Raw genomic sequence first — 57,671 nt, forward strand, 5'->3', positions numbered from 1 at the left:
GAGTCCTTTAATCTGATTGATTTGACTTTGCCCATAGAGGTAGCTTTGAGGATTATGAGGCAAAGGTAGCAAATCTATATGATATAAACTAATTATGAACATCTACTTATTAATTCTAATGCTGAACCTTTGTATGTAATTGATGGTGTTATTATACAGGGTGGTGGATCTTCAGGTGCTGATTTCGGACTTGGAGATGCATTAGGAAACGGTTCTGTTTCTACAATATCTCCTCTTTCAACCATAAATCCAGCTGATATTGTTTCAATGGAAATATTAAAGGATGCATCAGCTACGGCCATATATGGAGCACAAGGCGCGAATGGTGTAGTATTAATAACTACGAAACGAGGAAAGGCAGGTGAGGCTAAATTTACATATGATGGAATGCTTGCCGTGCAAAGGCAGACTAAGCGTTTGGATATGATGAATTTGCGTGAGTTTGCTAGTTTCTATAATGATTTTGTTGAGGTAGGAGAATTTGAAGAAAATGCTATTTATGCAGATCCTTCATTGTTGGGAGTAGGTACTAACTGGCAGGATGCCGTATTCCGTACAGCATTACAGCATCAGCATCAGATATCTGCACAGGGAGGTACTGACAAAGTGAAGTATTATGTTTCTGGTTCTTTTATGGATCAGGATGGTACATTGATAGGGTCAAGTTTTAACAGATATTCTTTCCGTACAAATCTTGATGCTCAATTGAAACCTTGGTTGAAAATTGGTTTGAATGCTACTTATTCATCTACCAGAGATGATTTAAAATTGGCTGATAGTGATCAGGGTATTATCAGTTATTCATTGCAGACTGTGCCTGATATTCCTATTTACGATATAGATGGTAACTATTCTTCTATTGTTCGTGAGGGATATACAAGTCCTAATCCAATTGCAATGGCTATGATGGATCAGATTCTTTTGGATCGTCAGAAACTTACAGGTAGTATATTTGGTGATGTTACTTTGGTTAAAAACCTTACATGGCATACTGAACTTGGATATGATATCAGTTATAATAAAGGTGAGCGTTATCAGCCTAAAGTAGATTTGGGAAACTGGAAACGTGATAGTAATTTAAGCTCTATCCAAAAGAATAATAGTACTTACTGGCAGTTGAAAAACTATGTTACTTATAATGGGTACATAGACAAACATAGTTTTACTGTAATGTTAGGTCAGGAGTGTTGGGCTTCAAATTATGACTATACTTCTGTATCTAATACAAACTTGCCATCTGATGTTGTGCATAATCCTGCCTTAGGAACAGGTACACCTTCTATAAATTCAGGTTTTGGAAGTTCTTCTATGGCATCATTCTTTACGCGTCTGAACTATAACTATGCAGACCGTTATCTGGCTACTTATACTTACCGATATGATGGTTCTTCAAATTTTGGTCCAGAAAACCGTTGGGCAGGATTCCATGCTATTGCTGGTTCGTGGAGATTTTCAAATGAGAAGTTCTTTGAGCCATTGAATAATGTAATAAGTAACGGTAAGTTGCGTTTGGGCTGGGGACAAACTGGTAATTCAAATATAGGTGGTTATAGATGGGGAGCAAGTATGTCCAGAATGCCTACAGGATTAGGATTAGGATACCGTCAGTCTAATATAGCTAATTTAGGTATTAGATGGGAAACTCAGGAACAGGTAAATGTTGGTATTGATTTGGGCTTTTTTAATGATAGATTGAACGTTGTTGTCGATTGGTATAAGAAAGTATCTAAGGATATGTTGATGTCTTTGCAGTTGCCTTCTTATATGGGAACTTCTGGAAATGCTGCATCAGCTTTGGCCGCTCCGATGGGTAACTATGGTGATATTGAAAATAAAGGTTGGGAGATTTCCTTGAATACTCATCCTATTGTTGGCACTTTTGAGTGGGATTCTGATTTTCAAATTTCATTTAACAAGAATAAGTTGAGAGCTCTTGATGGAACCGCAAATGCTCAGATTGTTGGATACGGTCAATGGAGTGATGTGGTCAGTGTGACAAATGTCGGTGAATCTCTGTATAATTTCTATGGCTATGTTTGTGACGGAGTGTATAAAGATCTAGAGGATTTGAAGACATCTGCCAAACCAACTAAATATCCGACTGATGGTGTATTTAACCGTACAAACACAGTGTGGGTAGGTGATATTAAATATAAAGATCTTAATAATGATGGAGTGATTGACGAGAATGATAGAACTAATATTGGTTCACCTCTTCCTAAATTCACATTTGGATGGACTAATACATTCAGATATAAAAATTTTGATTTGTCATTATTTATAAACGGTTCGTATGGAAATAAGGTATTTAATTATCTTGGAATGAAACTTACACATATGAATTCTGTATGGACTAATCAGCTCACTACAGTTTTGGATCGTGCACAGCTAGTTCCTATAGACCCTAATAAAGATTACACTGGAGGAGTAGTGGTAAATGGTGTTACCGTTTATAACTGGTATGATGATATCACAAATGTTAAAGTAGCTAATAGTGATGCAACTATTCCTCGTGCTTCAGTACAAGATCCTAATGATAACGACCGTATTAGTGATAGATATATCGAAGATGGTTCATACATTCGTTTGAAAAATATAACTTTGGGTTATACATTCCCTGGAAAGATTATTAAGAAATGGGGACTTGACAACCTTCGTGTGTATGCAAATATCCAGAATCTGTTGACTATTACAGGGTATGATGGTTATGATCCTGAAATTGGCGCCAGCACATCAAGTGCAAATGTCTATGGTCTTGACAATGGACGTTACCCTTCTCCTACAGTTTATTCTTTTGGATTGAATGTTTCCTTCTAAAAAAAATGGTTATGAAATTCAATAATATAAAATATTTGGCTTTATCAGCTGTATTGGGATTTAATATGTCTTCATGTGATGATTTTTTGAATCGTCCCGCAGAAGATTCGTACAATGTTGATAACTTTTATCAGAATGAAGATCAGTGCTTTCAAGGTGTAAATCCTCTTTATAATTCTCCTTGGTTTGATTTTCAGCGTGGCTTTTTTAGAGTCGGTGAGGTATTGTCTGGTAATTATTACATGGGATCATCCCCTTATTTGACTTTTACAGTAAATGGAACTGATGAGGATTTGATAAATATGTCATATTCACTTTGGTCAGTCAATGCTTATGCCAATACAATAAGAGAGAGATTATTGTCTACTACTGTTTCAGATGAGGTGAAGAATACTTGTATTGGTGAGTGCTTAGTATGGAAAGCTATGGCATATTTTTATCTGGTACGTACGTTTGGGGCAGTTCCTATTGTTCATAGTAACTCTGACGATATAGCTGCAGGTAACTATAATGAGAAATATAAAGTTCAGATACCTGATGTTTATGAATATATTGTGATGACATTGGAAAAGGCTATTCAGCTTCTTCCAAAATCAAATGCCGAAGGTCGTATTGACCAATATACAGCTAAGGGGCTTCTTGCTAAAGTTTATCTCACTAAGTCTGGATATGGAATGAGTGGAACAAGAAATGAGGATGATTTGAGTAAAGCTGCAGCCTATGCTAAAGATGTAATAGATAATTCAGGTAGGAACTTATTGGAAAACTATTCTGATATATTTCGTTTGGCTAATAACTTTAATGAAGAAAGCTTGTTGTCATGGCATTGGTCTTCATCAGCTGATATGTGGACATGTCAAAATGCTATGCAATCAGAATTGGCAATAGTTGGATTTGATGAGTTTGGTGATTGTTGGGGGGGATATAACGGTCCTTCTGTTGATTTGCAAGATGCTTTCGGAGAGAATGCTTTAAGTCCTACACGTTATTATGGTGATGCACGCCGTAAAGCTACTATGATGATGTGTGGAGATGTTTATGAGTACTTTTGGCAGGATAAAGGTGGTTTCAATTATATTAATTTTATTTATGACACTAAGAATCTTGGCGGACCGGGTTCTTATCAAAGTGGAACAGGGGCCAATGCGGTGAAACATCTATATGGAAATGCTAATGACCATATGGTAGGAACAGGAGTTTCAGCTTCGGTACAACGTAGTCAGTTAAGTACTCATTTGTTGCGATTAGCTGATGTATATTTGATATATGCTGAAGCAATGATTGGAAATAACGGATCTACTACCGATGCTTCTGCTATAGATGCATTTTATAAAGTGAGACACAGGTCTGTAAGCTCATATGAACGCCCTTCATCTATAACATGGGAGGACGTATGGAAAGAGCGTCGCCTTGAATTGGCGTGTGAAGGTGACCGTTGGTATGATTTTGTTCGTTTGGCATATTATGATCCACAAAGAGCTATTAACGAATTGACAAACCAGCGTCGTGATATATATTATGGCTTGGATGCTTTGTATAAATCATATTATCAGACAGGAACGTTTACAGTAAATCCTGATGAACAGCGATATAATCCAAATGCTGTTAAACCGAATGTTACACTTTCAAGCTTTACATTGCCGTTTCCTACAGAAGATGTAGTTTTCAACCCGCATTTGATGGAAGATCCAATTCATGTAGATGTTAGAAATGAGTTTAGTTATTAAAAATATGCAGAAAATGAAAACAATAAGATATATTAAAGGTTTAGTTTTATTTGCATCTGTTTGTCTTGGTATCGCTGTAACATCATGTGAAGACGAACCTGACAGATATGTAATAACAGATGGTATTCCAACTGTGTATTATGTACGTATGACAGACCCTGAAGTTGCCGATTCTTTAATCACCGAGGCTTATATGGCTAATACGGTATGTTTAGTTGGAGAAAATTTGAGAAGTGTTTACGAATTGTTCTTTAACGATCAGAAAGCAGTTCTAAATACAAGTCTGATTACAGACAATACGTTGATAGTTGATATACCTTCTGTAATTCCAGGTGTAGTAACTAATAAGATTGCACTTATCAATAGGGATAGAGACACTGTCTTTTATGATTTTAATGTCATAGTTCCTGCACCTGAAGTAAAATCAATGTCAAATGAATATGCAGAGCCAGGTACTGTAGCTACAATATATGGTGATTATTTAATTGATGATCCTAATGTTCCTTTGAAGATAACGATTGGGGAAGTTCCGGTCACAGAGATTACTAGCCAGACCAGATATGCTGTTAGTTTTATGATTCCAGAAAATGCGACTACTGGATATATAAATGTTGAGTCTATTTATGGTACTGGAAAATCAAATTTCCGTTATATGGAAAATGATGGTTTGATATTTGATTTTGATGATGATGGAGATAATGCGCTAGCAATAGGTAGTGGATGGCGCACTGGTAATATTGGAGTTTTGAACAATGTATCTGCATTGGATAATAACTATTTGTATTTCCAGGGTGATTTGGATAATAATTCTTGGGACGAAGATAACTTCTCTTTTAATTACTGGCCAAAAGGTGATGCAAGTGCTCCAAATTTGAATACGTTAGTTGACTTTAGTGACTTGAGTAATCTTCAGTTGAAGTTTGAAGTAAATGTTCCTAATGTATGGAGTGCATGTGCTTTGCAGATTATGCTCACAACGGATAATGAGGTAACTTATGGCACAGCTAATAATGCATTCTTCTCTAATAATGAATTCCCTCGAGCTCTGTGGATACCTTGGCAGACAAGTGGTAGTTATACTACTGAAGGCTGGACCACAGTAACAATACCGTTGTCTGATTTCCATTATACATCTTCTGGTATGTCTATCTCCACATTGTCGGCTACAGATATTACAGGATTGACTTTGTTCGTTTGGAGTGGAGGAGTTACTGGTACGGCTTGCTCACCGACTATTTGTATTGATAATATCAGAATAGTACCAATTAATTAATTTGATATATTATGAAAACAAATATAATGACAGTGCTTTGTTTGTCAGGAGCACTTTTATTCTCAGGCTTTTCCTTTACCTCTTGTTTAAAGGGGGATGATATTAGTACTAATCAGTTCTCGGAAGGAATACGATTGAATGTATTTGGTCCTTCACCTGTAGCTCGTGGTGGCGAATTGAGATTTTTGGGAAGTGGAATGGATCAGGTTACTGCTGTTTCTATTCCGGGTTGTGAGGATATTACAGATATAAATATAATTAGCCCTACAGAAATTCGTGTAACAGTTCCTCAAGAAGCTTTGCCTGGTCAAGTGTTATTAAAAACCCCTAAAGGAGATATTGTGACAAAAACAGAGCTAACTTTTACTGAACCTATCGCTATTGAAAGTATTTCTCCTTTAAACATAGTACCAGGTAATGAACTGACAATTTCTGGTGAATATCTTAATTTGATTAATCAGGTTATTTTTACAGAGGATGTGGTTGTTTCTGCTGAGGACTTTATAACTCATGACCGTAAAACAATAAAGATTATTGTGCCTGAAGAAGCACAGACTGGACAAGTCGCTTTGTCTGATGGTGCAGAGTTGCCTAATCTTATATATTCAGAAGAGGATTTAGCTGTTGCATTACCTTCTGTTGATCAGATTTTTAATTTAACAGAAAAACTTCCGGGTGATGAAATTATAATAGCAGGTAATAATCTTCAATTGGTAAAGAGTGTTATAGTTCCATGCTATCCTGATAATAGTGAGGTTGAGTTTACAGTTGAATCTGGACAATTGAAATTTTCATTGCCAGAGAATGCCGCAGACGGAGAAATTGAGGTAGTCCCGGCATCTGGAATTCATGTATCTGTTGCGGTCTTAAATATGGCAACTCCTGAAGTTACAGCAATAACTCCATCTACAGAAATCAAGGCAGGAGATGAAATTGTAATATCAGGTAAAAAACTTAATGTTATTTCTACTTTGTCTTTCCCAGGCATTGAGGAGCCTGTTCAACCGACGGAGCAATCTGCAACACAGTTGAAGGTCGTTATGCCAGCCAATGGACAGAGTGGTAATTTGATTTTTAACGTTAAAAGCGGCAAGTCCGTAGATGCAGGAATTATTGAAACTCTCAAGCCAATTAATTTGTCATTCAGTGGAGATGTGAAAGCATGTGAAGATGCTACTATAGTAGGTAGTAATCTCGGTTTGGTGTCAGACGTCGTATTTGCAGGCGATTTAAAAGGTGAGATAGTTTCACAGTCCAATGATCAATTGGTTGTAGTGGTTCCAGCATTGGCCCAAAGTGGAGACATTGTGTTGAATATGGCCAATGGAGAACAAGTTTCTATCCCTAATGTGACGGTAATTTCACCTGATGCTTGTTATATTATAAGTAGTTTGGAAGAAAAATATACAGCAGGTGAAATAATGACTGTAGAAATAGCTAAATCAGAATTGTTGACTGCTGTTAATATTAATGATAATCCTGTTCAATATATTCTGAAGGGTAATGAGTTGATGATAATGGTGCCTGAAAATTCTGGTTCAAATTCTACTTTAAAATTGATTTCAGGTAGTAACTCAGTAGAATATACAGTAACATTTGTACCAGCTGAAAAACCTGAAACAGTTATATGGGAAGGATCATTCTCTCCTGGTAGTTGGAGTGCTGCTAATCAAGATTTAGCTTATGGAAATTTTGACTGGAGTACTGTTCAGGCAGGTACAGAGATAACAATTTATTATACATTAGATTCTTCTTCGGCTTATTGGCAACTTCGTTTAGGTGATGGAAGTTGGAGCCCGTTACCTACAATACCAGATGTGAATTTATCTGCTGGATCTACAAGTTATACTGCGACATTATCTCAAGAAGTTTTGGATGTCTTGTTAAGTAATAATGGTATGATAGTGACTGGATGTTACTTTACAATGACTAAGATAACTCTAAAATAAAGAAAACTTAGTAGTTTGTAGTAATAGAGCTTCATTATAAAATAGCCCAGGGAGAAATTCCTGGGCTGATTTTCAAATATATAGTTAGTTGTGTTTTATTGTCGATTTTTCGATATATGAAAATATAGCCTTGCTGCAATGTAATGAAATTACTCAACAGCATAATCCTAAACTTTTATAATCTTGAAATTAAATTCTTATGAGAAATATATTATACTTTTTAATAGTATTGTTTTATTCTATTCCATGTTTTTCCCAAATTAGGGGGGAGGAAATAAAAGTGGTGGTTTCACCGGATCATACAGATTGGAATTATAAGCTTGGAGAGAAGTGTATCTTCACAGTTAGGGTGCTTAAAGCCAACAATCTGTTGCCGGATGTAGTAATAGATTATGAATTGGGACCTGAAATGTATCCGGTAGAGAAAAAATCCGGTGTAAAACTCAAAGATGGAAAAATAACTCTTACCGGCAAAATGAATACTCCAGGCTTCTTTATGTGTAAGGTTAATGCAACGGTAAACGGACGTAAATATGAAGGCTTGGCAAATGCTGCATACGAGCCTTTGAAATTAAAGCCTGTCACTGAAAAACCAAAGGATTTCATTTCATTTTGGACAGAATGTATAAGCAAGGCTAGAGAAGTTCCATTGGATTATAAAATGAAACTTTTACCCGACAGATGTACGGAAACGGTAAACGCATATGAGGTAAGTTTTCAAAATAATCGTTATGGCTCACGTATTTATGGTATTCTTACTATACCTGTAAAGGAAGGCAAATATCCGGCTTTGCTTAGAGTTCCTGGAGCTGGTGTACGTCCATATCAGGGAGATACGTATATAGCTTCAAAGGGAGCGATAGTTCTTGAGATAGGAATACATGGCGTGTCTGTTACCCAAGAACAGAAAATTTATGATGATTTACAAAATGGCCCATTGAATGGTTATTGGACTTTCAATGCTCATGACAGATTTGATTGCTATTATAACCGTGTTATAACAGGGGTAATACGTTCTATTGACTTTATTGAATCTTTGCCACAGTTTAATCATGAACAATTAGGTATAACAGGTGCCAGTCAGGGAGGTGCATTGTCAATAATTGGAGCTGCATTGGATTCAAGAATAACGTTTTATGCGGCAATTCATCCGGCGCTTTGTGATCATTCGGCATTTTTGCAGAAACGTGCGGGAGGCTGGCCTCATTATTTGTATTATGAGAATAATCCAAGTGATGAACTGATTAAAAATATTCAATATTATGATACTGCGAATTTTGCGTCTCTGCTTAAAGTTCCAGGTTGGTTTAGTTTTGGTTATAATGATGTGGTATGTCCTCCTACATCAGTATATTCTGCGTATAACGTAATAACTGCTCCAAAAGAAGTCCATACTTATCTTCAGACAGGTCATTACTGGTATCAGGAACAGTATGATGAATGGAATAACTGGCTTTTAAAGATGCTGGAGATACAATAATTCAAGAAACTATATAATATGGTTAAAATAGTATCATATAACGTGTAGTTGTTTTTTTATTTTTGCAATGAAAGAGTAATAAAAAGAAGTTTATGATTAAATCTAAATTTTTTTCGGTTATACTTATGGCGTTGTCTGTAATGTCATGTTCTGATATAGAAAAAGAAACAGTAAATAAAACACCTGAAGCAGAGGAAATGCTTGACAAGTTAAGAGATATTTCTGCAGAGAAGAAATTTATGTTCGGTCATCATGATGATCCGGTATATGGAATTGGATGGGATGGTGATGAAAACAGAAGTGATGTTAAAAGTGTGTGTGGTGATTATCCTGCTATAATGTCTTTTGATTTGGGACGTATGGAGATTTTTGGTGACAAGACTTTGGATAATGTCCCTTTGGATAGAATAAGAAAAGAGGTCATTGCACAATATGAAAGAGGAGGTATGTCATCTTTCAGTTGGCATGTAGATAATCCGCTTACAGGAAAAGACTCTTGGGATGTAAGTGATTCAACTGTTGTAAAATCTGTATTGCCAGGCGGTGTTAATCATGAAAAATTTATGGGATGGTTGGACAAGATTGCCGATTATATGAATTCTATAAAAACATCTGATGGTGTCAAGGTTCCTATCTTGTTCCGCCCATGGCATGAACATACCGGCAGCTGGTTCTGGTGGGGACAAAATTTGTGCTCTACAGAAGATTATAAAGCGCTTTGGCGTATGACTTACGACAGAATGCAGGAAAAAGGTGTGACACAACTCCTTTATGCTTATTCTCCTGGTACAGAACCTAAAGATTCAACCGAGTATCTTGAACGTTATCCGGGTGATGATATCATTGACTTGATTGGAGTTGATGCCTACCAGTTTGACCGTGATGCTTATTTGAAGAGTCTGGATAATTCACTGACTATAATGTCGCAGGTAAGCAAGGCGCATAATAAGCTGATGGCTGTAACTGAAACTGGATACGAGACTATTCCTGATTCGTTGTGGTGGACTCAAACTTTGATGCCGGCAATAGAGAAATATCCTATTAGCTATGTTCTGGTATGGCGAAATGCCAGAGAAAGGGAAAATCATTATTATGCTCCTTATCCTGGACATAAATCCGCAGCGGATTTTGTGAATTTCTATAATGATCCTCGTACATTGTTTGCAAGTGATATGAAAACAATAAAGTAAATTAAATCAATATATAAATGAATCAATTTGACGAAAAAGTAAGAAAACTGTTTGAACAGCATGAAGAGTTGATTACTCGTAAGAATGAACCTGTTGAAACATCAAACGGAGTTTATACCCGTTATAAATATCCTGTAGTTACCGCAGCTCATACTCCTGTGTTCTGGCGTTATGATTTGGACGAAAAGACAAATCCGTATCTGATGGAACGCATTGGAATGAATGCTACAATGAATTCTGGCGCGATAAAATGGAATGGAAAGTATCTTCTGGTTGTACGCGTTGAAGGAGCTGACCGTAAATCTTTCTTTGCGGTTGCCGAAAGTCCTAACGGAGTTGATAATTTCCGTTTTTGGGATTATCCTATTACTATGCCTGATGATGTAATTCCGGCTACTAATATATATGATATGCGTCTGACGGCACATGAAGACGGATGGATTTATGGTATATTCTGTGCAGAACGTCACGATGACAATGCTCCTGCTGGAGATCTTTCGTCTGCTACAGCTACAGCGGCTATTGCACGTACAAAGGACCTGAAAAATTGGGAACGTCTGCCTGATTTGAAATCAAAGAGCCAGCAGAGAAATGTTGTCCTTCATCCTGAGTTTGTGGATGGTAAATATGCATTCTATACTCGTCCTCAAGACGGATTTATTGATGCCGGAAGTGGTGGTGGAATAGGTTGGGCTTTGGTTGATGATATTACTAATGCTGAAATTAAGGAGGAGAAAATTATCGACCAGCGCTATTATCATACTATTAAGGAAGTTAAGAACGGTGAGGGACCTCATCCTATCAAGACTCCTAAAGGATGGTTGCATTTGGCTCATGGCGTTCGTGGTTGTGCTGCGGGATTGCGTTATGTACTTTATATGTATATGACTTCATTGGAAGATCCTAGTAAACTGATCGCATCTCCTGGAGGTTATTTTATGGCACCGGAAGGAGAGGAAAGAATCGGTGATGTATCAAATGTGCTTTTCACTAATGGATGGATAGCTGATGAGGATGGCAAGGTATTTATTTATTATGCATCTTCGGATACACGTATGCATGTGGCCGTTTCTACTATTGACAAACTTGTGGATTACTGTATGAATACTCCACAGGATGGTCTGACTACTACAGCTTCTGTAGAAACATTGAAAAAACTTATAGATAAAAATTTGAAATTAATAAAATAAAAAGAAGGAGTAAGTACTGCTATGATAAAACTCACGGAAAAGATTGGCTATGGTTTTGGCGATATGGCATCGTCCATGTTCTGGAAACTGTTTGGAGCTTATTTGATGATATTCTACACTGATATATTCGGATTGCCGGCTGCAATGGTCGGTACTATGTTTTTGGTAACGCGTATATGGGACTCGGTTTTTGATCCTATAGTAGGTGTAGTAGCTGATCGTACTTCAAGCAAGTGGGGAAAATTCAGACCATATCTGCTATATCTTGCTGTTCCGTTTGGGTTGATAGGAGTACTTACTTTTTATACACCTCCGTTTGGTAACGCAGGTAAGTTGGTATATGCATATATCACATACTCGCTGATGATGATGGTTTATTCGGGTATTAATGTCCCTTATGCATCATTGTTGGGAGTAATGAGTCCTGATCCTAAAGAGCGAAATACTCTTTCCACCTATAGAATGATGTTTGCCTATATAGGTAGTTTTATAGCATTATTACTGTTTATGCCAATGGTTAATGTCTTTAGCGGTAATAGTAAGGAAGCTGCCGATCAGCAGTTTGGATGGTTTATGGCTGTCGTAGTTATTGCTGTGATGTGCATACTTTTGTTCTTGGGATGTTTTGCATGGACTAAAGAACGGGTAAAGCCTATTAATGAAAATAAAACTTCGCTTAAGGATGATATCAGGGATTTGTTTCATAACAAACCATGGTGGATTTTATTCGGAGCAGGTGTGGCGACACTTGTATTTAATTCTATACGTGACGGAGCGGCAGTTTACTATTTTAAATATTTCGTACTGGAAGAAGAACACAATACGATTTCTTTAATGGGTGTTTCGTTTGTATTGAGCGGACTTTATCTTTCTGTTGGGCAGATAGCGAATATTATAGGTGTTGTTTTAGCCGCTCCTTTAAGTAATAAAATAGGTAAAAAGAATACATTTGCATTGTCAATGCTTGTGGCATCTGTACTTAGTGTTATTTTCTTTTGGTTCGATAAGGATGATTTGTCGTTGATATTCATATTCCAATGCCTTATTAGTATTTGTGCAGGAAGTATATTCCCTTTATTGTGGTCAATGTATGCAGATTGTGCAGATTTCTCGGAGTTGAAGACTGGAAATCGTGCTACAGGATTGATTTTTAGTGCTTCGTCTATGAGCCAGAAATTCGGATGGGCTATAGGTACCGCAGTAACAGGCTGGTTGTTGTCTTTCTTCGGCTTTCAGGCTAATGCTGAGCAAAGTGCTGAGACAATTAACGGTATAAAAATGTTTTTAAGTCTGCTTCCTGCGGCAGCGGCATTCATCTCAGTTATATTTGTTTGTTTTTATCCTTTGGGCGAACAGAAGATGAAAAATGTAATGGAACAATTGAATTTAAAACGTAAATAAATTATGTCTAACGAAATGGTGAAACAACTAAGTTCTGAGGTAAAAGCTGAACTTGAAAATAATATACTTCCATTCTGGATGACAAGAATGGAAGACTGTGAGAATGGCGGATTTTACGGACGTATTTCAGGTGAAAACGAGTTGTATAAGTCTGCCTCTAAAGGAGCAATCTTGAATGCGCGTATCTTGTGGACTTTTTCTGCTGCTTATCGCTTGTTGGCTAAAAAAGAATATCTTGATACAGCGACCCGTGCGAAGGATTACATCATAAATCATTTTTATGACAAGGAATTTGGAGGTATTTATTGGGAACTTGATTATCTTGGAAATCCTGTAGATACTAAAAAACAGATTTATGCAATAGGTTTTGCTATATATGGTCTTAGCGAGTATTCTCGTGCAACAGGAGATGCAGAAGCTTTAGATTATGCAAAGCGTTTGTTTGATGTGATTGAGAAATATAGTTTCGACTCTGAAAGAAATGGCTATGTTGAGGCTTTGACTCGTGAATGGCAACCTATAGAGGATATGCGCCTAAGTGATAAGGATGAGAATGAAAGAAAAACAATGAACACTCATTTGCATATTCTTGAACCATACACAAATCTGTATCGCGTATGGAAGGATGAAAGATTGAAGAAGCAGATAAGTAATCTTATTGATATATTCTTGGAGAAGATTCTTGATAAAGAAACTTATCACTTGAACCTTTTCTTTGAAGATGACTGGACAAATAAATATCATATTGTTTCTTATGGACATGATATTGAGGCTTCATGGCTTATTCATGAGGCTGCACTTGTGTTAGGTGATGAGGATATATTGAAAAAGGTGGAACCTGCTATTATTAAGATAGCTGAGGCTGCTGACGAAGGATTGAATCCTGACGGAAGTATGATTTATGAAAACTTTATAGATAAAGGAAAAGTTGATAGAGAACTGCATTGGTGGGTGCAGGCTGAGAATGTAGTGGGACATATGAATCTGTACCAGTATTTTGGAGACAGACAGGCGCTTGAAAAGGCTGTTAAATGCTGGAATTTTATAAAGACATTCATTATTGACGGACATAATGGTGAATGGCACTGGAGTGTATATGCTAACCACGAAGTGAATATTAAGGATGACAAGGCTGGTTTCTGGAAATGTCCATATCACAACGGGCGTATGTGTATGGAGATATTGGAACGTTTCAACTGATTTTATTATATTGTTGTATAATGTCTTATTCAAATATAAATTAAATTATGAATAATATTAAGAATATAGCTATGGCTTCATTGGTATGTTTAGGTAGTTTGGCGGTAGATGCGCAGGTTGCTCCTGCAATACCTTCTGATCCTGAGATTGAAGCAAATATCCAAAGATGGTTGAAGAAAATGACTTTGGAGGAGAAAATCGGTCAGATGTGTGAAATTACAGTGGATGTAGTTACTGATTTCCCCGGTAGCAAGAACGGATTCAAACTTAGTGAAGCTATGTTGGATACCGTGATAGGCAAATATAAGGTGGGCTCTATATTGAATGTCCCTCTCAGTGTAGCTCAAAAGAAAGAAGTATGGGCGTCTACCATAAGACAGATTCAGGAAAAATCCATGAAAGAAATAGGAATACCATGTATTTATGGTGTCGATCAGATTCATGGGACAACATATACTTTGGATGGAACATTGTTTCCTCAGGGGGTAAACATGGGAGCTACATTCAATCGCGCTCTTGTACGTCGTGGAGCTGAAATCTCTGCTTATGAAACAAAGGCAGGATGTATTCCATGGACATATGCTCCTGTTGTGGATTTAGGGCGTGATCCTCGTTGGCCACGAATGTGGGAAAATTATGGTGAGGATTGTTATCTGAATGCGGAAATGGGTGTTGAAGCTGTGAAAGGTTTTCAGGGAGAAGATCCGAATCATATTGGTGAATATAATGTAGCAGCATGTATGAAACATTATATGGGTTATGGTGTTCCGGTTTCCGGAAAAGACAGAACCCCTTCTTCTATATCCCGTACTGATATGCGTGAAAAGCATTTTGCCCCTTTCCTCGCGGCTGTTAAGGCAGGTGCATTGTCTGTAATGGTCAATTCCGGTGTTGACAATGGAATGCCTTTTCATGCAAATAAGGAATTATTGACAGCATGGTTGAAAGAAGACTTGAATTGGGATGGTATGATAGTTACAGACTGGGCTGATATTAATAATCTTTGCACTCGTGATCACATAGCAGAAACGAAAAAAGAGGCTGTAAAGATAGCTATCAATGCCGGAATTGATATGTCAATGGTTCCATATGAAGTGAGTTTCTGTGATTATCTCAAGGAACTGGTGGAAGAGGGAGAAGTTCCTATGAGTAGAATAGATGATGCTGTGGCCAGAGTGTTAAGACTGAAATACCGTTTAGGATTGTTTGATAATCCATATTGGGATATTAAGAAATATGTTAAGTTTGGATCAGAAGAATTTGCTTCTGAAGCCCTTCGTGCCGCTGAAGAATCTGAAGTCCTTCTTAAAAATGAAGGTAATATTTTACCTTTGAAGAAGGGTACAAAGATTTTGCTTGCAGGTCCTAATGCTAATTCGATGCGTTGTCTGAATGGCGGATGGTCGTATAGTTGGCAGGGACACCGTGCGGATGAATTTGCAGGTGCTTATAATACAATATATGAAGCTTTATGTAATGAATTCGGTAAAGATAATATAGTTTATGAGCCTGGTGTTACTTATGCTCCATATAAGAATGATAACTGGTGGGAAGAGAATACTCCTGAGATAGAAAAATCTGTAAAAGCTGCGGCAGGTGTTGATGTTATTATTGCTTGTATCGGTGAAAATTCATATTGCGAGACTCCTGGAAATATGAGCGATTTGACATTATCTGTTAATCAGCGTAATCTGGTCAAGGAATTGGCCGCTACAGGTAAACCGGTAATACTTGTATTGAATCAGGGAAGACCGAGAATTATAAATGATATAGAGCCTTTGGCTGATGCTGTAGTGAACGTTATGTTGCCAGGAAATTATGGCGGGGATGCATTGGCTAATTTATTGTCAGGTGATGCAAACTTTAGCGGTAAGATGCCTTTTACTTATCCACGCTTTATCAATTCTTTGGCTACATATGATTACAAACCTTGTGAAAATATGGGTCAGATGGGAGGTAATTATAACTATGATGCAGTAATGGATGTTCAGTGGACTTTTGGATATGGCTTGAGTTATACAACTTTCCAATACAGCAATCTAAAGGTTAATAAAACAGAATTTATAGATTCGGATGAACTGGTATTTTCTGTTGATGTAACTAATACTGGAAGTGTAGCAGGTAAGGAAAGTGTGCTTCTATACTCAAAAGACCTGGTAGCAAGCAGTACTCCTGACAATATTCGTCTGCGTAATTTTGATAAGATTGAATTGGCGCCTGGTGAAACAAAGACTGTTACTTTAAAGTTGAAAGGAAGTGATCTTGCTTTTGTAGGATATGATGGAAAATGGCGTCTTGAGAAAGGAAACTTTATAATTAGGTGTGGCGATCAACGTATAGATATCAGTTGTACTAAAACAAAAATATGGGACACTCCTAATCGTTGAATTAAATAAATCTTAGCTATATAGAACGTGGAAATAAATAAAATTCCACGTTCTTTTTTTGTATATATTTCAATTTATTACTCAAGTAGTGGAAAAATTGTTCCATGATGTTCTCAAAATCATTTATACCCAGATAATAAGTCAATTTTTGAAACTCTTTAATCAATATTTCCCACATCATATATAAGTGTTAGTGCTACTTTTGCTTCAAACAAGTGGATGAAATGTTAACTTTTTCATTTGGTGATTAACGCAAAAGATGTTTTTACAGAAGAAATTTTATTTGAAGAAAAACATATACCTAACAATCTTAAAATTATGAGTAGTAATTTTTTTGAAAAGAAAGCAGGCTTGTTGTTGATAGCAGGCGCATGTAGCTTTCCTTCTTTCGCTCAAGAGAGTGCAGTTAATGGATCTGTCAGGGATGCATCGGGTGAACCATTAATAGGTGTAAGTGTACAAGTGAAGAATACAGGACTTGGTACAATTACAGATATTGATGGTAATTTTAGTTTGCCTAATGTAAAAGCAGGTCAGACTTTGATTTTTTCGTATGTCGGTTATAAAACAACTGAGGTGGAAGTTAAAGAAAATAATTCTTCTTTGATTGATGTTGTTTTGCATGAAGATACCGAAGTTCTGGATGAAGTCGTGGTAATCGGTTATGGTACTGTTAATAAAAGAGATTTGACCGGAGCTGTAGCTTCTGTAAGTTCAGAGAAGATAGCAGCAGTGCCAGTGTCAAGTGCGGCTGAGGCTTTGACTGGTAAATTGGCCGGTGTAAACATTACGACTACAGAAGGTTCACCTGATGCGGAAATGAAGATTCGTGTTCGTGGTGGAGGATCTTTGTCGCAGGATAACTCTCCGTTGTATATCGTTGACGGATTTCCTGTTTCAAGTATCAGTGATATTGCTCCTTCTGAAATTCAGAGTATTGACGTATTGAAGGATGCGTCATCTACTGCTATTTATGGTGCCAGAGGTGCTAATGGTGTAATAATTGTTACTACAAAAAGTGGAACAGAAGGAAAAACACAGGTAGATTTCAATGCTTCTTACGGTTTCAAGAAAGTTACAAAACTGGTAAAAGTATTAAGCCCGTATGATTATGTGGCTTATCAGCATGAACTTGGTTCTACAGATTATGGAAATTATTCGGATTTGGATATCTGGAGATCTGTAGAAGGTGATGATTTTCAGGATGAAATTTTTGGACGTACAGGTAATCAGACTCAGTATAATGTGAATGTCAGTGGAGGTAGCAAGCAGGTAAAATATAATGTAAGCTATGCTCACAATGACGAAAAGAGTATAATGTTGGGATCTGGTTATAATAAAGATAATATCAACGCTAAGATTAACGCTGAGTTAAGTGATTGGGTTTCATTGGATTTCAATGCCCGTATGAGTTACACTATCATTAATGGTTTGAGCGGTGGTGCCGATACCAATGAATCTAATGCAGCCAATTCAATTGTTGCAAATTCGGCTCGTTTCCGCCCTGTAGAACCATTGACAACAAATACTGATGACGAGGAAAATAATACAAGTACACAAAAGAATCCTTTGGAACGTTTGTTGGCTACATATAAGAAAAGATCTACACTTAATCAGAACTATAACGTTGGTCTGAACTGGAAACCATTTAAGAATATTACAGTTCGTTCTGAGTTCGGATATAGCTGGAAGTATGATAATACAGATCAGGTATGGACTGCTGATGCTGTTCAGAATTCAAAATTAGGTTATAACGGTCAGCCTCAGACTGTGTTTAACCGCGATGTGACAAGAAACTGGCGTAATGCAAATACTATCACTTACGATAATAAGAAACTGTTCAGTGGTCGTGACCATTTGAATGTTCTTGTGGGACATGAAGTAAGCAGCAGTCAGGAAACTACATTGGAAAACACATCAGTGGCATTCCCTGCATCAATGACTATAGAAGAGGTATTGGCCAATATGGGTTCAGGAACAGCATTGCCAAATCAGACTTATATAGGTATTAAAGATAATATGGTTTCATTCTTCGGACGTGCCAATTATACTTTAATGGACAAGTATCTGATGACTGTTACAGTCCGTGCCGATGGTTCAAGTAAATTTGCCAAAGGAAACCAATGGGGTGTATTCCCTTCTGCTGCATTGGCTTGGCGTATTTCTGATGAGGATTTCATGAAAGAAAGCTCTGATTGGTTGTCTAATCTGAAACTTCGTTTAAGTTTTGGTACAGCCGGTAATAACCGTATCAGCTCAGGTTTGATGTATAGTACTTTCTCTTTGTCTGACAATACATCAAAAGCTCCTTTCTTCGATGAAAACAGAGTGTCAATGTTGGAACACGGAACTACCTTGTCTAATCCTGGATTGAAATGGGAGACAACTATTACGCGAAATCTTGGTGTGGACTTCGGCTTCTGGAATAATCGCTTGTCCGGTTCTGTTGATGTATATTGGAATACTACAAAAGACCTGTTGATGCAGACTGAAATACCTTCAAATACAGGTTATTCATATCAATATCAGAATTTTGGCAAGACTTCAAATAAGGGTGTTGAATTGTCAATGAATGCAGTTATACTTGATAAAAAGAAAGCAAGCTTGAACTTCAACTTCAATATCTCTTATAATAAGAACCGTATTGATGAACTGAATTCTGATAATCCATGGCAGCAGGTTTATAAATGGGCTGGTAGTACACTTGCGAAATATGAAAACTTCTGTGTTGAAGAAGGTGGACGATTGGGAGAAATCTGGGGATATAAGACAAATGGTTTCTTTACAGCTTATGATCCTGTTTCAAATCCTAATGGAGAACTTGTGTTGAATGGTACTAGCTGGGCTTTGAGAGAAGGTATAACAGATAACAGCAAGTCTATTACTGGAGGTACATTGTATCCTGGAGCCTTGAAGCTGGAGTGTGATGAAAATGGTGAACCTCTCAAGCAAAGACTAGGCAATACAATTGCTCCGGTAACAGGTGGTTTTGGTTTCGACGGAACAATCGGTAACTTTGACTTTAATCTGTTCTTTAACTATTCGGTAGGAAACAAGATTATCAATGGTACAAAATTGGCTCTTTCATTTTATTCGGGTTCTGCCAGAGGATATAATATAAATAATGATTTCTCATTGGCAAACGGTAGATATACTTGGATTGATCCTGCTACAGGTATGAACCTTGGACGTCCATCTCCAAATACAGTTGAAGCTTATGGAGGAGCAGAAAATCTGGTTGCCAGACTTAATGAGATAAACGCAGGTGCAACAATCTATAATCCGGCTGCTGTAACTACAATGCAACTTACGGATTATGCAGTAGAGGATGCATCGTTCTTGCGTGTAAATAACATAACTGTAGGTTATACTTTACCAAAATCTTGGGCTAAGAAAGTGTTTGCTCAGAGAATAAGAATTTATGCTACAGGATACAATCTGTACTGTTTGACAAATTATTCAGGAGCTGACCCTGAAGTGGATACAACCAGCAAAAAGAATCCTATGAATCCTGGAGTTGATTATGCTGCATACCCTAAGAGCCGTTCTTTTGTCGGAGGTATTAATGTTACATTCTAAAACCATTTAAAACAGGAAATTATCTTATGAAAAATATAGTAAAAATATTTGTTTTGGCTACTGGAGCGTTGACTGTTTCTGCTTGTTCTGATTTTTTGGAGCAGAACTCTCCTTCGGATTTGACTTCTGAAACTATATCCCAGTCTAGCTATTACACAGGTCTGACTGTAAATAAAATATATGGTGACCTTACAAATGACATAACATATTCACAGGCTATTCCTATAATATGGGGACTTAATTCTGACTGTGAACTTGTTGACGGATTGGGAGATGATGCTGTCAATCCAACCAGCGAGCGTGGTAATATGAATTTCAATGCCAATCCTGCATGGTCTAAACTGAGTGATATGTGGAGCAAAATGTATGGCGCCATTGAAAATGCCAATCTTACAATAGAAATGGTAGAGAGCAGTCCGTTGATTGCTGCAGATAATTCTGAAGCAAAGACTATGTTAAGATATAAGGGTGAGGCGTTGACATTGAGAGCGATGCTTTATTTTGACATGATTCGTTTCTTCGGTGATATACCAATGAAACTCGAACCTACACAGTCTGACTTGAGTAATGCATATCTTGCAAAGACTGACCGTGATGTAATAATGGATACTTTGATGGTTAACCTGAAAGAGGCTATAGAGTATTTGCCATGGGCAGGTGAAGTGTCAAACTATACAACAGAGCGTATAACAAAGGGTTATGCCCACTCATTGTTAGCACAGATTGCTTTGACAAGAGCAGGATGGGCTATACGTGAAAAGGCTAAAGACGGATATGAAACTGCCACATATACAGATCCTACATATCCTACCCAGCGTTGTGATGCAGATACTCGTAAAAAAATGTATGAGTTGGCTCTTGAACATTTGACAGCAGTGATATCTAACGGTACTCATAAATTGAATCCGTCTTTTGAAAATGAATGGTACTTGCTTAATCAGCGTACTCTTGATCAGACTTATAGAGAAAACATCTTTGAGATTCCTATGGGATTGGGTGTAAGCAGTGAATTAGGTTATACAGTTGGAGTGCGTATCAATGGTGCCAGTGCACAATATGGTGCAAAAGGAAACTCTTCCGGTAAGATGAAAGTAACTGCACCATTCTTCTGGTCGTATGACAAGAAAGACCTTCGCCGTGATATAACTTGTGCACAGGTTCAGTTGAAAGAAGAAGATGGCGTATTAAAAGAGAGCTTTGTAGGTAATGCTCCATTCGCAATATATGTTGGAAAATGGGATATCCGTAAGATGAACGAAGAGTGGAGACAATCCGCAATAGCAACCGGTAATGCTAAATGGATGACCGGAATTAATGTAGTCCGTATGCGTTACTCTCAGGTGTTGTTGATGTATGCTGAAGTAATGAATGAGCTTGCAGGTCCTGATGGAACTTATGCCGGTTATGCCGGTCTTACAGCACGTCAGGCTTTAAAGGAGGTTCATTGTCGTGCATTTGCTGATGCGGATAAGGCTGATGCAGAAGCTTATGTTAATAATATTGCCGCTACTCAGGATGCCATGTTTGATGCTATTGTAGATGAAAATGCCTGGGAACTTGCGGGTGAAGGTGTTCGTAAGTTCGACTTGATCCGTTGGAATATATTGGCTGAGAAAATCAATGAATTCAAAGATGAATATGTCAGCCAGATGCAGGACGAAACAAACGGTTATCCTGAAAAGATTTATTTTAACTATACTGATGAGTCGAAGACAAAAATTGATTTGTCAAGTGTTACATGGTATGGACTTCCTGATGGAAAAACAGATAAAGATTATGATGATAGCAAAGATTTCTTTGGAAAGGAAAGAACTGATGCTTCACAGAAGAATCTGTTGATTAATCTTCCGTCAATATCAAGCGGATTGGTCGGTGATAATGTAGAAGTGATAAATCGATATATCCTTCCTATAGGTTCTACTACAATATCTGCTGCTGGAGGTACATTGCATAACTCTTATGGATACTCAGATTGATTTTTTGTAACCTAATAATTAAATAGAAATGAAAGACTTAAAATATTTTGCAATAGCCGGATCGTTTGTGTCTATGCTTGCATTGGGAGTAACCTCGTGTACAGATGCCAATGACTGGGACGTAGATAGCTCATATGATAGAGTGTTTAGTGTACAACAAGATAAAATATCTGTGTCGGAAGAAGCAACTTCTGCCGAGGTTTCATGGACTAAGGTTAAAGGTGCGGAGAATTATATAATAGAGTTGAGTACTGACAGCCTGTATGATGAAATAGAAATTGGACAGAACGGGGCGATGGTTTTTGGATTGGAAGAACTGATTACAGAAAGCCCTTATGTAGTAAACGGACTTGTTCCTGATACAAAATATTTCCTTAGAATAAAAGCTGCTGCTGAGAGTAAAAACGATTCTAAATGGTCTTATCTTTCAGATTATAGTTTTACCACTAAAACTGAGCAGATTTTTGAATCTATTACAGGTAATGACTTGAAAGCAGAAAGTGTTACTCTACACTGGGAAGCAGGAGCTGATGTGGAACGTATAGATATAACTGATAATAATGCAACCTTGGTCGTTTCATATCCTTTGTCAGATACTGAAAAAGCAGAGGGTACAGCTACTATATCTGGCTTGACTCCATTGACATCTTATGTAGCTACTTTATATCTTGGCGAAACAAAACGCGGTGTACTTGAATTTACAACTACAGCAAAGGTACCTGATGCAGATTTCACTTATAATCTGGCTGCCGGAGACTCTTTGAATAATGCTCTTCTGGTTGATCTTCAGGCACAGGGCTATCAGACTGTAAATGTAACATTGGCTTCAGGAGCAGAATACTATAATGAAGGTACATTGACTATTCCTGATGGCTTGTCTGTAACATTCTTCGGTATGCCGGGAGATAATCAGGCTATAGTTGGTGTTAAGAACTTCGAAATTGGAGGTACTCATGCATTCGTAAACTTTGAGAACGTTGAATTGACTGGAGAATATGGTGATTATTTGGTAAATCAGAGTGATGAATCTACTGTTGGAGCATTGAAATTCAATAACTGCTTTATACATGATTTAAAGAACTCTCCTGTCAGACTGCAAGGCTCAAGTGCAAAAACAATTACAAACCTTTCATTTGAAAACTGTATAATATACGGTGCCACAAGCAGAACATATAGTTTGGTTCATGTAGATGCCGGCAGCGGTAAAGGAAAAGTAGAAAATATAAGCTTCAAGAAATCAACAGTAGTTTATACAGGTAAGAGTTTTGTTTACTGTAAAAACACTAACTTTACTTCATTGTTGATTGAGGATTGTACTTTGAGTAAGGTTATGGGAAGCGGTGATTATTTACTTGATTGCGGTAGTGACTCTTATGGCCCATCTGAGGGTGTTACAATAAATAATACTATTTTTGGAAGTACTTCTACTGAATCAACTAAGGGAGTACGTGCTTCAGGTGATGTGAAGGTAGATAATTCATATCAGACAAAAGACGTTTACTTTACAGGTAACAAATTCACTGGTTTGACTGATTATGAAGGAACAGAAACACAGTTGTTTAAAGATCCTGCAAACTTTGATTTCACAATAATTGATAACAGTTTTGCAGGTAAGGATAATTGTGGTGACCCACGTTGGTATATAAAATAATTTAGTTTTATAATTAGCGACAAGGGATATGTCGGTTGGCATATCCCTTTTTACTTATAAATAGTTATAGTTATGGCAAAGTTGTCTATTATTATATTTTGTTTTATGTTTGTGGGATTATCTTGTTCTAGCAATAATCCTAAATTGGGTAATGATGGTATAGATATTCCTGCTGATGATAATAACTCAGATGATGGAACCTCTGATTTGCCTGATTATCAAGCTCCAGACAGAACAAAAATAAAATCATTTCCTGGTGCATACGGAGCCGGTGCTTATACGGTTGGTGGTGCCGGTGGAAAAGTGTTGATAGTGAATTCCTTGAAAGATGATGGTTCGCAGGGAACATTGCGCTGGGCTGTCAATCAAACAGGTAGCCGTACCATTGTATTTGCTGTAGGTGGTATTATCGAACTGGAAAGTGAACTGGCAATCAGAAATGGAAATCTTACTATTGCAGGACAGACAGCCCCCGGTGACGGTATATGTTTAAAAGGACATCCGGTTTCTATAAAGACTGATAATGTGATAATAAGATTTATAAGATGTCGTATGGGGTCTGATAAACTGACAGCCGATGAGGCAGATGGAGCTGATGCAATGTGGGGTAAGGGGCATAGTAATATAATAATAGACCATTGCTCTATGAGCTGGAGTACAGATGAATGTTCGTCATTCTACGATAACTCTGACTTCACTATGCAGTGGTGTATAATAAGCGAAAGCCTTGCACGTTCCTTGCATGATAAAGGAGCTCATGGATATGGAGGCATATGGGGAGGAAATCACGCAACATTCCATCATAACCTGATTGCTCATCATAGCAGCCGTACTCCTAGATTGTGCGGAAGCCGTTTTACTGGAAATCCTGATGATGAAATGGTGGATATAAGGAATAATGTATTCTATAACTGGGGCCCTACTAATGGAGGATATGCAGGCGAAGGTGGCTATTATAATTTTATAAATAACTATTATAAACCGGGGCCTTCAACATCAACAAAGAAAGGACTTGTCAACCGGATTTTTCAGCCTAACGGAGATGACGGCACACAGAAAAACAAGAAAGGAGTGTGGGGTAAGTTCTGTCTGAAAGGCAATTTATTTGATGATACATGTCCGTATATGACGGATGATATGAAATCGCTGATTGTTAAGGTAAACTCTGATAATTGGGAAGGATTGCATCCAAGGGTTACAGATGATGTTCCTTTACCTAATAATGATAAGTCTGAGATTCAGTCGGATAAAGAGTTTGAAATATCTTCGGATGTTGGTGAAATAACACAATTGGCCAATGATGCATATAATAGTGTGTTGTCATTGTCGGGGGCCTCTTTAAAACGTGATGCTGTTGATAAAAGAATTGTGGATAATGTTCTTAAAGGCAATTTTACAGCAAATGGCAGCAATGGAAGTACAAACGGTATAATAGATAGTGCGGAAGATGTTGGCGGATGGCCTGTCTATGATGGCGGAACTGCTTTGGAAGATTCTGACAAAGACGGGATGCCTGATTCATGGGAGGATGAACATGGACTTGATAAAAATAAGGACGATAGTTCAAAATATAACTTAAGTAAAGAATATACTAACCTTGAGGTTTATTATAATAGTATTGTTGAAGATTTATATTTAATACAAAAATAAAAAGTTATGATTTGGAAAGGCATTTTTAGAGGTCTGTTTGGTTTGCTTTGTCTTAATGTGATGACAATGTCTGTTTCTATGGCAAATTCTTATCCGACTCCTGACAGAACAAAGGTCCCGGCTTTTCCTGGTGCAGATGGTGCCGGTAAATATACAACAGGTGGTGCAGGTGGAACTGTTTATACTGTAACATCGCTGGATGACGATGGATCGGAAGGAACATTGCGCTGGGCGGTCAACAAGAAGGGTCCGCGTACTATTGTCTTTGCAGTGAGCGGTATAATTGGGTTGAAGAGCCCGCTGAAAATCTCAAACGGTGATGTGACTATAGCAGGCCAGACTGCCCCAGGTGATGGTATATGCTTGAAAAACTATACTTTCGGAATTCAGGCCGACAATGTGATAGTGAGATTTATACGTTCACGTATGGGAGCTGATATCGTTCAGAAAGGCGACGATGCCATGAATGGATTCAAGTATCACAAGAATATAATAATAGACCATTGTTCTGCAAGTTGGAGCACCGATGAGTGTGCTACGTTCTATAATAACAGCAATTTCACTTTGCAGTGGTGCATCTTAAGTGAAAGTCTGGCAAACTCAATTCATGAAAAAGGCGCTCACGGCTATGGTGGAATCTGGGGAGGACAAGGAGCTTCTTTCCACCATAATCTTCTAGCCCATCATACTAACCGTACTCCTCGACTTTGCGGTAGCCGCTACACTGGAAAACCTGACGAGGAAAAAGTGGAACTGTTTAATAATGTGATTTATAATTATGGTAGTGACGGAGCGTATGCCGGCGAGGGAGGTTCGTATAATTTTATAAACAATTATTATAAACCGGGGCCATTCACAGCTACAAAACCATCATACAAACGTTTGTTTACGGCGTATGCCGATGATGGAAAGAATAATAATGTGAAAGGTGTTCATGGTGTATTCTTTTTCAAGGGTAATTACATTGACCCTACATGTCCTAAGTTATCTGATAAACAGTGCAAGGATATAAAGCTTGTAAATAAGGATAATTCTTTAGGACTGATAATCAAGAATGATTTTGCTCCAGCAGGTGAGGTATTGGCCAAGAGTCCTTTCATGATTGCAGAACATAGTTCTTTGCAGTCAGCCAGTGACGCTTTTGTTTCTGTCCTAAAATATGCCGGAGCATCTTTACGTCGTGACTCTCATGATGAACGTATAGTAAGGGAAGCTAAAGAGGGTACTTATACGTTTGAAGGTTCTCATGGCAGTACTAACGGAATGATTGACCAACCGTCAGATGTCGGAGGTTGGGGAGAATACAGACAGACTACTGCTCCTATTGATTCGGACGGAGATGGTATTCCAGACGAATGGGAGAAAAAGAACGGATTGAATCCTAATGATCCGAAAGATGGGGCTATATACAGTCTTGATTCTTCATATACTAATCTGGAATTATATATTAATGGACTGGTAGAACATTTATTCCCTGGATTATAACTAAAAGTACACATATATTATCAATTAATACACAAAAAAATGTCGGTTATAGCCTAATTTTGCGATAAACTTAAACTAATTATCAGGAATGAAAACAACGCTTAAAAACCTTTTCGTGTTTGCTATGGCTTTATTGCCTGTCGCATGTGCACAAAAAAACGAAATGCAAAAATTGGAGAGTGTCATTGACGAAGGCGTTTACGAAGGTTTGCCTTTTGAAATGCAACAGGTGGAACAGCCGGTTTTCCCGGAATATTCTGTAAATATTACTGACTTTGGAGCTGTTGCCGATGGTAAGACACTGAATACAGAGGCGATAAACAATGCCATTAAGGACGTTAATTCTAAAGGTGGTGGTAAGGTTGTTATACCTGCCGGCTTATGGTTGACAGGGCCTATCGAGCTGAAGAGTAATGTAAATCTTTATACAGAACAGAATTCGTTGATATTGTTTACTGATGATTTCAATGCTTATCCTATACTTGAAACATCATTCGAAGGATTGGAAACACGTCGTTGTCAGTCGCCTATATCTGCATGGAATGCTGAGAATATAGCTATAACAGGATACGGGGTATTCGATGGCTCCGGCGACAGTTGGCGTCCTGTAAAGAAAGGCAAAATGACTGCATCACAATGGAAATCGTTGCTTGCATCAGGTGGAGTGGTTGAGAATGATGTCTGGTATCCCACTGCAGGTTCTTTGAAAGGTGCAAAGGCATGCAAGGAATTTAATAATCCTGAAGGTATTGAAACAGATGAAGAATGGAATGAAATTCGTCCTTGGCTGCGTCCTGTATTGCTTAATATAGTAAAAAGCAAGAAGGTTCTTCTTGAAGGTGTGACTTTCAAGAATTCTCCAAGCTGGTGTCTGCATCCGCTTTCATGCGAACATATCACTATAAAGGATGTCAAGGTATTCAATCCTTGGTATTCGCAGAATGGTGATGCTCTCGATCTGGAATCATGTAATTATGCATTGATCATCAACAATGTTTTTGATGCCGGTGATGATGCGATATGTATAAAATCAGGAAAAGACGAGGATGGACGTAAACGTGGCGAACCATGTCAGAATGTTATTGTTAAGAATAATGTTGTTCTTCACGGACATGGTGGTTTTGTAGTGGGAAGTGAAATGTCTGGTGGAGTAAAGAATATATATGTTTCGGACTGTACTTTCCTTGGTACAGATGTCGGTTTACGCTTCAAGAGTACCAGAGGTCGTGGCGGTGTAGTGGAGAATATTCATATCCACAATATCAATATGATAGATATACCTCACGAAGCATTGCTGTTTGATCTGTTCTACGGTGGTAAGGGTGCTGGTGAGGAGACAGAAGAAGAATTGATAGCCCGCATGAAGACAGAAATACCTCCTGTGACAGAAAAGACTCCTGCTTTCCGCGATATCTACATTTCAGGTATAACAGCCAATGGAGTAGGACGTGCAATGTTCTTTAACGGACTTCCTGAAATGCCTATTAGAAATATCGACATAAAGGATGTGCAGATTACTAATGCCAAAGCCGGTATTGTAATCAGCCAGGCTGAGAATGTAACTATAGATAATGCAAACGTAGAGACAGAAGGCGAAGTGTTGAAGGTTAGATTTGCCAAGAATGTCAAGGTTAATGGTGAAGAGTTCCATAATTGAAAATTAATAAACTGTTGTTTGTGTTTTCGGGATATTTATAATAATGTGGTTTTATAATTTGCTCTTTGCGTTCTTATTGCTTAAATTCGGGTGCAAAGAGCAATATTTTTAAATGTCGTATTTATTATGAAAACAAAGTTATGTCTTTTCCTTATGGCGTTGTGTAGTGCTTCTCTTATGGGACAATCTGTAAAAACTGTTTCCTTGGAGTTGAAAAACGGATTGGATAAGGATTTGAAGGATGTCCCTGTATGTGTGAAGATTGATGACTTACGTGCAGGGTTCACCGTCCGTTCAGCTAAGGTTATGGATAGTATGAAGGAGATTCCTTCGCAATTGGATGATATGGATACTGATTATGTTCCGGATGAACTGGCGTTTGTGGTAGATATGCCGGCAAACGGAACAAAACGTATAGAAATCGAACTGAATAGCGAAAGGATTGTCAGACAGTATCCTCAACGTGTATTTGCTACGATGCTTGCACGTGATACAAAGAAAGGAAAACATGCCGAGATACGTTCTGTGACGGTTCCGGGTGACGTTAATTTCTATAATATGATTCATGGTCATGGACCGATGTTCGAGTCTGAGCTTGTGGGATATCGTATTTATTTCAATGCGAAACAGACTGTCGATCCGTATGGAAAGTTTGACAATGGACTGGAACTTGAAGAAAGCAAGTTCTATCCTAATGATGAACAGCTGGCAAAGGGGTTTGGTGATGATGTTCTTATGGTAGGGAACAGCTGTGGAGTAGGAGCTTTGAAAGGATGGAATGGAGAGAAGGCTATTCATATTGAGCCTGTTGCTTTTAGGACTGAACGAATTCTTGCTAAAGGGCCGGTTCGTGTCATTGCAGAAGTAAAAGTGGAAGGATGGGAGTATCAAGGCTCATTGCTGAATATGACAAACAGATATACTTTGTATGCCGGACACAGGGATCTGATAGTTGATACGTATTTCGACAGTCCTTTGCAGAAAGAAATATTTTGTACAGGTGTTCAGAATATAATGGGAACAGAAACTGTCTCTTATTCAGATCATAAAGGACTTGTTGGCAGTTGGGGGCGACACTGGCCTGTGACTGATACGGTTAAATATGCAAAGGAAACAGTTGGTATTGCTACTTTTATTCCAAGGAAGTATGTAAAGCAGGAGGTGAGCGATAAGGATAACTTCCTTTATACTATATCAGCAGTAGGTGAAACATCTTTCAGATATTATACAATGTTTACTTCCAGAAAGGAAAAATTCGGCTTTGAAAATTCAGATTCATGGTTCGGATATATGAATGAATGGAAAAAGGAACTTGAGAATCCTGTAGAAGTGAAGATAATTTATTAACTTTTTGATATATAGATTTAATACCATGAGCATTTTAAAGACTGTTATCGGCATGGTTGCTTTGTCTGTCATGCCTGTTATTGCACAAAACACTGAATATGTTTCTCAGGTGTGGGTATCTGATTTAGGAAACGGAAAATACAAAAATCCGGTTTTGTATGCCGATTATTCCGATCCTGACGCTTGTAGAGTAGGCGATGATTATTATATGACATCTTCCAGCTTCAATTGTTTGCCTGGACTTCAAATTCTTCATTCCAAGGACCTGGTCAATTGGACTATAATAGGAGCGGCAGTGCCATACGAACTGGCTCCTGTACAGATGCCTGAAAGGCCGGAACATGGTAATCGTGTATGGGCTCCTAGCATACGTCATCATAATGGAGAATTTTATATCTTTTGGGGAGACCCTGATCAGGGAGCTTTTATGGTTAAGGCAAAAGATCCGAAAGGACCATGGTCTGAACCTGTATTGGTTAAGGCTGGTAAAGGAATAATTGATACTTGTCCGTTGTGGGATGAAGATGGTAAGGTCTATATGGTGCATGCTTATGCCGGAAGTCGTGCCGGACTGAAAAGTGTGATTGCTGTGTGCGAACTCAATGCTGAGGCTGATAAGGCTATTACTCAGTCACGTATCATATTCGATGGTCATGAAGCACATGAAACTTGTGAGGGACCTAAGTTTTATAAGAAAAACGGATATTATTATATCTTCCATCCGGCAGGAGGAGTTCCAACTGGTTGGCAGGTAGTTCTGCGTTCGAAGAATGTATATGGACCATATGAATGGAGAACAGTGTTGGCTCAAGGAGATACAGAAGTTAACGGACCTCATCAGGGAGCGTGGGTTGATACGCAGACAGGTGAAGACTGGTTCCTTCATTTTCAGGATGTCGGTGCATACGGTCGTCTTGTTCATTTGCAGCCAATGATATGGAAGGATGGTTGGCCTGTTATAGGAACAGATAAGGATGGAGACGGATGTGGTGAGCCTGTTTCTACTTATAAGAAGCCGAATGTAGGAAAAACTTATCCGATATGTACTCCACAGGAAAGTGACGATTTTGACGGATTTACCCTTTCGCCACAATGGCAATGGCATGCTAATATAAACGAGAAGTGGGCTTATTATGCAGGCGACAAGAGTATTGTACGTTTGTATTCTTATCCTGTGGTAGATAATTATAAAAACTTGTGGGATGTAGCAAATCTGTTGCTTCAGAAAACTCCTGCAAAGAATTTTACAGCTACAATGAAAATGACGTTCACTCCTTCTGCTAAATATAAGGGAGAACGTACAGGTTTGGTTGTAATGGGATTTGATTATTCAGGTTTGATTATTGAAAATACTGAAAAAGGACTGGAACTTTCGCAGGTTGAATGTAAGAGAGCCGATAAGGGTACACCTGAAACTAAAAACGCTACAGTTGCCCTGTCTGACAGCACGGTATATCTTCGTGTTAAATTCAGTTGCGATGATAAGAAAATTGCCAAGAGTGAAGGCGGACATGATCTTGTCGTGATGTGTGATTTCAGTTATAGCCTGGACGGAAAAAAATATAAGAAACTGGGCAATAGTTTCCAGGCAAAGGAAGGTAAGTGGATAGGTGCCAAAGTCGGTATGTTCTGTACACGTCCTGCTATTGTCACAAATGATGGCGGATGGACTGATGTTGACTGGTTCAAAATTACAAAATAGAAAGGTTGAGTTCCATGTCTTACAGATGGGACTCTGATTAAGATTGGTTTATTTTATGGCAGAGGTGTATTTTTTATAGATACATCTCTGTTTTTTTATATACATATATCAGCATTATGGCATATAGTGGCAGAAGAATATGAAAGTAACAAAAATTACATGAGAAATAACGATTATTACACATGATATTAGTGCTATATGGATAATTTTGCGGATATGAATAAACACTATAATAATACAATTTAATATCTTTACATTATGAAAGCATTAAATAAAGAGACAGCCGTCAAGGTTGTTCGTCCTGAACGCATCATTCAGTTTGGTGAAGGAAATTTCCTTAGATGTTTTGTTGATTGGATAATCTCCAATATGAATGAAAAGACAGATTTCAACAGCAGCGTAGTAGTTGTACAGCCTATCGATAAAGGAATGATAGATATGATCAATGCCCAGGATGGTCTTTACCATGTAAACCTCCAGGGACTTGAAAAAGGCGAGGTAATCAATTCATACAGACTCATTGATGTAATCAGCCGCTGCCTTAACCCTTATACAGAATACCAGTCATATCTTTCACTGGCAGAACAGCCGGAGATGAGATTTGTCATTTCCAATACAACAGAAGCCGGTATCGCATTCGATCCTGCATGCCGTCTTGAGGATACTCCTCCAAGCTCATATCCTGCAAAACTTACACAGCTCCTCTATCACCGTTACAAGTTCTTCAACGGTGCTATGGACAAAGGTCTGATAATCTTCCCATGCGAGCTTATATTCCTGAACGGTCACAAGCTGAAGGAAACAATCTATCAGTATATCGAACTCTGGAACCTAGGCGAAGAATTCAAGACATGGTTCGAACAGGCTTGCGGCGTTTACGCTACACTTGTTGACCGTATCGTTCCGGGATTTCCAAGAAAGACCATCAACGAAATCAAGGAACACCTCGGTTATGATGACAACCTGGTTGTTCAGGGCGAGGCATTCCACCTTTGGGTAATCGAAGCACCTGAAAGCGTAGCAGCGGAATTCCCTGCAAACAAGGCAGGTCTGAACGTATTGTTCGTACCGTCAGAAAAACCATACCACGAACGTAAGGTGACATTACTTAACGGAACACATACAATCCTTTCTCCTATCACATATCTTTCAGGTATTGATATTGTGCGCGATGCATGCAAGGATGAGGTTATCGGCAAGTATATCCGCAAAGCTATGTATGAAGAGCTCATGCAGACACTAAACCTTCCGGAAGACGAACTCAAGGCATTTGCGGCAAGCGTACTCGAACGCTTCGAGAATCCTTTTGTTGACCACCAGGTTACATCAATCATGCTTAACGCATTCCCTAAGTTCACAGCACGCGATCTTCCTTCGGTTAAGGAATATCTAAGCCGCAAGGGTGAACTTCCATACGGAATCGTTCTCGGTCTTGCTGCGCTTATCGTATATTACAAGGGCGGAAAACGTGCCGACGGTGCTGAAATCGTTCCGAACGACGCTCCTGAAATCGTGGAATACGTGAAGAACGCATGGACTCTGTCCGACCTTCATGCAGTAGCAGAAAAGGTATTGGCGGCAGACTTTGTATGGGAAGAAAACCTCAACAATATCCCTGGCCTGACAGATATGGTAGCAGATATGCTTAAGGGAATTGAAGAGAAAGGCATGTATGAAATGGTGAAGGAATATGTAAAATAAATCCCTGATGGAAAATATACTTCATATAAACAGTAAGGACAACGTCGTAGTGGCGTTGTCCGATCTTGCTGCCGGTACAGAAATCGTTGTTGACGGACGTAGCATTATCCTGAAGGATGATGTTCCTGCCGGACACAAGATAGCGCTTCAGGATTTTCATACAGGAGATGTGGTGGTGAAATACGGTTTCCCTATCGGTTCGCTCAAGGAAGACAGAGCTGCAGGAAGCCTTATAAACGAGAAATATATCCGTACGCTTCTTGGCGAGATCAAGGACTATACATACAATCCCGCAGAGGTACACTCATGCAAGTCGGAAGGTATGGTCTATTTCAAGGGTTATGAAAGGAAGAACGGCGATGTCGGAATCCGTAACGAGATATGGATTGTTCCTACAGTAGGCTGTGTGAACGGGGTGGCAAACGAACTTGTCAAGCTGTTCAACGAAAGGACAGCTGGTGATAAAGCCGACAATTTTGACGGTATCCATGCCTATACACACAACTGGGGCTGCTCGCAGCTGTCGGAAGACCACGAGAATACACGCAAGATACTGCGCGATATGGTTCTTCATCCTAATGCAGGAGGCGTGTTGGTATTGGGACTTGGATGCGAGAACAATCAGGTTCCTGCTTTCAGTACAATGCTCGGCGAGTATGACAGTGAGCGTGTGAAATTCCTCGAATGTCAGAAAGTGGAGGATGAGATCACTGCAGGTATGGAAATCCTTATGGGCCTCTATGAGAATGTAAAGAAAGACGTAAGAACAGAACAGCCAGTATCAAAGCTGAGAATAGGACTTAAATGTGGTGGCTCAGACGGCTTCTCAGGTATCACAGCCAACCCGTTGCTAGGTCTGTTCTCCGACCGTCTTGTTTCATACGGCGGTACATGCGTTCTGACAGAAGTGCCTGAGATGTTCGGTGCAGAGACAATCCTCATGGATCGCTGCAGGGACGAGGAAACTTTCCATAAGACAGTCAGTCTGATAAACAACTTCAAGAACTACTTCATAAAGAACGACCAGGTGATATATGAAAATCCGTCACCGGGCAACAAGGCTGGAGGTATCTCTACTCTTGAAGAGAAATCCCTAGGCTGTACACAGAAATCAGGCTCCAGTGCAGTGATTGACGTGCTGGAATACGGTGACCGTATCTCGGCTCACGGACTGAACCTTCTGAGCGCTCCGGGCAATGACCTCGTTGCAAGTACGGCACTTGCTTCCGCCGGCTGCCATATGGTACTTTTCACTACAGGCCGCGGAACGCCATTCGGAACATTCGTGCCAACGGCAAAGATTTCTACCAACTCAAACCTCTATAACCGCAAGACACGCTGGATGGACTTCAATGCAGGTGTTTTGGTGGAAGGCAAGAGCAAGGAAGAGGTGCTTGACGAGTTCTTCAACTTTGTCATATCGGCCTGCTCCGGTTCATATGTAAAGAACGAGATAAACAATTACCGTGAGATATCCATATTCAAGACCGGTGTAATACTTTAATATTGAGTTGTCAGTTTTTAGTTGACAAGTGGACAAGTTGACGAGTTGACAAGGTTGCCATTTGGATGCTAGTCTAACAACTAATAACTAACAACCAACAACTAATAACTGATAACCAATTCTTAATTTTTAATTTTTAATTCTTAATTGACATAAATGAACAATAATAAAATGACCAATTACCGCTGGTATGTATGTGCGATGCTGTTCTTTGCAACCACGGTAAACTATCTTGACCGTCAGGTTCTTTCTCTTACATGGAAAGACTTCATCTCTCCTGAATTCGGCTGGACTGACGTTCATTACGGTACCATCACCGGATGCTTCTCCTTTGTATATTCCATCGCGATGTTCTTTGCAGGAAGGACAGTCGATTATCTTGGAATCAAGAAAGGCTATTCATGGGCCATCGCCCTCTGGTCTCTCGGTGCCTGTCTTCATGCATTTTGCGGTATCGCTACTGCCGGAATAGTGCTTGACAGCTGGACTCTGACATTTGCAGGAGCGCGTGAACATATAGAAATAGCCCGCAATGCCGGTACCGCGATGATGGGTATATCAACCGTGAGCATGTGGCTTTTCCTTATAGCAAGATGTATTCTTGCAGCCGGTGAGGCAGGAAACTTCCCTTGTGCCAACAAGACCATTTCCGCCTATTTCCCTCAGAAAGACCGTGCCTTTGCCACCAGCCTTTTCAATTCAGGCTCACAGATTGGAGCTATGCTCGCTCCGTTCACAATTCCTGTGATAGCCCGTTTCTGGGGATGGGAAATGTCATTCCTCATTATCGGTCTCCTCGGTTTCGTATGGCTGGGTATATGGCTCAAGACATACGAGGCACCGGACAACAATAAGCGTATGAACAAGCTTGAGCTTGACTATATACGTCAGGATGAGAATAAGGCGGAGAATGAGACAAAACCGACAGAAGAGCCGAAGGAAAAGGTAAATATCTTCAAGTATTTCACCTATCGTCATACATGGGCTATATTTGCTTCACGTTTCCTTCCTGAAGGCGTATGGTGGTTCTTCCTGTTCTGGGCACCTGCGTATGTGAAAGATATCTATGGCTACAGCTCAGACTCTTTCATGGGTATGTTGCTGATATTCACACTTTATCTCATCACCATGCTCTCAATCGTCGGAGGATATCTTCCTACGTTCCTTGTGAACAAGAAAGGACTTACTCCGTTCGGCGGCCGTATATCATCAATGTTCGTTTATTCGCTATTCCCTCTGTTGGGTATAGTAGCACCATTCCTTGGAGTACACTCATGCTGGTATCCTATAATCATCATCGGTATCATCGGTGCCGCACACCAGAGCTGGAGCGCTAACGCGTATTCTCTTGTAAGTGACTTGTTCCCAAAATCAGTAGTTGCCACACTTACAGGCCTTGCCGGTATGGTCGGTGGTCTTGGAAGCTTCCTTTTCAACCAGGGTTCAGGTATCCTGTTCACATATTCACGCGAGAGCAATATGTCTTTCTTCGGTTTCGAAGGAATCCAGGCAGGCTATATGATAGTATTCCTTGTAGCATCAGTAGCTTATATATTAAGCTGGTTTGCAGTCAAGAGTTTGACATCAGACGTTAAGAAATAACCAAAAACATACTAATTATGAGAAATTTTATGGATGATGACTTCCTGTTGTATTCGGACACAGCGAAGTATCTGTATCACAATTTTGCAAAACATAATCCGATAATCGACTATCACTGCCATCTTGAACCAAAGAAGATAGCGGATGACTATAAATTCTCTTCAATCACGGAAATCTGGCTTGGCGGTGACCACTATAAGTGGAGAGCCATGAGAACAAACGGGGTGGATGAGGAATATATCACAGGAAAGTCAACTTCAGACTGGGAGAAGTTCGAAAAATGGGCTGAGACAATCCCTTACACAATGAGAAACCCTCTTTACCACTGGAGTCATCTTGAACTGAAGACAGCCTTCGGTATCGACAAGCTTCTTTCTCCGAAGACAGCACGTGAGATATTCGATGAATGTAACGCAAAACTTGCAACTCCTGACTATACAGCCCGCAAGTTCATGGAACGCTACAATGTAGAGACAGTATGTACTACAGACGATCCTGTAGATACATTGGAATATCACAAGACAATAACTGAAAGCGGCTTCAAGGTAAAGGTTCTTCCTACATGGCGTCCGGATAAGGCTATGGCAGTTGAGAATGCGGCAAACTTCCGCAGCTATGTTGAGAAACTTTCTACAGTCTCTTCAGTATCAATCAGTACATTCAATGACCTTGTTGACGCATTGAAGAACCGTCACGACTTCTTTGCAAGCATGGGCTGCCGTCTGTCTGACCACGGTATCGAAGAATTCTATGCCGAAGACTATACAGATGCCGAAATCAACGCAATCTTCAACAAGGTATATTCAGGCAAGGAACTTACAAACGAGGAAATCCTCAAGTTCAAGTCTGCAATGCTCGTAGTCTTTGCCGAAATGGACAATGAAAAAGGCTGGACACAGCAGTTCCACTACGGAGCTATCCGTAATAACAACACACGTATGTTCGAAAAACTAGGCCCTGATACAGGTTTCGATTCAATCGGTGTGTTCAATACCTCAAAGGCAATGGCCAAGTTCCTTGACCGTCTGAATTCAGCAGACAAGCTGACAAAGACCATCCTTTACAACCTCAATCCGGCAGACAATGAAGTTATAGGTACAATGATCGGTAACTTCCAGCAAGGTCCTGTAGCCGGTAAGATCCAGTTCGGTTCAGGCTGGTGGTTCCTTGACCAGAAGGACGGAATGCAGAAACAGATGAACTGTCTTTCAGTACTTGGATTGCTTAGCCGTTTCGTAGGTATGCTTACAGACTCACGCAGCTTCCTTTCTTATCCACGTCATGAATACTTCCGCCGTATTCTATGTAACCTGATAGGAGAGGATGTAGAAAAGGGTGAATTGCCTGCATCGGAAATCGAATTCCTCGGTCAGATGGTCAACGATATTTCTTATAACAATGCAAAGAGATATTTGAATCTTTAATAATATCTCTATATAGAAAATCATAGATAGAATTACATTAATTAACAATCAGCCAGTAAGTTATGACTTATTCATACTTGCCGGCTGATTATTTTTTACATATAAAAAGAACAGATATTCTACATCATAAAACTATTATTCCACATAAAAAAATATGCTTACCATTACCTTTGTAACATAATCGCTAGCCTTTATAAAATTAATAACTATTAAAAAGACATTTATGAACTTTAAAAATCTAACTAGAAGAACATTTGCTATTCTTATAATGAATATGCTATGTTTGGTCGTTTTTGCACAGGAACGACAGATTACGGGTATTGTGGTTGATGGTTATGATGTTCCTATTATTGGTGCGAACGTCGTAGAAGTAGGAACCACTAACGGTGTTATTACAGACTTGGAAGGACGTTTCAGCTTGAATGTGCAGTCAGGTTCCAAGATTCAGGTATCTTTTATCGGTTATGTTACACAGACAATAACTGTAAATTCACAGGATGACATTAAGGTAATATTGAATGAAGATTCACAGTCGCTTGACGAAGTCGTGGTTGTGGGTTATGGTGTACAGAAAAAATCAGATTTGACAGGTTCAATAGGTAGTGTTGACAATAAAGCACTTGCTGGTAAGGGTGCATCCACAGTAATGGAGTCATTGCAAGGACAAGTGGCAGGTGTTGATATCAGTCAGTCATCAAGCCGTGTTGGTGAAAGTTTTAATATTGCAATCCGTGGTAAGAGTACTTTGGGTAGCAGTACCAGTCCGTTGTTTGTTGTAGATGGAGTAATTTGTGATGATATTAATTTCTTAAATCCTTCTGATATTGAGAAAATCGATATCCTTAAAGATGCGTCTTCTACAGCAATTTATGGTTCAAGAGCAACAAATGGTGTTGTAATTGTAACTACTAAACAAGCTAAGGTAGGTGATGATATGCGTACTACAGTAACTTATGATGGTTATGCCGGATATAAGACAGTAGCTCGTATGCCGGATTTTATGGACGGTACAGAATGGGCAGCATATCGCTATATGAAGTATGCAACACCTGTAAAGACAGACGGTTCAATATCTATAATTGACGGTAGATTGCCTTTGGAAATTACTCCTGGTAATATGTTGTCAATATGGAATGATAAAGGGGATGCAATTTCGGTAAAAAGACGTGAACAATTCCTGACAGAGGATTATACCGACTGGAGTGATCTGATGTTGCAGGACGGTACACAACAAAATCACTTCATTCAGGTCTCAGGTGGAGGTAAAAAGGTCTCTTATCGTGCTGGATTGGGATATCAGCAGGAAGATGGTGTTATGGGCGATGAGATGCAGCGCTATAATCTTAAACTGGCTGTAGATGGAAAGATAAACAGTAAGGTTTCAATGGGTATGACTACAAATATAGCTGTTTATAATTATGACTACGGCTCTAAGCGTGCAGTTCAGGAGTCTTTCCGTGCCAATCCATATTGGCTTCCTTATAACTCTGCAACAGGCGAATTGAACTATCAGCCTGGTAACGACCTTGTTCCTGGACAGACATATAGTGATGCTTTCCCGGCAGGATTCTCAGGCTCGGTATCTCCAATTATGGATGCCATGAATTCAAGTGACAAGACTAAAGGCTACAGACTGCTTGCAACAATGTACGCACAGTATCAGCCAATAAATGATGTAATAATAAAAACATCATTCTCTCCTACATTCTCTACACGTAGAAGAGGTGAATATTATGGTGGATTGTCTTCTGAACAGTCAAGTACATACGATAAGAATACAGGCCTTGGAAAGGCAAAAGCTACCGTTACAAACAACCAGTCATTCGGCTATACATGGGATACTCAGGTAAACTATGTAAAAACATTCAATGAAGACCATAATTTGAATGCTATGGCTCTTTTCAGTGTATATGGAACTGAATCGGAAAAATATGCTATAACCGGTGAAGATGTAAATGCTGAAACACTCTGGTATAATCTTGGTTCGGCAGCCAGCTATAATAATGTCTCCAGTGACTATGGAAAGGCTACTATGTTATCATATGCTCTCCGTGTAAATTATGGATATAAGGGAAAATATCTAGCCACAGTATCAACCCGTTGGGATGGATCTTCAAAATTCCTTGACGGACATCGTTGGGGAGTATTCCCTTCTGCAGCTCTTGCATGGCGAATCAGTGAAGAAGATTTTATAAAAGACAATGCTTCATGGATAACAAATTTGAAACTCCGTGCCAGCTATGGTGTTACCGGTAATAATGCTTCTGTAGGTAATTATGAAACAATGTTCCTTGCCAACCAACTCTATTATTCAGGATTTGGTAAAGGTTTCGGCCCGTCTGTAGTAAATGAGTTGCTCTCTTGGGAAAAGACAAATGAATTCAATATAGGTCTTGATTTCGCATTCTTGAATGGAAGGATTTCCGGTACATTTGACTGGTATAATAGGGATTCTAGAGATTTGCTTATGGATATGAAGCTTCTTCTGGAACAGGGAACTCCAAGTGGTCAGATGACTGCTAATGTCGGAAAAGTACGAAATCGCGGTGTGGAAGCAATGCTCAAGGGAATACTATTACAGACTAAGAATTTCTATTGGGATGTTACAGCTACTTTTGCAATGAATCATAATGAAATTCTTGAACTTCAGGGTAAGAAAGAAGATATGCGTGCTCAAAGATGGTTCATCGGTCAGCCTATTGATGTTGCTTACGATTTGAAGCAGACAGGTATATGTACTCAGGCTATGGCAAACGAAAAGCTGACAATTGACGGAGTAACAAAAACAAAGAGTGAATGGTATGGCTATTTTGAAGGCTGTATGACATACGAAGATCTGAATATGGACGGTAAGATAAATGATGATGACCGTCAGATAATAGGTCAGGGTATGCCTAAGTGGACTGGTACTATTTCTACATCATTGACATACAAAAACTGGGATTTCTCAATGACAGTAAATACAAAACAAGGACATACAGTATTAAGTCCGTTCATGCAGGAATTTACAGATTATTCAGACCGTGGACGTAATAAGCTGGCTATGGACTTCTATATTCCTGAAGGAGCGCCGGTATTTAACTACACTTGGGACGGAAGCGATTATGCTTCTTTGACTTCAGATGCATCCAAGGTTGCAGAGAGTACAATTGTTGGTTCATATCCATATCCTTTCAATGATGTGAACTATAATCATGGTGGTGGTACAGGATGGTACACTGGAAAAAATAAGGAGTTTGAATCAAACTGCTATGTAGATGCATCTTATTGGAAAATCAAGAATATAACTCTTGGTTATACTTTCCCTAAGAATCTCATCAATAAGATTGGAATACAGAATCTGAGAATATATGCCAATGTATTGAATCCTTTCACATTTACCAAGTATAAAGGATTTGATCCGGAATGGGCAGATGCTGCTATTTCTGATGGTACCGGTGGACCAAGTTCAATAAGCTATCAGATTGGTCTTAATGTTAAATTCTAATATTATAAAAACGTAAGATTATGAAAAAGATATACACTTTGGCTGCAGTTTTATCATTCGCAGCCCTTACCGGTTGTTCTAGTTTCCTGGATCAGGACTTGAAATCGAATGTTCCGGGACCTGAGTTTTATGGAACGGCACAAGGATACGAAAGTCTCAGAAACGCCGCTTACAGTTCTTTACGTAGCATATATGGTGGCGATCCTTGGCTGTTTGAAGGAGGTACAGATCTTTTTGCAACAGGAAGAACCAGCGTTAATGTCTGCAACTTATACAGTAACGCATATACAAGTGCCAATGATGCTGTAACTACTTTCTATACAGAACATTATAAAGCTATTTCACTTGCCAATGAATTGATTTACTGGGGAAATGATGATGCTACAAGAAAAAATGTCGTAGCACAGGCAAGAGGTCTTAGAGCATTGTATTATTTAAATCTTGTACAACAGTTTGGAGGAGTACCGTTGATTAAAGAACGAGTCAGTGGTATTTTGGAAAGTGTGGAACGTGCTTCTACTCTTGATACTTATAATTACATTATCTCTGAACTGGAAAGTATAGCAGGAGGTGATGACCTTGTTGCTGAGGCTACAGACGGTACATTCAACAAGCGTGCTGCCAATCATTATCTCGCGAAAGCATATCTTTCAAGAGGATATATCTCGAATGACAAGCAGGATTTTGTAAAAGCAATATCTGCTGCCGAAGCTGCCGGTGCAGGACAACCGCTTACTACAGAATATAGCACTTTATTCAGTAATGCAGGTGAGGGTAATAGCGAAGTTCTTTTCTCTGTTGTTTATGATTTGACTACAGTTGAAGATAAGGAAAGTGGCAATAAGCAGCAGGCTCATTTTGGCTCGTATTTGAATAATGCCAGCGACGGACACAAATATACATCTTCCACTCTCACGCCTACTTTGTGGATGCATGAAGTGTTCAATACCGATACCGATAATCCTTCACAGGATAAACGTTATGAGGCAACATTCATGACAGAGCTTCGTCAGAGTTATTGGGATTTTTATGATGAATCAAAAAAAGATGTAAGTCCTGTAAAGTATTATTATTGTCCGTCATGGGAATTGGATAATGTCGATTCTTGGCGTGCAGCTCTTCCTATTCGTGCAGATGCAGTAGTGATAGAACTGCTTCCTGAAGGAAAAAACTATAATGGGGTAGTTACTTCCTATGAATCAAAGATGGAAGAAGATATTTTCGGCCTTCCTTGCTTCCGTAAGTTTGATGATATAGAGAATGGTAAGGATGTTTTCTCAACTACATCTTCTATGCGAGATATTTATCTTGCACGTCTGGCAGAGACTAATCTTATAGCAGCAGAAGCATGTATCAAGTCTGACAATCTTTCAGGAGCTTTGAAATATGTGAATATAGTCAGAAGCAGAGCAAATGCAACTTTGGCTCAAGAAAGCGAAATGAATATTGATTATATATTGAATGAGCGTGCGCGTGAGTTGGCTGGCGAGAATCACAGATGGGCTGACTTGGCTAGAACAGGAAAGCTTGCAGAGTACGTAGAAAAATATAACCCTGACATATCAACAGGTCAGATAACAGAAAAATTCTATTTACGTCCTATACCTCTTTCAGCTATTGAGTTGAATCCGGCGCTTAAAGGTCACCAGAATGAGGGATGGTAATTAGATGATTTGTATAATTATTTAAGTGAAATATATGTACCCAGGTTTACTATTTACGTATTCCTGGGTATATTTTAGTAAAAAGAGAACGTCTTGACTTTAGTTGTATAGTATAATTACTCCGAAAAAAATATTGTACTTATGAAAAAAATAGTTTCTATAATTTGTTTTATTGTATTTTCTGTTTCTTCAATTCTTGCTGCACAACAATATAAAGACAGTATAGTTGTGGCAAGGGACGGGACAGGAGACTACCGTACAATTAATGAAGCTCTGGAAGGGATAAGGGCTTTTATGGATTACAAGGTAAAAGTCTTTATAAAGAAAGGTATATATAAGGAGAAAATTGTTGTTCCGGCGTGGCTACAGAATGTTGAGTTTATAGGTGAGGATGTCTGTAATACTGTTATAACATATGACGATCATGCTAATATCAATAAAATGGGGACATTCAGAACTTATACACTTAAAGTGGAAGGTACAATGTTGACTTTCAGAAATCTTACTATAGAGAATAATGCTGCACAGTTGGGCCAAGCTGTTGCCTTGCATACGGAGGGAGATAAATTGAGATTCTTAAATTGCCGGTTCCTGGGAAATCAGGATACGGTCTATACCGGTCGTGCGAACTCACGTCTGTATTTCAAGGATTGTTATATTGAGGGTACAACTGATTTTATTTTCGGCCCGTCAACAGCCTTGTTTTTGGATTGTATAATTCATAGTAAGAGAAATTCCTATATAACGGCAGCTTCAACTCCTAAGGATGTAAAGGTTGGATATGTCTTTAAAAATTGCAGATTGACAGCTGACGCTAATGTGACTAAAGTATATTTGGGACGTCCATGGCGTCCGTATGCTGCAACGGTGTTTATCGGTTGCGAAATGGGGAAACATATCCGTCCGGCAGGATGGGACAACTGGAGAAATCCGGATAATGAAAAGACCGCCAGGTATGCCGAATTTGGTAATACCGGTGACGGCTCTTCTACTGAAGGGCGTGTAAAATGGTCCGGTAAGCTGAAAAAGGATGAGGCCGGATTGTATGATGATTTTTCATATATGTATTCTGTTTCAGATTCATGGAATCCTTCTGAAAACTGAAAGAATAGTCCACAGACAGTTTTGTAATTCGCCGTCTGTGGACTGCTTTTTATTTGTTCTGCCCTTTCTGGTCTCTATATTCTGATGGGGTCATTCCCATTTTCTGTTTGAAGCATTTGCTGAAATATCTTGGATCGTTTATTCCAACCATGTATGCTATTTGTGTGATGGAGTATTCTCCAGACTCTATCAGCTTGATTGCTTTGTTTATTCTTACTTCTTTAATGAATTCTACAGGAGCAAGGCCGGTAAGTGTCTTCAGCTTCTTGAAGAAAACGGATCGGCTTACCGCCATCTCTTTTACAAGATCGTCCACAACCAATTCGCTGTTGTCTATTCTGCTTTCCATCAGTTCCAACAGCTTGTCCATGAATTTTCTGTCGCTTGGGGACATGTCAGGAACTTGCGACTCATTATCTTCTGTCTTGTTGTCCGTGTTCAGACTTTGATCCAATAATCTTTCTCTGTATGCTTGCTGGATCTTCAGTTTCCTTTGCAGGATGTTTTTAACCCTCGCTTTAAGGTAAGTGGCGCTGAAAGGTTTTGTTATATAGTCGTCTGCTCCGTATTCCAACCCTTCAAGCTTGCTTTCAATAGCGGTTTTTGCTGTCAGTAGGATTAGAGGTATATGGCTGGTCGTTATTTCGCCTCTTAGTTCCTGCATCATTTGGAATCCGTCCTTTACAGGCATCATTACATCGCTTATGATGATGTCAGGTACATATTTTAATGCTTTTTCCTTTCCTTCTTCACCATTTGCGGCTTCTATAACATGGTAGTCTGCATTAAATATGTTATGTAGAAATTGTCTTAACTCGGAGTTGTCTTCTACGATAAGCATAATGTCTTTGTTAGTATCGATCTCTTCATCTTCTTTTGTAACTTCATTATTACGTTCTGCAACGGTGTATTCTGTGCCTGATGCATAATCCATGTCATTCTGCAAGAATTCTACTTTGTTGTCGTAATGTTCTTTGCCTTTCTTGAAATCGATTTTGAAGCAGCTTCCTTCGTTTGGCTTGCTTGTTACTGTGATTTCTGCTTTATGCATATCTACAAAGTCTTTAACCAGTGAAAGGCCTATTCCGGTACTCAATTGTGATGTTCCTTTTGTCTCAACATGGTTTTCAAAACGTACAAACAGTTTCTTTTTCTTATTTTCGGTTATTCCAACTCCTTTGTCTATAACAGAAATAGCTACAGTATCTTCATTTTCGTGTATAGTTATTTTTATAGATTTTCCGTCTGGAGTATATTTGAATGCGTTTGAAAGAAGGTTATATATTATCTTCTCATATTTGTCGGCATCAACCCATAAATAGATTGAGCTCTTGTTTGTTTCAATGTCGTATGATATGTTGCGTTCTTTTGCTACTGCCTCGAAGTATTCCATCACTTTGCGGGTGAAAGAGACTACTTCAAGTAATTGTACCTGCATCTTCATTTTCTTGTTTTGTATTTTCCTGAAATCAAGAATCTGGTTTACAAGTCTGAGCATACGGTTTGCATTACGTTCCACCACGGAAAGTTGTTCACGAATTCCGCCTGGAAGATCTTTTTCTTCAAGGATATTCTCAAGTGGAGCAGTGATGAGTGTCAACGGAGTTCTGAGCTCATGGGATATGTCTGTAAAGAATCTCAGCTTCAGGTCTGTAAGCTGGTGTTCCATCACTACTTTATGTTTCAGTCGGTATATGGTTGATAGAATATATACAGCAGTGAACACTATCAACAGTAGTACAAATACGTATATGAGATATGCCAATGGTGTCTCCCAAAATGATGGCAGAATCCTTATATTAAGATTTCGTGTATTGTCAATCCATACGCCATCGGAGTTCGTTGAGCGTACTTTGAATACATAATCGCCTTTCGGCAAATTAGTGTATGTGGCCATTCTCTGTTTGCCTACATAGTTCCAGTTCTTTTCAAATCCGTCTAATATGTATGCATATTGAATGTCCGAAGGGGTAGTGTAGTCCAATGCTGCAAATTGTATAGTGAATATGTTTTCTTTGTGTGAGAGTGTAAGACGTTCTATATCATCTATTGTACATTCTTTTAACGGAGCTGTTCCCGGAACTACTGTGTTGTTGGCAAGCAGTAATTGTGTGAATATAACCGGTGGCTCATATATACTTTTCTTTATAGAGTCAGGATTGAAATAGAAGATACCTTGATTTGTTCCAAATACCATGTCTCCATTTGACAAGTACTCGGATGATGCTTCACTGAAACGTATCTTGAAGTTCCTATGTCTGTCCTGGAAATTTTCAAAACGTTCGTCCTCCGGATTGAATTTTGTAAGTCCGTTTTCTGTACTTATCCATAACAGCCCGTTCTTGTCTTCCTGGATAGACAGTAGTATGTCTGATGGGAGTCCATCTTTAACCGTATATGTCTTGAAACTTACTTTGCCATCTTGACTTATACTGTTCAGTCTGTTAAGGCCTCCTCCGAATGTGGCAATATATAATTCTCCGTTATGTGTAGGAGTTATCCAGTGTACATCATTATTGCTTAATGTAGTAGGATCGTCCGGTGAACGCATATAATGATGGAACACGGCTTCTGATGGATTTTCGAAGTCGAGTTCTGTCATAACCAATCCTCCTGTGGTGGCTATCCATAGCCTGTTTTTTTCATCGGCAGTTATGTATCTTACCTTATTGCATTCTTTTATAGGAAATCCTTTAAGTATGTTTCGATGATTGATAAATACAGTTTCACCTTTCTCGTTCTTAGTGATATAGTTTATGCCATTTGAGAATGTTGCAATCCATATCCTTCCCGAATTATCTTCGTATATGCAATAAACATTATTGTCTGACAGACTGTAAATGTCATCAGGATTATATTGGTAGCGTGTAAGACGGAACTGCATTGCATCGGCGGTCGGTTCTGCCTTTATCAACCCGGCACCTTTAGTAGCCAGCCACATTATTCCTTTGCTGTCGCACATCATGTAATAGACATTTCCTAATAATGGAGCTCCTGATTGGGATATTCGGCCTGTTTCTGTCATGTATCCTATTTCGCTGTACTTATTGTCATAAACCTTCAGCATTCCATCTTTGAGTCCTACCCAAAGGTTACCGTTGTACTCCTGATATGCCCTTACTTCATTGCTTAATGTTTCATAGTGGGATTCTACCGGACGTTTAATTCTGAAATGTTCGGTTCTGAATGTTACTTTTTCAAGTCCCTTAGAGTGTGTACACATCCATAAGTTACCCTGCCGATCAGAAAAAGCGCTGTGTATTTTATTTGAAAAGTGCCATTTCCCGCCATTCATGCTGTTATAGAATGGTACCAGACTATTTTTCTCTCTGTCAAAATATGAGAATCCTCCACCGTATGGATGTACCCATAGAGACCCGAATATATCTTCGTGTATATGGAATGCCGGTCTGGATCTGTCTGTATTTGTAGGTTCAGCATATACCTTTTCTATTTTGATTTTATTGGTATATGGATTATAGTGTGCAACTTCTCCGGTCACATTTTGCTCAAACCATACTTCGTCAGCAGTATCTTTATATATATCGTCAATGCTTGCATCGGGAAGCATGTTTGGCTTGAAATGTTCGTAAGTATCGTTTTTTATGTCATATACGAAAAAGCCGTCTTTCTTGGAGGCTATAATAAGTTTATCATTTTTCTCTATGTATTTTATACCTGTTATATTTGATTGTATAGGGAGTTTAAGTGGAGTGAAAATATTATTACCTTTATTCAGAATCCAAACGTATCCGTTGTTTGCACCGAAAAACAGCTTGTCTTTGTTCTCTTCAAGTGTGAAGAACTTTTGTTTTCTTACTATGCCGTCTTTGCCTGAACTGTTAAGTTCGAAAAAAACTTCAGGATTATTACCCGGTTTATTGAAACATGCGAGTCCGTTGTCCGACAGTACCCATTCATCGTCTCCTATCTGATAGACGTTAAAGACAGATGATACAGGAAAAACTTCGGAACCGGAAGAATAATATTCTGTAGTGATCTTTTTGCTTATAGAGTCTGTTATAATTCTTATTGCTCCTCTATTTTGTGATAGTAACCAGACGTTACCGTTTGGAAGTGTTTTTATTCTTGTTATCGGTATGTGTATTTCTGTATTGTCATAGTCTGGTACACTTTCAAATATTTCAGTACGCGGATCAAAGCGAAAAGCGCGCTCATCGTATGTAAGCATCCAAATGTATCCGTATTTGTCAAGCTCCATACAGTCAACACGATTATTTGTCAGTGCTATTTCATTGTCCAGAAATCCTTTGTAAGTATGGAATGTGTATCCGTCGAACTTGTTTATGCCATTCCATGTTGAGAACCACATATTTCCTTTATTGTCCTGCAATATATCCATAACTGTGTTTTCGGACAGACCGTCTTCTGAAGAATAATGCGTTATTACGCAGTCTGTTTGTGAATAAACATTTACTATCTGTAGCAATAAAAGGATAAAAATCGAAAAGTTCTTCATGATAATGTTTTTGCCTATTTTTATAAACATATTGATATTTTTATATCATTGCAAATATAATGAAAAAATGATTTTTTGGAGTATATTTGCAATGATAACTGGTGATAAAATATGAATATAGTTACTTTATTTTTAGTGTTTTTATTTGTGCTAGGGCATACTAAAGCTCAAAGTACTTCCGATAGGTTTGAGATAAATAAAAATCTGCCGGTTTATTATGATCGGATGAAAAGTCTGTTGACATATCCCATGTCGTGGCAATCGCAGAAAAATAAGGATTTTGATGTTTGGAAGAAACAGGCTCGTGAGATTCTTTTTGAATGTATGGATATTGTTCAGCCTGCTCCTGACGATTATGATATGAAAGTTATAGATAGCGAACAACGGGAGGGCTACAGAGCGTTGAAGATTGAATTCAATATATCCAAGTGGTCAAGAGTTCCTGCTTATCTGCTTGTTCCTGACGGTGAAGGTGTATTCCCTTCTGTGGTTATGCTACATGATCATGGAGCACATTTCCTTATAGGAAAGGAGAAAATGATACGACCTTTTAATGTGGACCGTGAAATCGTGTCTGATGCAGATTTATGGGCATTGAAATGTTATGATGGCAGATATGTTGGTGACTATTTTGCTATGAACGGATATGTGGTATTGTCGGTGGATGCCTTGTTTTGGGGAGATAGAGGTTGTAAGGAAGGTATTGACTATGACCGTCAGCAGGCATTGGCTTCGAATTTCATGCAGATGGGTGCTTCATGGGGAGCTTATATAAATATGGATGATATGAGGAGTGTTGAATTTCTGGCATCTTTGCCTTTCGTTGATAGTGACAGGATAGGATGTCTGGGCTTTTCAATGGGAGCCTACCGTTCTTGGATGCTTAGTTCAATGACTGATATGGTTAAAGTCTCCGCTTCAGTATGTTGGATGAATACCACTGATTGTCTTATGACTGTTGATAATAATCAGAATAAAGGTGGATCGGCTTATTCAATGCTTCTTCCACGTATAAGGAAGTATCTTGATTATCCTCATGTTGCAAGTATTGCATGTCCGAAACCTTCGCTTTTCTTCAATGGCAGTCAAGACAAACTTTTCCCTGTAGAGGGAGTGACGGATGCTTATCGTCAGATGAAAGAGGTTTGGGATAGTGTTGGAGCATCCGATAAGTTGGTCACTAAAATGTGGGATGAGAAACATTTCTTTAATAAGAAAATGCAGGAGGAAGTCTTGGATTTCTTTAATAAATGGTTAAAGCCCTAATGACTTTCGTCTTCGGGCTTTAACTGTTAATGTATTCTCTATTGGGATACCTTTTATTTCAGGTGTTTTTTTATCCATTCCAGATGTCCGCGCTCTGTCTCTTCTGATGTCCAATGTTCATTAATTGGAGTTATAAGCGCTTCTTTATTGCATTCAAGGGTGTTGTAAACTGCATAACTTGTAGTCGGTGGACAGGTGTTGTCGTTGAATCCCCATGTCATGAAAGTGTCAGCCTTTATCAGTCGTGCAAAATTTACCACATCATAATATGACATAATTTCCAGCTTTTCTTTAGTGTCCATTCCTCTTGTACGGAAGAAATGCGGATATCCTCCTGCACGTCCTGCCATATATCCTGCCATATCGCTTAGTGCAGGATGATTTACTACACATGCTGTCACTCTTTTGTCAAGCCCGGCAGTAATCATGGCAAGTGCTCCGCCTTGGCTGCCACCTTGTACTATGACATTCTTACCGTCCCATTCCGGTAGTGATGTGAGCAGGTCGATACAACGCAGACATGACAGATATACACGTTTCATGTAATAATTGTCTTTATTGTCCAGTCCGTTTGTTAGGTATCCGTTTTCTTTACCGTTGAAAGCATTGCTTATCTCCTTAAATTGCTCTTCGCTCATGGTAGGATTAAGTCCATGTATTTCGAATTCCAGACGGATAAATCCTTCTTCGGCATAATATTTGTGTCTGAGAGGCTCCTTTATTGTTTTGATTCCTGCTCCTGGAGGAGACAATACAACCGGACAGCTTTCTGGTTTTGCATTTTTGGGATAAAAGAGATAGCCGTAAACAGCTTGTCCTCTGTTGTTGAGCTGCAGCTTTATAAGATAGCAGTCTATCTTCTCAGTACAATATTCTTCTGCCTTTTCTTTGGTGTATTTCAGTGGAAATTCTGATGCTTCTTTGATGTTGTTCTTCCAAAAATCCATGAAACCATCGGGCATTTCAGTATAAGGCTTTATTTTATCCGGAGAAAATCCGACTTTTACGTGATGGCTGTATTTTCTTCCGTTTATCATTACACTGAATATACAGTCGCGGAATCCCGGTTTATCCAATGTGCCTATATTTATTTCAGCCTTACCGTTCTTCAATACTATGCTTCCCGTTTTGTCGGATGGCATAAGTTCGCTTCCCGTCTCATATCTTACAGTTATTCCATCCTGTGGTATTCCATATTTGAAAAGGCTGATCTTTATTTTTGCCTTTTCGCCTGTACGGTATATCCAGTCCGGATGGTCAGGTTCTGTAACCCATAGCAGATCACTTCTGTAAGGGTAATTTTCTGCCATGGACAGAATGGTCATTATACAAACTGTTATTGTAAGTAATATTCTGTTTCTCATTTAATTATCTCTTGATGTTTAATAATGCATTACCATTCTTTGAAGGATTCCAACCATCGTTTCCGGATAAAACTTCTACAATGCTGTAGCCCTCAGTATTTTTCAACTGTTTTGAATAAGCGACACGTTTTCCAGGGTTGGCTCCTTCTCCTTTGCTCTTGTATTCAGCATAAAAAACAGTTTTTTCGTTATTCTTGTTTCTCCAGTTGTCCCATCCTTCAGGAAGGATATGCTTGCCCATATTGCATTGTATAAATACTGCTTGTGCATATGGTCGCCAAGGACGTGACAAATATACTTTGTCCACATCAGAGTTGGCTGTTATCTCACAATTATAGAACACATATCCGTATTTCTGTCCTTTGTCAGTTGACGGAGCAGTGATGTATCCGTTTCCTATGCTGTGTATATGACAACGGTTGAATACAGCAGTTGACCATCCGAATATGAAGTCAACAGTTCCTTCGATATAACATTCGTCATAGTACTGTCTGCATCCTTTTCCATAGGTATATAATGTATCTTGAAAACCTAGAAATCTGCATTTCTTGAAATATGCCCTGTCTGCACTTACTAAACATGCTACAGCCTGTCCTACAGGTCCTGACGTGTTTTCGAATGTAATGTTTTCAGCATAAAAGTCAGGTGCGTATATATAGCAGGATGATGATCCTGAAGTGCCTTTGTTTTCTCCGAATATGTTAGGCTTGCTTGCATAGTCATCATAAGTTATTTTTACTTCGCCTTGACCTATAAGAGATACAGCATTCTTACTTGCCGGTATTATGACTTTCTCTTTGTATGAGCCTTCTTTTATCAGAATTGTTGTTCTTGCGTTCTTTCTGTAGTCAGGTACAGCATTAATAGCTTCCTGCACAGTGAAAAAGTCGCCGGAACCGTCTTTGGCTACTACTAAATCATAGTGGCGTACGTACTGTTGTAGTTCGGGTATTGCTTCGGCTACAGCTTTTACAGCCATTTCTGCTATAACAGAAGCTCCATGTACATTCAAATGTGTATTGTCTTCTCTACCATTGGGTAAGGCAGGCACTGTTTTAGGCTTAACCCACAGATACAGTTCCTTTGATTTTTGGGGTCCCATACCTTCTACCAATTTGTGAGTAAGGCTGTTTAAATCAATGAAAGTAACATTAAGTTCTTTTGCGACATTCTTAGGCGAAATCAGATAAGCTCCGTGTGTATCTATAAGTGTCGCTCCTTCTTCAATACTGTCTTTGGGTGCTTTGGGATCAATTCCGTTGCGTATATCATCCTGCTTTATAGCATTGGCTACAGCATTTCCATCAGCTTTACCGAAGTTACGGCGCACAATTGAGTTGAAAAGAACAGGAATACCTCCCTTTGCTCTTGTATCTTCTACAAATTTTTTGAGATTTGCGTCAAATGTTGTTCCCGGATCGGTATGACGGTTCGGATCGTCTTTTTCATCATTATGACCGAACTGAATGAATACATAATCGCCTTTTTGTATTTTTGAGAGAACAGCATCCCATCTGCCTTCATTGATAAAACTCTTTGAGCTTCTTCCGTTTACGGCATGATTGTCTATGGTAATATCATCTGTAAAATATCTTGAAAGCATTTGTCCCCAACCTCTTTCCGGATTTTCTCCTTCAAGTTTTTTGTTAGCCATTGTTGAGTCACCTATGGTGAATATTGTAATGTTTCGTTTGGCAGGTGTAAATGCTGTTAGGACAAACAGAAGTCCTAACAGAAGTGTAATCTTGTTTTTCATATTATTTCCCGATTAATTATTTTACGATTTTTCTTACTTCCTGCAAACGTTCCCATTCAAGGCTTGCCATGATGAACGGACCTACAGCCTTAGGGTCATTGTCTCTGATCTGTTCGTTTATATAGTAGTCATAATCCCCCATACGGTAATTTTTACCTCCCAATCCTGCTACGGCACATGCTTTGGTAATGCTTATCATTCCTTTATCGTCGGTAGTGATAAAGTGTTCCAAAACGCCTTTATATCCTTTTTCCGCTACAGCAAGATAAGATGGATCAACATATCCTTTGCGTACAGCTTTGAACAGTGTATATACGAACATAACCGAACATGATGATTCCAGATAGTTTCCTTCATCTCCGCTTCTGTCAAGAACCTGATACCACAATCCGGTTTTTTCGTCCTGGAGTCTTTTTATCTGTTGTGCTACTTTATTAAGAGTTATTATCATGGAATCTCTTCCAGCCTCGTGCTGAGGAATAAATTCCAGTGCATCAACGAATGCCATAGCATACCATCCAAGTGCTCGTCCCCAGCTGTGTTGTGACTGTCCTGTCACAGGGTCTGCCCATTTCTCTTTTCTGCTTACATCGCAAGCATGCTTATATAAATCGGTTTTAGGATCGTATGTGTGGCGTGCGGCCATCAGGAACTGGTTGATGATATCCTGATAAGCCCCGACTTCATTGTTTCTGAACGCATATTCGGCATAGAAAGGAGCTCCCATGTAAATACCATCCAACCATACTTGATTAGGATAGATCTTTTTGTGCCAGAAACCGCCGTCTTCGTTTCTCGGATGGTCTTCAAACTGGCTTCTCATAAGGGCTAGTGCCTTTTTATATTTCTCGTCTTTGGTCTGTTCGTATATGCGGAAAAGGAATTTGCCTGAGTTTACACGGTCAAGGCTGAATTCCTCGCGTTTGTACATTTTGATTGTACCGTCGGCATTAACCATCGTGTCGGCGTATGCAAGTGCATACTCATATATTTTGTCATCACCGTATCGGTCATAAACATCAAGCATAGCCTGCAATTCAAGTCCGTGACAATAGTCCCATTTCAGTTTGGGCTGGAAGTCAAGTTGCCACGATTCCGGCCATCTTGCCATTTCCGATTCTACCATTCTTACAGACCATGGCTTATCCGGTGTTTCGTTTGGTTGTTGTACTTGTGATTGTGTGTTTTGTGAACAAGCTGTACTGATTAATGCAATTCCTACAAATGCCAATGTGTTTATTAGTTTATTTTTCATGGAACAAATTAATTTTAAAGTTTATATTGGCAAAAGTAGGAACATCTGCATAAATCAATGTGTAGTTTTCATCATAAAAGGTATATTTTTTGGTTTTTATATGGATCTATTTTGCCCAAAACAATTTTGTGTAGTATGTATCTTCGTTTTGCACATCCTTGTAATAAGGGTTGTAATCCATTTCTGTTGTAGGATATTTCCATCTGTCAGGAACATTTGGTATTGTACCTGCCACTTCCGGGAATACAAGTCCTGAAGGATATCCTGTACGTCTAAGGTCGCTCCATGCTTCTCTGCTGGCAGTAATTGCGAAATGTAACCACTTCTGCGTGATGATGGCATCCTGCTTGTTTTCGTATTTTGTATATGACCATCTTGACTCTGCAAAAGAGTTTATTTCTTCTTCTGTCGGTGCGTCATATTGTCTGGAATTCTCACCAGTGCTGATTGAGTCGTAATAATAATAGAGGCTTATTGACTGGCTGACGGCTTTGATGAATTCTTCTTTTGCCTTGTTTTCGTCTGCTGTTACACCATATCCCATAAGATAAGCTTCTGCTTTCAAGAAATGGATTTCCGGAGATGTCATAATGAGCATATCGAATTTATCGTTTTCCCAAAAGAATCCTTTCTGTGTAATTTGTGAGAAACCGGTATTGCCATAGGCGTCGGTGGCCTGCGAGTTGTAATATTCGGTAGCTTCGTCTGCTACAGTAAGATCCGTACCTAAGTATCTGCCTTCATCTTTGGCTCCCGTATATTTATTTGTTATGCTGATTGGATTATAATACAGAAGAATTCTAGGATCGTCAGTTCCTTTTACATATACACCGGTATTAGGATTTTCCTTGTTGTCCATATTATAGTTGCCGTTGCTGAGCATTCTGTTTATTACCGCTCCTGAAGCCTGTCTGTTTGTTACCCAGTCGCCCAGTCCTTGCCCTGCTGTAAAATTCAACTGGCCGGATTTCTGGTTTACGATGAATATATTATTACTCTGTTCGTCTATCAATGGATATGTTTCAGGATTTTCCAGTATTTCTTTCACTGCTGCTTTACCTGTTTCTGCCAGTTCGCCCTGTGAGGATACTCTCACTGCCAGACGCAATCGGAGACTGTTGGCGTATCTTTCCCATTTGTCAATATCTCCATTGTTGATGAAATCCTGTGTAGTGAAATTTCTTGGGATAGTGACAGTACGGAATTTTGGTGCTATCTCTTTCAGCTCATCCAAGATCGTTTTGTATATATCTTCAGCCTTGTCGTATGGTGCATACGATTTTTCCACATCATTGGTAAGCGGGAGAGTACATGCCTTGCTGAACGGCATATCTCCGAAAATATCAACCGTAGCGGAAAAATAGTCGTATAACTGTACTTTTGCAGCTAGCATGAATGCTTCATCCTGTAACTTCTGTGTTTCATTCTCGGCATTGTAGAGTTCTTCCATTTTCCTGTATTGTGTAAGTGCCGAATACAGATTGTCCCACTGGCTGTCGATATATGGTATATAGCCAGGAGTGTACATGCTGCTTGAGTAAGTGTATCCGAATGTCTGGGCATACTTGCCTACAAACTGAGAGTCGAAGCCGAAATATCTGTTGTAAGTATGTGTGTCGTAATCCTTGGATTTCTGGAATACTCCTACCATGAGATTACTTATGCTTACTGTGGTAACTTTCGATGGGTCCTGATATTTACTGTCAAAATCTTCCTCAGTGCATCCTGTTGAAGCTAAAGCCAGTGTAAGAGATGTGATATATAATATTTTTTTCATGTGTGTAAATCTATAATGTTAAAAACTTGCTCTTATTGCAAAACCGAAACTGCGTGTGGCTGCAGTAGATGTTCCTACAATAGCCTGACTTGACCATGATGTACCTACTGATGATTCAGCATCGTAATTTTTTAAAGCCTTGTAGAAGTAGAACAGGTTCCTGCCGAATACTGAAACTGTAAGATTGGTCATACCTATCTTCTGAATAGCTTTTGAAGGAATACGATAACTGAGGTTCAATTCGCGAAGTTTTACATACGTATTGTCAAATACAGAGTTGGCATATGTTAATTGTTCAGAATTAGTACCCCAGTTATAAGTCATATTGTAATAATATCCGGCTGGGATAATTCTGTTATTAGGTTCTCCTGTTGAAGCCACTACGCCAGGAAGAATTAATCCGTCGTGATAAATGTACTCTCCGTTTGGTCCGGCTGTAGTCGTAGGGTCAACCTGTACCGGTACTCCACCACTATTATTGTTGTTAGGATAATAGTATGAAAGTCCTCCATGTTCGGTGTCACGATATTTTAGTGATTCAGGTGTCAAACCAAGACCTGTGGCATACTGGTTCATTTCGTTTATTACGTCACCTCCAATTCTGAAATCGATACTGAAATCAAGTGAGAAATTCTTGTATGAGAATGAGTTGTATAATCCTCCAACTCCGTCCGGATTAATGTTTCCTACCTTTTTCAGCTCCGTCTGATTCAGATATAATCCGTTGTCAGATACCAGGAACTCGCCGTTCTCGTTTACTTGTGGCACCTGAGTATAAATATCACCCATAGGTTGTCCTGCTACAGCCTGTATTTTTGCACCGCTTCCACCCAGGTTTGATATTTCCAGATATGGAACACCGTCTGCAAGTTTTATTACTTTATTTCTATAAACTCCGTATGTAGCAGTAAGATCCCATCTGAAATCTTTTGTAAGTACAGGTGTGGCAGACAATGCAATGTCCCATCCGTTGTTTGCCACTTCACCTACATTCATCAGTACATATTTAGCTCCTGAACTTGACGGTTGTGGTGTAGAGAGAATCTGGTCTTTTACTATGTTGTTATAGTATGATACGTCTATTCCGAGACGGTTGTTTAAGAACTTGCTTTCAAAACCGATCTCGTATTCATATTTTTTCTCTGGTCTGATATTCTCATTACCTATAGATGTAGGAATGGTATTCCAGGTAAATCCGTTGTCAGAACCTTGTTCATAAACAATGTTTGCCGCGTATGTTTCCGGTGAGTTACCGACGATACCATACGAAGCTCTCAGCTTACCATAGTTCCACCAGTGAGGCATCTTGAATACTTCTGAGAAAAGGAAGCTGACATTAGCCGACGGATAGAAGAAACTTTGGTCCTTAAGTGTTGACGAACGTTCCTGTCTGGCTGTAAGTTCCAGATATAGATAATCGTCCCATCCCAGTCCGAGAGTTCCCATATATCCGGTTTTCAGTAACTCCATGCGTTGCTGGCTGCAAGTGGCCTGATAACGGCTGGCGTTAAGGTCAAACCAGTTCTCGGTAGAAAGTCCGCCGTTAGTGGAAACACTCAGGTTATTCATTGTTTCATATCTACCTGTCCATCCGGCTGTTGCTGCAATATTGAAACGCTTGATATC

General features: G+C 39.1%; 31 protein-coding genes and 1 pseudogene (1 of these 32 running past the window's edge). 26 read left to right on the forward strand and 6 right to left on the reverse strand.

The window, feature by feature from the left end:
• Positions 1–108 precede the first annotated feature (108 nt).
• The 25 genes and pseudogenes from H6A61_RS02140 to H6A61_RS02260 all read left to right on the forward strand — a co-directional run.
• Positions 109–2,817, forward strand: a pseudogene (locus H6A61_RS02140) (SusC/RagA family TonB-linked outer membrane protein); the annotation flags it as partial.
• An 11-nt stretch (positions 2,818–2,828) separates the two neighbouring features.
• Positions 2,829–4,544 (forward strand): RagB/SusD family nutrient uptake outer membrane protein, encoded by a 1,716-nt coding sequence (locus H6A61_RS02145; RefSeq protein ID WP_204390591.1) that lies wholly within the window; start codon positions 2,829–2,831, stop codon positions 4,542–4,544.
• A 13-nt stretch (positions 4,545–4,557) separates the two neighbouring features.
• Entirely contained in the window at positions 4,558–5,817 is a 1,260-nt protein-coding gene (locus H6A61_RS02150) for a glycan-binding surface protein (RefSeq protein WP_239469065.1), read from the forward strand.
• Between the two features lie 11 nt (positions 5,818–5,828).
• Positions 5,829–7,766: a hypothetical protein gene (locus tag H6A61_RS02155; protein ID WP_204390593.1), complete on the forward strand. Its 1,938-nt coding sequence runs from the start codon at positions 5,829–5,831 to the stop codon at positions 7,764–7,766.
• 199 nt (positions 7,767–7,965) lie between these two features.
• The gene (locus tag H6A61_RS02160; protein WP_204390594.1) at positions 7,966–9,246 is read left to right on the forward strand and encodes an acetylxylan esterase; all 1,281 of its coding nucleotides are present in this window, start codon (positions 7,966–7,968) and stop codon (positions 9,244–9,246) included.
• Between the two features lie 92 nt (positions 9,247–9,338).
• The gene (locus H6A61_RS02165; protein WP_204390595.1) at positions 9,339–10,436 is read left to right on the forward strand and encodes a glycoside hydrolase family 26 protein; all 1,098 of its coding nucleotides are present in this window, start codon (positions 9,339–9,341) and stop codon (positions 10,434–10,436) included.
• Between the two features lie 17 nt (positions 10,437–10,453).
• Positions 10,454–11,626, forward strand: a complete 1,173-nt coding sequence (locus tag H6A61_RS02170; RefSeq protein WP_204390596.1) for a glycoside hydrolase family 130 protein — start codon at positions 10,454–10,456, stop codon at positions 11,624–11,626.
• A gap of 21 nt (positions 11,627–11,647) precedes the next feature.
• On the forward strand, positions 11,648–13,027 hold the full coding sequence (locus H6A61_RS02175) for an MFS transporter (protein ID WP_204390597.1): 1,380 nt from the start codon (positions 11,648–11,650) through the stop codon (positions 13,025–13,027).
• A gap of 3 nt (positions 13,028–13,030) precedes the next feature.
• Positions 13,031–14,227, forward strand: a complete 1,197-nt coding sequence (locus H6A61_RS02180; protein WP_275951548.1) for an AGE family epimerase/isomerase — start codon at positions 13,031–13,033, stop codon at positions 14,225–14,227.
• A 47-nt stretch (positions 14,228–14,274) separates the two neighbouring features.
• Positions 14,275–16,614, forward strand: a complete 2,340-nt coding sequence (locus H6A61_RS02185) for a glycoside hydrolase family 3 N-terminal domain-containing protein (RefSeq protein ID WP_204390598.1) — start codon at positions 14,275–14,277, stop codon at positions 16,612–16,614.
• A 318-nt stretch (positions 16,615–16,932) separates the two neighbouring features.
• Entirely contained in the window at positions 16,933–20,193 is a 3,261-nt protein-coding gene (locus H6A61_RS02190; RefSeq protein WP_204390599.1) for a SusC/RagA family TonB-linked outer membrane protein, read from the forward strand.
• Positions 20,194–20,219: 26 nt separating this feature from the next.
• Positions 20,220–22,169 carry a RagB/SusD family nutrient uptake outer membrane protein gene (locus H6A61_RS02195; protein WP_204390600.1) on the forward strand — a complete coding sequence of 650 codons (1,950 nt, stop codon included), beginning with the start codon at positions 20,220–20,222 and terminating at the stop codon, positions 22,167–22,169.
• A gap of 28 nt (positions 22,170–22,197) precedes the next feature.
• Positions 22,198–23,820, forward strand: a complete 1,623-nt coding sequence (locus H6A61_RS02200; RefSeq protein ID WP_204390601.1) for a fibronectin type III domain-containing protein — start codon at positions 22,198–22,200, stop codon at positions 23,818–23,820.
• A gap of 72 nt (positions 23,821–23,892) precedes the next feature.
• On the forward strand, positions 23,893–25,470 hold the full coding sequence (locus tag H6A61_RS02205; protein WP_204390602.1) for a pectate lyase family protein: 1,578 nt from the start codon (positions 23,893–23,895) through the stop codon (positions 25,468–25,470).
• 60 nt (positions 25,471–25,530) lie between these two features.
• Entirely contained in the window at positions 25,531–26,955 is a 1,425-nt protein-coding gene (locus H6A61_RS02210) for a pectate lyase (protein WP_204390654.1), read from the forward strand.
• Positions 26,956–27,043: 88 nt separating this feature from the next.
• The gene (locus H6A61_RS02215; RefSeq protein WP_204390603.1) at positions 27,044–28,612 is read left to right on the forward strand and encodes a glycoside hydrolase family 28 protein; all 1,569 of its coding nucleotides are present in this window, start codon (positions 27,044–27,046) and stop codon (positions 28,610–28,612) included.
• Between the two features lie 126 nt (positions 28,613–28,738).
• Positions 28,739–29,959, forward strand: coding sequence for a DUF4861 domain-containing protein (locus H6A61_RS02220; RefSeq protein ID WP_204390604.1), 1,221 nt, complete (start codon positions 28,739–28,741; stop codon positions 29,957–29,959).
• A gap of 25 nt (positions 29,960–29,984) precedes the next feature.
• Entirely contained in the window at positions 29,985–31,661 is a 1,677-nt protein-coding gene (locus H6A61_RS02225; RefSeq protein ID WP_204390605.1) for a glycoside hydrolase family 43 protein, read from the forward strand.
• A 258-nt stretch (positions 31,662–31,919) separates the two neighbouring features.
• Positions 31,920–33,362, forward strand: coding sequence for a tagaturonate reductase (locus H6A61_RS02230; protein ID WP_204390606.1), 1,443 nt, complete (start codon positions 31,920–31,922; stop codon positions 33,360–33,362).
• Between the two features lie 4 nt (positions 33,363–33,366).
• On the forward strand, positions 33,367–34,866 hold the full coding sequence (locus H6A61_RS02235) for a UxaA family hydrolase (protein ID WP_430746764.1): 1,500 nt from the start codon (positions 33,367–33,369) through the stop codon (positions 34,864–34,866).
• A gap of 156 nt (positions 34,867–35,022) precedes the next feature.
• On the forward strand, positions 35,023–36,468 hold the full coding sequence (locus tag H6A61_RS02240; protein WP_239469066.1) for an MFS transporter: 1,446 nt from the start codon (positions 35,023–35,025) through the stop codon (positions 36,466–36,468).
• Positions 36,469–36,485: 17 nt separating this feature from the next.
• On the forward strand, positions 36,486–37,892 hold the full coding sequence (gene uxaC, locus H6A61_RS02245) for a glucuronate isomerase (RefSeq protein WP_204390608.1): 1,407 nt from the start codon (positions 36,486–36,488) through the stop codon (positions 37,890–37,892).
• A 223-nt stretch (positions 37,893–38,115) separates the two neighbouring features.
• Positions 38,116–41,379 carry a SusC/RagA family TonB-linked outer membrane protein gene (locus H6A61_RS02250; RefSeq protein WP_204390609.1) on the forward strand — a complete coding sequence of 1,088 codons (3,264 nt, stop codon included), beginning with the start codon at positions 38,116–38,118 and terminating at the stop codon, positions 41,377–41,379.
• A 20-nt stretch (positions 41,380–41,399) separates the two neighbouring features.
• Entirely contained in the window at positions 41,400–43,043 is a 1,644-nt protein-coding gene (locus H6A61_RS02255) for a RagB/SusD family nutrient uptake outer membrane protein (protein ID WP_204390610.1), read from the forward strand.
• 141 nt (positions 43,044–43,184) lie between these two features.
• Positions 43,185–44,147 (forward strand): pectinesterase family protein, encoded by a 963-nt coding sequence (locus H6A61_RS02260; RefSeq protein ID WP_204390611.1) that lies wholly within the window; start codon positions 43,185–43,187, stop codon positions 44,145–44,147.
• A gap of 49 nt (positions 44,148–44,196) precedes the next feature.
• On the opposite strand, the gene H6A61_RS02265 is transcribed toward H6A61_RS02260, so the two are convergent.
• A complete protein-coding gene (locus H6A61_RS02265; RefSeq protein ID WP_204390658.1) occupies positions 44,197–48,627 on the reverse strand; it encodes a two-component regulator propeller domain-containing protein in 4,431 nt (1,476 codons plus the stop codon).
• A gap of 111 nt (positions 48,628–48,738) precedes the next feature.
• On the opposite strand from H6A61_RS02265, the gene H6A61_RS02270 reads away from it, so the two are divergent.
• The gene (locus H6A61_RS02270; RefSeq protein WP_154043729.1) at positions 48,739–49,893 is read left to right on the forward strand and encodes a dienelactone hydrolase family protein; all 1,155 of its coding nucleotides are present in this window, start codon (positions 48,739–48,741) and stop codon (positions 49,891–49,893) included.
• A 53-nt stretch (positions 49,894–49,946) separates the two neighbouring features.
• On the opposite strand, the gene H6A61_RS02275 is transcribed toward H6A61_RS02270, so the two are convergent.
• From H6A61_RS02275 to H6A61_RS02295, 5 genes are all read right to left on the reverse strand, one after another.
• On the reverse strand, positions 49,947–51,257 hold the full coding sequence (locus H6A61_RS02275; RefSeq protein ID WP_204390612.1) for an acetylxylan esterase: 1,311 nt from the start codon (positions 51,255–51,257) through the stop codon (positions 49,947–49,949).
• A 4-nt stretch (positions 51,258–51,261) separates the two neighbouring features.
• Positions 51,262–53,013, reverse strand: coding sequence for a pectinesterase family protein (locus H6A61_RS02280; RefSeq protein WP_204390614.1), 1,752 nt, complete (start codon positions 53,011–53,013; stop codon positions 51,262–51,264).
• A gap of 16 nt (positions 53,014–53,029) precedes the next feature.
• On the reverse strand, positions 53,030–54,139 hold the full coding sequence (locus tag H6A61_RS02285) for a glycoside hydrolase family 88/105 protein (RefSeq protein ID WP_235339406.1): 1,110 nt from the start codon (positions 54,137–54,139) through the stop codon (positions 53,030–53,032).
• Between the two features lie 235 nt (positions 54,140–54,374).
• Positions 54,375–56,045 carry a SusD/RagB family nutrient-binding outer membrane lipoprotein gene (locus H6A61_RS02290; protein WP_154043733.1) on the reverse strand — a complete coding sequence of 557 codons (1,671 nt, stop codon included), beginning with the start codon at positions 56,043–56,045 and terminating at the stop codon, positions 54,375–54,377.
• Positions 56,046–56,063: 18 nt separating this feature from the next.
• Positions 56,064–57,671: the final stretch of a SusC/RagA family TonB-linked outer membrane protein gene (locus H6A61_RS02295; RefSeq protein WP_239469073.1), read on the reverse strand. 1,680 nt of this gene lie beyond the right edge of the window; 1,608 of the gene's 3,288 nt are visible here — the last part of the coding sequence; the start codon falls outside the window, past its right edge — the gene reads right to left on this strand; the stop codon is at positions 56,064–56,066.

It is taken from the genome of Bacteroides caecigallinarum (assembly GCF_016901995.1).
Classification (GTDB): Bacteria; Bacteroidota; Bacteroidia; order Bacteroidales; family Bacteroidaceae; genus Phocaeicola; species Phocaeicola cellulolyticus.

Excerpts from the sequence above, each read along its gene's own strand:
- H6A61_RS02145 (WP_204390591.1), top strand. The coding sequence starts at position 2,829 with ATGAAATTCAATAATATAAAATATTTGGCTTTATCAGCTGTATTGGGA.
- H6A61_RS02150 (WP_239469065.1), top strand. The coding sequence starts at position 4,558 with ATGAAAACAATAAGATATATTAAAGGTTTAGTTTTATTTGCATCTGTT.
- H6A61_RS02155 (WP_204390593.1), top strand. The coding sequence starts at position 5,829 with ATGAAAACAAATATAATGACAGTGCTTTGTTTGTCAGGAGCACTTTTA.
- H6A61_RS02160 (WP_204390594.1), top strand. The coding sequence starts at position 7,966 with ATGAGAAATATATTATACTTTTTAATAGTATTGTTTTATTCTATTCCA.
- H6A61_RS02165 (WP_204390595.1), top strand. The coding sequence starts at position 9,339 with ATGATTAAATCTAAATTTTTTTCGGTTATACTTATGGCGTTGTCTGTA.
- H6A61_RS02170 (WP_204390596.1), top strand. The coding sequence starts at position 10,454 with ATGAATCAATTTGACGAAAAAGTAAGAAAACTGTTTGAACAGCATGAA.
- H6A61_RS02175 (WP_204390597.1), top strand. The coding sequence starts at position 11,648 with ATGATAAAACTCACGGAAAAGATTGGCTATGGTTTTGGCGATATGGCA.
- H6A61_RS02180 (WP_275951548.1), top strand. The coding sequence starts at position 13,031 with ATGTCTAACGAAATGGTGAAACAACTAAGTTCTGAGGTAAAAGCTGAA.
- H6A61_RS02185 (WP_204390598.1), top strand. The coding sequence starts at position 14,275 with ATGAATAATATTAAGAATATAGCTATGGCTTCATTGGTATGTTTAGGT.
- H6A61_RS02190 (WP_204390599.1), top strand. The coding sequence starts at position 16,933 with ATGAGTAGTAATTTTTTTGAAAAGAAAGCAGGCTTGTTGTTGATAGCA.
- H6A61_RS02195 (WP_204390600.1), top strand. The coding sequence starts at position 20,220 with ATGAAAAATATAGTAAAAATATTTGTTTTGGCTACTGGAGCGTTGACT.
- H6A61_RS02200 (WP_204390601.1), top strand. The coding sequence starts at position 22,198 with ATGAAAGACTTAAAATATTTTGCAATAGCCGGATCGTTTGTGTCTATG.
- H6A61_RS02205 (WP_204390602.1), top strand. The coding sequence starts at position 23,893 with ATGGCAAAGTTGTCTATTATTATATTTTGTTTTATGTTTGTGGGATTA.
- H6A61_RS02210 (WP_204390654.1), top strand. The coding sequence starts at position 25,531 with ATGACAATGTCTGTTTCTATGGCAAATTCTTATCCGACTCCTGACAGA.
- H6A61_RS02215 (WP_204390603.1), top strand. The coding sequence starts at position 27,044 with ATGAAAACAACGCTTAAAAACCTTTTCGTGTTTGCTATGGCTTTATTG.
- H6A61_RS02220 (WP_204390604.1), top strand. The coding sequence starts at position 28,739 with ATGAAAACAAAGTTATGTCTTTTCCTTATGGCGTTGTGTAGTGCTTCT.
- H6A61_RS02225 (WP_204390605.1), top strand. The coding sequence starts at position 29,985 with ATGAGCATTTTAAAGACTGTTATCGGCATGGTTGCTTTGTCTGTCATG.
- H6A61_RS02230 (WP_204390606.1), top strand. The coding sequence starts at position 31,920 with ATGAAAGCATTAAATAAAGAGACAGCCGTCAAGGTTGTTCGTCCTGAA.
- H6A61_RS02240 (WP_239469066.1), top strand. The coding sequence starts at position 35,023 with ATGAACAATAATAAAATGACCAATTACCGCTGGTATGTATGTGCGATG.
- uxaC (WP_204390608.1), top strand. The coding sequence starts at position 36,486 with ATGAGAAATTTTATGGATGATGACTTCCTGTTGTATTCGGACACAGCG.
- H6A61_RS02250 (WP_204390609.1), top strand. The coding sequence starts at position 38,116 with ATGAACTTTAAAAATCTAACTAGAAGAACATTTGCTATTCTTATAATG.
- H6A61_RS02255 (WP_204390610.1), top strand. The coding sequence starts at position 41,400 with ATGAAAAAGATATACACTTTGGCTGCAGTTTTATCATTCGCAGCCCTT.
- H6A61_RS02260 (WP_204390611.1), top strand. The coding sequence starts at position 43,185 with ATGAAAAAAATAGTTTCTATAATTTGTTTTATTGTATTTTCTGTTTCT.
- H6A61_RS02265 (WP_204390658.1), bottom strand. The coding sequence starts at position 48,627 with ATGAAGAACTTTTCGATTTTTATCCTTTTATTGCTACAGATAGTAAAT.
- H6A61_RS02270 (WP_154043729.1), top strand. The coding sequence starts at position 48,739 with ATGAATATAGTTACTTTATTTTTAGTGTTTTTATTTGTGCTAGGGCAT.
- H6A61_RS02275 (WP_204390612.1), bottom strand. The coding sequence starts at position 51,257 with ATGAGAAACAGAATATTACTTACAATAACAGTTTGTATAATGACCATT.
- H6A61_RS02280 (WP_204390614.1), bottom strand. The coding sequence starts at position 53,013 with ATGAAAAACAAGATTACACTTCTGTTAGGACTTCTGTTTGTCCTAACA.
- H6A61_RS02285 (WP_235339406.1), bottom strand. The coding sequence starts at position 54,139 with ATGGTAGAATCGGAAATGGCAAGATGGCCGGAATCGTGGCAACTTGAC.
- H6A61_RS02290 (WP_154043733.1), bottom strand. The coding sequence starts at position 56,045 with ATGAAAAAAATATTATATATCACATCTCTTACACTGGCTTTAGCTTCA.